Below are 56,860 nucleotides of genomic sequence, written 5' to 3' on the forward strand. Positions count from 1 at the left end.
CCCCCGGCAAGCCCGCCCTCCTCTCGGGCGGCAACCCCCAGATCGCGAAGGCCTATGGGGATGCCCCCGTGCAGGCCTATATCGCGGCCATGCCGGGCTGGAAAAGCGACGTCGGCCGCCGCCTCGACGCGCTCATCACGCGCGCTGTCCCCGGCGTGCATAAAGCGGTCAAATGGAACTCGCCCTTCTATGGCATCGAGGGCCAGGGCTGGTTCCTCGGCATCCATTGCTTCACCAGATACGTCAAGGTGGCTTTCTTCCGCGGCACCTCGCTGCAGCCGGTTCCTCCCGGCCAGTCCAAGCAGAAGGAAGTGCGCTATCTCGACATCCATGAGGACGACCAACTCGACGAAGTCCAGTTCGCCGCCTGGGCGAAGCAAGCAAGCCAATTGCCCGGCGAACGGATGTGAGCGGCAAGCGACGGCAACCATGAAGACAGCGAGAACGGCCATGAAGAACAGCGGCTCGACGGAAGGAGAAGGCTCTCCCTCCCAGTTGATAGATGCGAGAATCAGGGAGCTGGGTGATTGGCGGGGCGAGACGCTCGCCCAGGTTCGACATCTCATCAAGGAGGCCGATCCAGAAGTAGTCGAGGAGTGGAAGTGGAGAGGGGTTCCGGTGTGGTCGCATGCCGGAATCATCTGCACCGGCGAGACGTACAAGAGTGTCGTGAAGATGACCTTTGCCAAGGGCGCTTCTCTGGAGGATCCTTCGGGCCTCTTCAACTCCAGCCTCGAAGGCAACACCAGGCGCGCCATCGATATTCATGAAGCCGATGCGATCGATGAAGAGGCGTTGAAGGCGCTCATCCGCGCCGCCGTGGCACTGAACATCTCGGCGCGTACCCGCCCCGCCAGTTCCCGGAAGACGCCAAAGAGCGCTTGATGAGCATCCCCGGCTCTTGAAGCGGCTCCTTCGCCTGCCGGTCGGCGCATGCTCGGTGTCTGCGGTCGCGCACAGCAAGCGCGTGTCGGGAAAGAAATTGTTGCATCTGCAATCAAATTTCTTTCCACATGTCAAATTCTTTCCATTATGGTTCATACTTGCGTCCTGACGGGCAACGGGCCTGTAGTGCTGCAACCAACGGAGCACCTTCGTGACCAAAACAACTGCCTCAAACCCGTTGGGTGTTCATGCTCTGGTGTGGGCTGGCGACACGTCGCGCCAGTCGATCGAAACCGCCGTCGCCCGCACCTCGGAGTCGGGTTTCGACCTTCTCGAACTGTCGCTGCACGATCTCGACCGGCTGGACGTCGCTCATGCCAAGACCTTGCTGGACGATGCAGGGCTCCAGGTCGCCTGCTCGCGCGGCCTCGCCTTCGACGCGGACGTGTCCAACGAGGACACAGCGGTGGTGGAACGCGGCGCGCAATTGCTCAAGGCATCGCTCGATGCGACGGCGGGTCTCGGCGGCCGCGTGCTCACCGGCGCGCTCTACAGCGCCCTCGGCAAATACGGCTATCCGGTAAGCGTCCGCGGTCGCGCCAATGCTGTCTCCGTGCTCCGCGATCTTGCCAGGGCTGCCTCGGCAGTCGATGTCGTGCTTGGCCTTGAGGTCTGCAACCGCTACGAGACAAACGTCGTCAATACGGCGAGGCAGGCGCTCGAATTGGCCGACGACATCGGCGCCGACAACATCCTGATCCACCTCGACACCTATCACATGAACATCGAGGAGGACGACCTGGTGCGACCGTTGCATCTGGTCGGCGACCGGCTCGGCTATGTGCATATCGGCGAGAACCATCGTGGTCTGCTGGGCTCCGGCCATATCGACTTCACCGGCTTCTTCCATGCGCTCGACGACATTGGCTACCGCGGGCCGATAACGTTCGAATCCTTCTCGTCGGCGGTGGTGGCGCCCGGGTTGTCGCACGATCTGGCGATCTGGCGGGATCTGTGGACCGACGGCGGCGCGATCGCCTTGCATGCCCGCCAATTCGCCGCATCACAGATCGAAGCGGCGAAGGCGAGGCCAAGTTCCGGCAAGCGACGCTAGACGGCCTCAGCGCCGCCCGTATCGGCAGACGACGAAATCGACGAACGAGCTGATTTTGGGCGGCGGACCGGTCCGGCAGCGTCAGGACATGCATCGGCTTTGGCAAGGGCAGGAAGTCCGGCAGCGGCGGGATCAGGCGACCGGCCCGGACGTCGTCGTCAAGCAGTATCTCGGGCTGCATGATGCCGAGCCCGCTCTTGCGGCCCTTGCAGCCGCAGGCGCAACACGCGAACAGATCATCGAGACAATCCTGCAGCTTACCTTCTACGCCGGCGGCGCCGCGGTGCGGAATGCGCTTGTCAACGTCAAGGACATCCTGAACGGCACGGCGCCATCCTGAATCTTGTCATTGGTGATCCGATCGCGCAGCTTGTGCGCTGCGAACAGGGAGAACCAATCAATGGCCACCATGCCTGTTGATCACGAATATTTTCTTCGCCAGGCCTTCAAGGTTGCGATCCGGGCTCAGGAAACCGGCAATCATCCTTTCGGAGCGATCCTGGTCGGGCCAGACGGCAGCGTGCTGATGGAGCAGGAGAACGCTTTCAATCCGACCCGTGACATGACCGGTCATGCCGAGCGCGTGCTGATGACCCGGGCCTCGCAGGGCTACGAGCCTGCTTTCCTGCGCCAATGCACCATGTACACGTCAGCCGAGCCCTGTGCGATGTGCGCGGGCGCTGCTTATTGGGCCGGCATAGGCCGGGTCGTCTATGGGCTCGGCGAAAATGAGCTCAAGGCGATCACCGGCAATCATCCGGAAAACCCGACCCTCGATATGCCCTGCCGGGTGGTCTTCGAAGCTGGTCAGCGTATCGTCGAGGTCATCGGGCCGATGCTGGTCGAAGAGGCCGCGAAATTGCACGAGGGTGTCTGGCAGGGTCCAGCTTAATCCCGGAGCAGGTCGAACATCAGTTCGAAGAATGGTCTGCTCGCTTGCCATGCGCGCATGGCGACGAGAGCCTCTTGGCTCCCATCAAGTTTGGTCCAAAACTGACGGGATATTCCTCGACGCCGATACCAGTGTCAGAGTGCGATTGGCGGCCAGTGATATGCATGATGCGATCGCTAGTCCGATCACCCTAGGTGAAATGACGTTGTTGCACTCAAGGCTTACTGCTGTACCTTCAAAGGTTGTGGAGGTGTGAGCTCTTATGCTGCTTGAGCGAGAGGGGCCGCTTGGAACGCTGCTGGCCCAGGTCGAGAGAGCTGCGGCCGGCCACGGCGGGACTGTTCTGGTGGACGGCGAGGCGGGCGTTGGCAAGACGTCGCTCCTGCGCGAATTCGCGCAGGAGGCCGGCGGGAATTGCCGCGTGCTGTGGGGCTGGTGCGAGGCGCTCTTCACGCCACGCCCGCTCGGTCCTCTTCAGGACATGGCGCATCTGCTGGACCCTCGCGTGGCGGCGCTGCTCGAGGAGACCGCGGCGCCGGAGCGGCTTTTCCCGGCGTTGTTGAGTGCGCTTCAGCACACCAAGGGCACGACCGTGCTTATCTTCGAGGATATGCATTGGGCTGACAATGCGACACTTGACCTGGTAAGATATCTCGGTCGCCGCGTGTCCCTGCTCCGCACCATGCTGGTGCTCAGCATGCGCAGAGACGAGATGAGTGCCGATCATCCTCTGACCCACGTGCTCGGCGACCTTCCGTCGGCCTCGGTGCGCCGGCTGACGCTGGAACCGTTGTCTTCCCAGGCAGTGACGGTGCTGGCCGAGCAGGCCGGCCGCTCCGCCGACGAGCTCTATCGCATTACCGAGGGCAATCCCTTCTTCGTCACCGAACTTCTGTCCAGCAGTGAGGCCGAACCGGGGCGCGTGCCCGATTCCATACGCGACGCGGTCTGGGCGCGTCTCTCACGCCTGACGCCCGGAGAGCGCGAGGTGCTGGAGGTCATGAGCATCATGCCGGGCAGCGTTGAGCCATGGCTGATCCGCTCACTTCTCGGGGACGGGACCGAAGCTCTCGTGGACCGGTGCGTGGGGCGTGGATTGCTGCGGCGGGATGGTCAGGGCGCGCTGACGTTTCGCCACGAACTTGCCAGGGAGGCCACCCTCGACCGCCTCGCTCCGTCTCTCCAACGGTCGCTTCATGCGAAAGTCGAAGCAGCGCTCTCCGAGCTTCCGGCGGCGCAGGCGAGCGCCCTGCTTTGGCGACGGGTGCATCATGCCGGGGGCGCCGACAACGGCGAACGCGTCCTGGAGCTGGCGCCACAGGCCGCCCGGCAGGCCGCGCGTCTGGGCGCGCATCGCGAGGCGGCTTCACATCTGGCGACCGCGCTCGGATACGTTTCAGAGGCGCCGTCGGCGCAGGCAGCACAGCTTTGGGAAGACTGGGCCTATGAGGCGGGTCTGTCACAGTTCGTCTATGATGAAATCATCGAGGCGCGGCATCGCGCCATTGCGATCTGGCGAGAGCTTGGGCGCATCGACAAGGTCGGCGCCAATCTGCGCTGGCTGTCGCGTCTCCACTGGCGCCGCGGAGAGGGGCAGGAGGCTGAAGACCACGCGGATCAGGCGGTGCGTGAAGTGGAGAATCTGCCGCCTGGGCCGGAACTGGCGATGGCCTACAGCACGCGCTCGCAGCTCCACATGCTGCATTATCGTTTTGACGAAGCAATCGCTTGGGGCTCGCGCGCGATCGCGCTGGCCGATCAATTGGGCGAAGTCGAAACACGCGTCCACGCTTTGAACAATGTCGGCACCTCTCTCCTGTTCGCAGACCGTCCAGGCGGTCGCGAACGACTGGAGGAAAGCCTTGCGCTGGCGCTCGAACACGGGTTTCACGACCACGCGTCGCGAGCCTATACGAACTTCGCCGAAGGCGCGGTGGTGTCCAAGGACTTCGCCCTGGCCGAACGGCTGCTCGCGGAAGGCATTGCGTACTGCGCCAGGCATGACCTCGATTCGGCGGCGCAATACCTGCTCGGCCGGCAAGCACAGCTTCGTAACGAGCAGGGCCGCTTTCGCGAGGCCGAGACGATTGCCCAGGGCGTCATGAATCTGGAGCGCCTGCCGATGGTGATGCACCTGCCGGCTCTGACGGAACTCGGCAGGGCGCGGGTCCGGCTGGGTGGGCCTGGTGGCGCGGCCCTGCTGGAGCAGGCCCTCCAGGAGGGTCTGTCGACCGGCGAGGCTCAACGCATCATACCGGTTCGCCTGGCGCTGGCCGAGGCCGCCTGGCTTGCCGAGGAGCCCGGCGCCGGCCACGAGCAACTGACGGCCCTCGCCGAAATGGACCTCGACAATTTCCGTCCCTGGGATATCGGCGAACTGGCAGTCTGGTGGCAGCGCTGTGGAATGGCGGGACCGCTGTCGGTGCCGGCCGCCGGCATTCCCTTGCCACGAGCATTGGAACTTCGTGGCGACCCGATGGCGGCCTCGGCCGAATGGTCCCGCCTGGGCCTTCCCTATGAGTCGGCGCTCGCTCTCATGCAGGTCCGCGCAAGCGATGCGGGCGCGGCGCTGGGTCGCGCAGTGACGACATTGGAGGGCCTCGAAGCGCGCCCAGCGGCAGTGCTGGCGCGAAAGCTGGCGCAGCGCATCGGAGCCGCCGGTCAACTGCCGAAGCAGCGCCGTGGGCCGTACACCGTGGCCAGGCAGCATCCGCTGGGCCTGACGAGGCAAGAACAGCAGGTGCTCACAATGATTGCCCAAGGTTTGGGCAACAAGGAGGCGGCACGGCGCCTGTCGCGCTCACCGCGGACGATCGAGCACCAGGTTTCCGCCGTGCTCGGCAAATTCAGCGCGGCAAATCGGATGGAAATTCTGCTCCGCCTTCGCGGCGAGCCCTGGCTTTTGCCGCCGACAGAAGCATTGCAAGCCGGTGAAAGCTAGGCGAGTTCGCGAAAACTGGGGAACCGGCCGCCCAAAAATGGGTGATGGCACCGATTTGCGGGCCGGCCGGCATGCATAGAGTTGGTCTTGCAGCGTGGAAGATCCCCCAAGATCCATCCACGCCTTCCTGATCCGAAGGAACAGGGGCACTGGGGTGAGGCACAGGAAGCCGCTGACGGCGCCGAAATCGCGCGCCGTCGGCGGATGTGCGCACCTTCAAGCCGGACGCGCCGCCCCTTAGCGATCCATGCAATGATCAGGAAGTGGCCGTGTCGCCTAATCCCGCAGCAGGTCGAACATCAGTTTGAAGAAACGGTCCGCATCGACCTCATGCGCGATGCGGGCATTTTCCTTTTCGCCCCGCTCGCCCCAGAAATCGGCGACGGTCGCGCCGAATGCGTAGCTGCCGGACAGGTCGACGCCGATATGGGCGGGACGCGTGCGCACTAATGTCGGATCGATCGCCAGGGCCAGCACGAGCGGATCGTGCATGGCTCCGCCGACGCCCATCGAGTTGCGGTGCAGCTTCTCGTAGAACAGCAGCCAGTCGTTGACGAGCCGGCCGAGCGGCGTGTCGATCGTCGCCAACTCGGCATATTGCGGCGCCTCGATCAGCACCTGCATGGTGACGTCGAGGCCGACCATCAGGATCGGTACGCCGCTGTCGAGCACGATCTTCAGCGCTTCCGGATCGCAGAAGGCATTGAACTCCGTCGGCGTGATGATCTCGCTCTTGCGGTAGAACACGCCACCCATCCAGATCAATTCCTTGATCTTGGGCAGCACGTCGCGATGCTTGAGGATCAAAAGGCCGATATTGGTCAGCGGTCCGGTGGCGACGACCAGGATCGGTTCGGGCGAAGCGCGCAGCGCATCGGCGAGGAAATCGACCGCATGCTGCTTGATCGGCTTGATCGTTGCCTGCGGCAGATAGGGCGAGCCTTCGAGACCGCTCGGCCCGTCGGCGGTGCCGAGCACCAGGGGCCGCGCCAGCGGGCGGTGGCAGCCCTGCGCCACCGGCACGTCGCCGGCGCCGATGAATTCGAGGATGCGCAGCGTGTTGGCCGTCGTCTTCTCGACCTCGGCGTTGCCGCAAGTCGTGGTGACGCCGAGCAGCTTGATGGCCGGCGAGCGATGCGCCATGACCAGCGCAATGGCGTCATCGTGGCCGGGATCGCAATCGAACAGGATGGGAGTTGCAATGGTCATCGTTTCATTTCTCACGCCGCCCGCTCGTACCGCGCGACGGTCTGCTTGAACATGTTGAGGAAGCGCCGGCCGTCGAGGTCGGTGCAGATGCGCGTGGTCTTCGGCCCGCCACCGGGCAGCAATTGCCGGCCGCGATGGGCGACGGTCTGTCCGCGCGCGATACGCCCGTCCAGCACCACATCGACGAACAGCGGCTCGCTCATGGTGGCAAGGCCAGGATCGAACGCCAGCGCCACGGTGATCACATCGTCCATCGGGAAGCCGACCAGATCGAAGAACTCGCGCCAGATGTCGATATAGATCGGGAAGCTGTCGGCGATCATGTCGAAGACGGGATTGTCCTTGGCGAGCGCCTGCATGTCGGCGATGTCGTCGCGCGTCAGCATCGATGCGGCGACGCGGTTGTCCTCGCAGATGTCGAGCGGCACGAGGATCTTGTCGACATCGGCGTTCAGCACGATGCGCGACGCCTCGGGGTCGGCCCAGATGTTGTACTCCGACAGCGGTGTGATGTTGCCCGGCGTCCGGAAATTGCCGCCAAGCACCAGCAGGCGTTTGAGCGCGGCCGTCAGCCGGGGCTCCTGCAACAGCGCCATTGCCGCGTTGGTCAGCGGCCCCGTCGTCACCAGCGTGATCTCGCCGGGATTGGCCATCACCGTGTCGATGATGAAGTCGACGGCGTGCCCTGGCGTTGCCTGACGCGACGGGGCAGGTGCGGGCGGATTGAATTTCTTCAGGCGGTCGCCGAAGCGGGCAACGAGCCGTTTTTCGAAATGGACCGGCGCCTCCATATCTGCCTTGGCATTGCCGACGATCGGTCGCCAGGCGCCGGCATGAACCGCGATGTCGTCGCGTCCGGCAAGCGCCAGCGTGTTGAGGACAACGTTGGTGACCTGCTCGATCGGGCCGGCCGCACCGGTCACGGTGGTCACGCCTTCAAGCTTCAGGTTTGGATTCGCCGCGGCAAACAGCACGGCGAGTATGTCGTCGCCGGCAGAATCCACGTCGAGGATTATGCGTTCCATTGAAAATTCCTTCATGAGGGGTGTTTGCCGTCAGGCCCGATGTTCTTGTCCGTCGACAACAATCTCTGCATCGAGGCCAACGTCTCGGTGATGACCTTCGGCCGCGCGCGATAGGAGAGCGCGAACAGCGCCGTGAGCGCCACGACATAGGGCACCGTGAGAACCAGGTAGGAGGGATAGCCGAATGTCTGCAGGCGCAGCGAGAAGGCATCGGCGAAGCCGAACAGCAGACAGCCGGCCAGCACCTTCAGCGGATCTCCATTGGAGAAAATCAGGATGGCGACAGCCATGAAACCGCGGCCCGACGACATGTTTTCGGTGAACATGGTGATGTAGCCGAGCGACAGATGCGCGCCGGCGAGGCCGGCCAGCAATCCGCACAGCAACGAGGCGGTGTAACGGACACGCGTGATCGAGATGCCGAGCGCCTCGGCCGCTTCGGGCTTTTCACCGACGACGCGGATATAGAGCCCGAGCCGGGTGCGGTTGTAGAACAGCACCAGCAGCGGCACCGCGATGAAGGCGACATAGACGATCGGCGTGAAGCCGGAGATCAGCGGCGCCCAGGAACCGAGAAGGTCGCGGGCGCCGGGCAGCTGAACCTTCGGCAGGCCGACGATACCTTGACCGACGATCGAACCGCGCGTGCCGAAGATCGCCTTCATCAGCGAGATCGTCATGCCGCCGGCAAGGATGTTGAGCGCCAGCCCGACGACCACCTCATTGGCCCGGAAACTCACCACCAGGACGGCGAAAACCAGGGCGAAGATGAGCGCCGCCGCGACGCCGCAAGCGACCCCCAGCAGTGCTGAACCCGTCCAGATCGAGCCGAGGACGGCGAAGAATGCGCCTGCCAGCATCTGGCCTTCGAGGCCGATGTTGAAAATGCCGGCCTTGGTGGTGAACGAGCCTCCGAGCGCGACCAGAAGAATGGGTGCGGTGGTCCGCAGCGTCGCCGCGATCAGCGCGACATTGACGAGCTTGTCTAGAATTTCCATCGCCGCTCCCCGGCCTGGCTGTCGCCGCGGCGCCTGACCAGGACCTGCGCCGACACGCTGAGGATGATCAGCGCCTGGATCACGGTGATGACCTCGCGCGACGCGCTGGTATCGACTTCGAGCAGCAGCGATCCGCTGCGTAGCGCGCCGAAGAACAGCGCGGTGAAGATGGTGGCGACCGGCGAGCCGTTGGCGAGCAGTGCGGCGATCAATCCGTCGAAGCCGAAACCCGGAGCGAAGCCCTCCATGAACCGGTGATGGACGCCGAGCGTCTCGATGCCACCGGCCAGGCCGCCGACGGCGCCCGAAAGCAGCAGGACGACAAAACCCTGTCGTTTCACGTTGACGCCGCCATATTCGGCGAATTTCGGCGCCGAGCCGACCATCGTCACGCCATAACCCCAGCTGGTGTAGCGAAAGACCAAGGCCGCGCCGAGCGCCAGCACCAGGCCAATGACCAGGCCCCAGTTCAACCGCGAGAAGCTGAAGAGTTCCGGCAGATAGGCCGTCGCCAGGATCGGCGGCGTCTCCGACCAGCCGCCTGGTCGCTTGAACAGGAAGATCGTGAAATAGGAGGTGAGCAGCACTGCGACGTAATTCGAAAGGATGGTCGAGACGACCTCGTTGGTGTTGTAGCGGGCGCGGAAATAGGCGGGAATGGCGACCCAGGCAGCACCCGCCGCAACCGCCAATGCCAAGGCCGCCAGCATGTGAATGCCGGGAGGCAAGGCAAACGCGAAGCCGACCCAGGCGGCGGCGAAGCCGCCGAGGAAAAGCTGGCCCTCGATGCCGACATTGAACATGCCGCCGCGCAGGCCGATGCAGGCGGCGACGCCGCAGATCAGGATCGGCGTCGTCTGCAGCAAGGTGCCGGCGATCTTTTCCTGGTCGCCGAAGGCGCCGCGCAGCAGCGTCGTCAAAACACGCACCGGGCTTTCGCCGACCAGGAGAATGATGATCGCACCCAGGACCAGCGCCACGGCGATGGCGATGATCTGGCCGGAAACCTCACGCAAGCGATCCCTGATCATGCCGGCTCCGCAACGCGTTCAGGCGCGGCCACGCCGGCCATCATCATGCCAATACGATCTTCGTCCGCGCCGTCGCCGGCGACCTCGCCCATGATCCGCCCGTTGAACATCACCAGGATGCGGTCGGCAAGGGCGGCAAGTTCGTCGAGCTGCACGGATATCAAGAGGATGGCGCGACCGGCGGCGCGCTGGCGCATGATCTCATCATGGATGGCCTCCTGCGCACCGATGTCGACGCCGCGGGTCGGCTGGTCGATCAGCAGGAAATCGGCGCCATTGGTGAATTCGCGCGCCAGCACGACCTTCTGGATATTGCCGCCCGAAAGCCGCTTCACGGCGTCGCTCGGTCCCTGCGCGCGAATGTCGAAATCCTTGATCAGCCTGGAGGCATTCTGGCTGATGGCGGTCCAGTTGAGCACGCCGCTGCTGCTCCATGGCGCGCGGTGCTGCCGGCCCATCAGCATGTTTGCAGCAATCGATGCGTTGCGGTCGACACCGCGCACCATCCGGTCGCCCGGAACGTGGGCGAGACCGGCGTCGCGTATTTCCCTGGGGGAGAGCGTGGTTAGATTCCGGCCCTTCAGCCGCGCTGAGCCGTGGCTTGCCGGCCTGAGGCCCGAAAGCACCTCAGCCAGCTCCGTTTGTCCGTTGCCGGCAACGCCGGCGATCCCCACCACCTCGCCGGAGCGGACCGTGAAGCTGACATTACGCAGCGCCGGCAGCCTGCGGTCGTCGCGCGCCCACAATTCGTTGACATCGAGCACGACATCGCCTCGCGAGGGCGTGCGCGGCCGGCGGTCGAAGCTGACCTCGCGGCCGACCATCATGCGCACCAACTCGTCCTTGTTGAGCTCGGCCGTCGGGCGCGTCGCCACCTTCTTGCCGTTGCGCAGAACCGTCACCGTGTCGGAGACCTCCATCACCTCTTCCAGATGGTGCGAAATGAAGATCACCGTCATGCCTTCCGCCACGAAGCTGCGCAGCGTCTGGAACAGTTCGCGGCTCTCCTGTGGCGTCAGCACCGCGGTAGGCTCGTCGAGGATGATGGTGCGCGCGCCGCGCACCAGCACCTTCAGGATTTCGATACGCTGCTCAATGCCGACCGAGAGCAGCCCGACGCGCTCGGTCGGATCGACCTGCAGCCCGAACCGCTTGGACAGTTCGCGCGTGCGCGCAATCTGCGCGGCGTGGTCGATCATGCCATGGCGACGGATCTCCATGCCGAGAAAGACGTTGTCGGCGACCGAGAGCGAGGGGACCAGCTTGAAATGCTGATGCACCATGCCGAGCCCCGCCTTGATGGCTACGGCCGGGTCGGTGACGTCAGTTTCCTCGCCGTTCAGACGGATCGAGCCTTCATCCGGCTGCAGCAGCCCGAACAGGATGTTCATCAGCGTCGTCTTGCCGGCGCCGTTCTCGCCGATGATGGCGTGGATTTCGCCCCGACGCACGGCAAGGTCGATGCCGTCATTGGCAACGAACGCGCCGAAACGCTTGGTGATGCCCGTCAATGCGACGGCCATCTCGGCTTTCATGTGAAGGGTCGGCGACCCGGCGTTCGACACCATGGCTCTCGCATATTGGACGCTGGTTCGTCGCGGCAAGCCGCGGCGAACCAGCGTAGCGCTTTCTTGGGAGGATGCGCTGTTGTTGTCTTACTTCGCCTTGGCAATCTCGATCTTGCCGTCGAGGATGCCCTTCTTGATCTCGTCCAGCTTGGTCGTCACGTCGGCCGGGATCGTCGGGGCGATGTCGTCGCAGACCTTGACTTCGACGCCGCCCGAAGCGAGGTCGAAGGTGCGGGTGCCGGCGGTGACCTTGCGGCCCTCGACCTCGTCCTTGATCAGCGTGTAGACGGCGATATCGCCGCGTTTCAGCATGCTTGCGAGCACGTTTCCGGGTGCCGAGCCGCACATGTCGATATCGACGCCGATCGAATATTTGTCGGCCGCCGCGCTTGCCTGCATGACGCCTTCACCCGTCGGGCCGGCAACGTTGTAGACGATGTCGGCGCCCTGGCCGTAAAGCGCCTGGGCAAGCTCGCTGCCCTTGGCCGGATCGTCGAAGGTGCCGGCGAAAACGGAGTTCACCTTCACGTCGGGCGCCGCATATTTGGCGCCTTGTTCGTAGCCGCCGAGGAAGTTGCGGATCACCGGGATGTCGCGGCCGCCGACGAAGCCGATCGCCTTGCCGTCACCGATCTTGGGGAATTCGCTGCCCTTGGCCTCGATCATGCCGGCCAGCGCACCGGCGACGAAGGATCCCTGCTCCTCCGCGAAATTGGCATAGATCATGTTGGGATTGTCGAGCACGCCATCGATGAACACGAAGCGCTGGTCGGGATATTCCTTGGCGACCTTCTGCAACGAATCCACCAGTTCCCAGCCCATCACGAAGATGAGGTTGTACTGCTTGGCCCTGGCCAGGTTCTCGAACTGCTCTTCGTAATCGAGCGCGCGATTGCCGGTGTCGACCAGTTTGAGGTCTATGCCGAAATCGGTCTTGGCCTTGTTGAGGCCATTGACGATGGAAACACCGAAGCCCTGTGCGAAATACCCGGAAATGGCGGCGATGGACACCTTGTCCTGCGCTGCGGCGGATCCGAACGAGATGGCAAGCATCGTGCCAGCCATGAATAAACTCTTGAGCGCCCTTTTCATGTCATTCCCCTTCAGCTTTTTCAGCTTTTCAAGCCACGCCTTGACCATCCGCGCATAGTGCCGAGACAGCGGCTATTTTCGTTGATGGTCATATGACTTTATGAGCGGCCCCGCAGGCTGTCAATCGCCATGCGAGGCAGTTTCGTTGTGCCTTTTTTCGCTTGCCCGATGTCGAAGCTTGACAAATGGCTGTCGGGGATAATTGTTGATACTCTAACGAGTTAGCAAACGACGGGAAGAGAGAGCGGACAAATGCCGGCTGTGGTCGTCAGGAAATTTCTGGTTCAGGTCGAGGAGATATTCCATGAGGGCGGCCCCGTTGCGGCGCACCCGCTCAAGCGCGGCGCGGTCGTCGCCGTGATCGCCAATCCTTTTGCCGGGCGTTACGTCGAAGAGATCACCGGCTTCATGGACGACCTGAAGCCGCTCGGCCTCGATATGGCTCGACGTCTGATCGAGGCCATCGGCGAGGGCGCCTCGGCGATCGAAGGCTATGGCAAGGGCGCCATCGTCGGTGCTGCCGGTGAGCTCGAACACGGTGCGCTCTGGCACAATCCGGGCGGCTACGCGATGCGCGAGCTGCTTGGAGACGCCAAGGCGATCGTGCCCTCGACCAAGAAGGTCGGCGGCCCCGGCACGCGGATCGACATTCCGATCACGCACATCAACGCCTCCTATGTGCGCAGCCATTTCGATGCGATCGAGGTCGGCATCACCGATGCACCGCGAAGCGACGAGATGGCGGTCATCCTGGCGATGACGACCGGTGCGCGCATTCATGCGCGGGTGGGCGGCCTTGCCGCCGCCGATATCAAGGGCGAGGACGGATTGAGATGAGCGCGGAAATTCGCCGGATCATCACCATTGTCGAGGAAACCTTGAGCGAGGGCGGCCGTCCCGTCGATCCGCCGACCCGCCGCGCGGCGGCCATTGCCGTGATCCGCAACCCCTATGTGGGCGGCTATGTCGAGGATCTGTCGGCGTTGAGCGACATCGGCGAGGAACTGGGCGAGATCTTGCCGAAGCGCGCGGTCGCCGCGCTAGGCATTCCCGGCGACCGGGTCGAGAGCTTCGGCAAGGCAGCCGCGGTCGGCGCCGATGGCGAACTGGAACACGCCGCGGCCATCCTTCACCCCAAGCTTGGCGCCCCGTTCCGTGATGTGCTCGGCAAGGGCGCCGCACTCATTCCCTCGTCGAAGAAGCGGGGCGGCCCCGGCGTGCCGCTCGACATTCCGCTCGGCCACAAAGACGCGGCGCGGGTGCGCAGCCATTTCGACGGCATGGAGGTTCGCGTGCCCGACGCGCCGCGTGCCGACGAGATCGTCGTTGCCATCGCCGTGACCGATTCCGGCAGGCCGCATCCGCGCGTCGGCGGCCTGACCAAGGAGAAGATCGTCGGCAAGGACGGTGTCAGCTGAATCTCAGCGCACCCTAAACGTCTCAAGCGGTGACAACTTCAGGCACCCGCATTGCCGGTGGGGTGTTGCGGCTCCGGCCGGTCCGCGCCACGCCGTCGATGACGACCATTCCGATCCCCGGAAGGTTGCCCTGCGACACGCTGTCGAGCAGCCCATCGCCGGCGCCGCCGATCGCCTGGTCCATGAAGATCAGGTCGGCGGCGCGGCCGACCTCGATCATGCCGCGATCATGCAGTCCGCGCACGCGCGCCGTGTTGCCGCTGGCAAAGCAGAACGCCACTTCCGGCGCGACGCCACCCAGCGAGGCCAGTATGGTCAGGGTCCGCAATATGCCGAGCGGCTGCACGCCGGATCCGGCCGGGCTATCGGTGCCAAGCACGATGCGCGAAAGTTCGCCGCGCTCCGTGGCGAGGCCGAGCACGAAGAGGCCGGTACGCAGATTGCCATTGTGGACGATTTCCAGCGCCCGCGAGCCTTTTTCGCAGATCTGCCGGATTTCCGCTTCGGGGAGCGCTGTCGGTCCGCCATTGACGTGGGCGACAATGTCGGCGTCGACCTCGAGCACCGTATCCGCACCGATGCGGCCGGAGCCGGGTAGGGACGGCCCGCCGGTATGGGTCATCGAGGTCATGCCGTATTTTCGCGCCCAGGCGATCATCTGCCGGCCGGTCGGTCCGTCCTTGACGCCGCCGAGGCCGACTTCGCCGATCAGCGTCACACCAGCTTCGGCCAAATAGCGGAAATCCTCCTCGGTCAGGCCGGGCTCCAGGATCGGCGCGCCGGCCAAGACCTTCATGCCGTTCGGACGGAAATTGGAGAAGGTCCGCTGTGCCGCGATGGCCAATGCCTTCAACCCGACCAGGTCGCGCGGGCGGCCAGGTGTGTGGACCTCCCCCGCCGAGACGATGGTGGTGACCCCGCCATGCACGGTCGAATCCATCCAGCCGATCTGGTTCTGCCGTGGCGTCCAGTCGCCGGCCACCGGGTGGACGTGATTGTCGATAAGCCCGGGCGCGACGGCCGAGCCGCCGGCGTCGATCACGGTGTCGGGGGCGCCGACGTCAAGCGCGCCAACCTTGCCGATGGCGGTGATCTTGCCGTCGACCGCGACGATCGTGTCGGCGTCCAGGATCGGCTGGGCGAGATCGCCGGAAAGCATCAGGCCGATGTTGCGCACGACAAGCGTGTTGGGTTTCTGGTCGGGCGACATCGGCACCTCGTTTGTTATTCCTGGAAGTCGTTGGGACGCGAATTATTTCCCGCCGTCGCCATTCGACGGATCGTCGTCATTGATGCGGTTGAGCAGGCGAAGCAGCGTCGCCTGCTCGGCCGGCGTAAGCGGGGACAGAAACCGCCGCCCGACTTCGACGCTGCGTTCGAGCCGGTCGAGCGTGTATCTGGTTCCCTTGTCGGTCAACGCGATCATCGACAGGCGCTGGTCGGTATCGGATGCACTGCGGGTGATCAGCCCATTCTTGAGAAGCTTGCGCACGACGATGCTGATTGTCGACGGGTCCATCGCGGTCAGCCGTCCCAGATGGTTCTGCGAGACCTCGCCATGCCTGAGGATGGTCGCAAGCGCCGCGAACTGCGTCGGCGAAAGGTCTTCGCCGGCCATCACCTGCTGGAAGCGCAGCGTCGCGCGCTGATGCGCCCGGCGGATCACGTGCGCCGGATGGCGGTCCAGCTCATAGCCCGTCGTGGCGTATCGCTGCAGCACCTGCTCGCGGCTCAGCGGCTTGGTGGCGTCCTCCGATCCCTTGGGCGCCGCTGTGCTGCTTTCAGGTTGCGATTCGATTTCAGTCTTCACGCCGCACTCCTGTCGCGCTCTCTCGGATGCCGCGGTCTCGAAAGACGCTCAAGCCGCCACACTCGCTGGTTGAAGCGACGTTCCGTCGCGAAGGGCGGCGACGACATCAGCCGAATCGCTGACCACGCCGAAATGCGTTGCTATGTCGTAGAGCGAACTTTCCTGCTCGCGCGGTCCGGTCGCCGCGCAGCAATCGCTGGGCACCACCACTTCATAACCCTGGAAAAAGGCGTCATGGACGGTCGACCGCACGCAGATATTGGTGACCACGCCGAAGATGACCAGCTGATCGACCTGCATATCTCTAAGCGTAAGGTCGAGATCCGTTTGAAAAAAAGCCGAGTAACGCCGCTTGATCAGGTGGATTTCATCGTCGCGGGCGCCAAGATCCTCGATGATTTCCGGACCCCAGGTGCCTTCCAGACAATGCGGCGTGCGCTTCACCCATTCGCGCTCGCGACGCATGCCCGCCCGATGAGTGTCGTGCACCCAGATAATTGGCACACCACCGGCGCGTGCGGCCTCGATTACCGCCAGTTGCGGCGCGACCAGCGTCTCATACCCCGGCAATACCATGGCGCCGCCGGGCTTGCAGAATTCATTGACCATGTCGATGACGATAATCGCCGCGCGTTGCGGATCAAGGCGCATCGCGTCATCGTGCCGATGTGAGGAAAAGACGTCCACGGGCATGGCGAGCTCCTTTGGTCGATCGTTGATACTCATACAAAAAACCGTTGGGGACGCCAAGTCAATCCCGTTCAAGGCAAAGCCGGTTGCCGAATGCGCGCAAGCAGCGCCGACAAGGGCTTGCGCCGATTTTCACCGCGAAAATGGCATTGACAAGCGAATACGATCATGTGTTCGATTTGTATGACCATCAATGATATTCAAATTCGCCGGACTTGCCGGGCCGAGGGGCTGAGCCATGAGGACAATCGTTACCGGATCCAGCGGCCTTCTCGGCCGCCATGTGGCGGCGGCGCTCGTCGTTGCCGGTCATGATGTATTGGGCATCGATGCCGTTGCGCCGAACGCCGTGCCATGGCGGCATGCGATCGCGGACCTGACGGATCTGGGATCGGCGTTGCAACTGGTGCGCGATTGCGACGCCGTGATCCATGCCGCGGCCATCCCGCGCCCGACCGGACGGGCCGGCGGCGAGGTGTTCAAGACCAATATCGCGACCGCCTACAATGTCGTCGAGGCGGCTGCCATGGCTGGCGCCAGGCGCTTCGTCTACGCCTCGTCCTTCAGCGTTTTCGGCTATCCTTTCTTCGAGAAGACCGTGCGCCCGCCCTATCTGCCGGTGGACATGAACCATCCTGTCGGCGCACAGGATCCTTACGCGCTGTCGAAGTGGCTCGGCGAAGAGATTGTCGACGCCGCGGTGCGCCGCGGCGCTTTTTCGGCCGTCAGCATCCGCATGCCCTGGATCCAGACCCCGGAAACCTTCTTCGCCGGTGTCGGCCCGCGCCGCGCCACCGCCGACAGCGCCCGCGATCTGTGGTCCTATCTCGATGCGCGCGATGCGGGGCAGGGCTTTCTGCGGGCCTTGGAATGGGGAGGCGAGGGCCATCTCCGCGTCCTGCTCAGCGCCGCCGACACGTTCATGGAAGAGGAGACCGAGCCGCTGCTGCGCCGGGTCTACCCCGATGTCCCGCTGTCGCGGCCGATCGCCGGCCATGGCGCAGTGCTCGACACGGCCCATGCGCGCGAAACGATCGGCTTCCAGCCCAGCCATTCGTGGCGTTCTTATCCCCAGCCGGAGTCTGGAAAATGAAGCGATTCGACGAAAAATGCGTGCTCGTCACCGGGGGCGCCGGCGCGATCGGCAGTGCGGCAGTCCGGCGTTTCCTCGATGAGGGTGCAAAGGTCGCCATTGTCGATCGCAACGGGGCGGCAGCGCATGCATTGGCCGGGTCTCTTGGCAAGCGCGCAGTCGCCATCGAAGCCGACATCACGGATGAGGCAGATGTGCGAGGCGCTGTCGAAAGGACCGTGGAGACATTCGGCGGGCTCGATGCCGTCTTCAACAATGCCGGTATTTCCGGCGTCGTCGCTCCGGTTCACGAACTGCCCGTCGAGGACTGGGACACCATCATCCGCATCAATCTGCGCGGCATGTTCCTCGTCTTGCAGGCCTCGCTTCGGGCGATGATCGCGGCCGGCAACGGCGGCTCGATCGTCAACATGGGCTCGTCGATGGCCGGTTGGGATGTGCTCGCCGGCGGCGCCGGCTATGTCGCTTCGAAGCATGGCGTGGTCGGCTTGACGCGGGTCGCTGCGCTCGATGCGGCGCCCTACGGCATACGGGTCAACGCCATCTGCCCCGGCGTGATCGAGACGACGCTCGGCGTACCGGCGAACGGCGAGGGCGATTTCAAGAGCAGTGTGCAGCATTTTGCCGACCGCATCCCGCTGCGCCGCATCGGCCAGCCGGACGATGTCGCCGCCGCCGTGGCCTTCCTCGCCTCCGACGAGGCCAGGCACGTCACCGGCGCGGATTGGCTGATCGATGGCGGCCAGACCTTGCAGAGCTGGGCCAACGCGCCGGCCGGCGGCGCGTTTCCGAAATTCAGATAAGGGGCCTCGTCTCAAAGCCGCTTTGGCGGCATTGCCTGGATGATCTGGACTGCGAGATCGAGGTCGGCGAGCCCGCCCGAAAGCGGCGTGCGCGGCGTCGCTCCCGCCTGGATGCAGTCGGCGAAATGCAGCCATTCGCGCCGGAATGCGGTGTCGGGAATACCCGGTATCACGCGTTCCGACGCCATCTCGCCGGCCGCTTCGCGCACCCGCACGATGGCCGAGGCATTGCGGAAATAGGGGTTCTGAAAGTCGATCCGCACCTCCTCGCGCTCGCCATGGACGTGGATCCACTCGTCCCACCATTCATATTGGGCGAGTGCCACGTCGAGCAGACAGGGAACGCCGGCATAGTCGAGTACGGCGAGAAGCTGGTTCAGACCCGTCTGCCGCGCATGGACGACGCCGGTTGGCGCGCCGAAAGCGCCGCGCATGACGGCGAGATCGTGGCTGCCAAGGCTCAGCAGCAGGTGATAAAGATCGCGATAGCCGGCGTGATCCGGGCCGAGCGCCGCCTCGATCCGCTTGGCAACGGCATCGCGCCCGGTCGCGAGCAGATCGGCCGGCACGTCGGCGATGCGGGTCTGTGTGTACAGCTTGCCGTAGCGGTCGAAGCGGCCGGCGAAATCATGGACATGGATCGACTTTGGCCTGCCGATGGCGGCGATGCGCTCGAGGCCGATCTCATAGCCGGGATCATAGAATTTCATATAGCCGACAAGGGCGACGAGCCCGCTTCGTTCGGCCTGCTCGACCAGCGGGCGCGCTTCCTCAGGCGTGAAGGCAAGTGGCTTCTCGACGATCAGATGCTTGCCGGCGCGGATTGCGTCAGCGACCATCTCGCCATGGTCGTAGGTGCAGATCACCACCGCGTCGACATGTGGATCGGCGAGCAGCGCGCGATGATCGGTATAGCGGGCCGCGACACCGTAGTGATCCCCGACCTTGTCGACCGTGCCGGGTGAGATGTCGCAGAGCGCGGCGATGCGAAACGCCGGCAATTCCTGGAGATAGGGCAAGTGCATCAACTGGGCGATCTCGCCGCAACCGATAACGCCAACGCCGATAACACGATCCTGCATGTCAACCCTTAACGGCGCCGGCCGTCAGGCCGGCGATGAACTGCCGTTGCATGGCGATGAAGACGACGATCACCGGCAGTGTCGTGATCGTCAACGCGGCGAAATAGAGCGTCCAGAGCGAGTCGTACTGCTGGAAGAAGCTTACGAGCCCGAGCGGGATGGTCTGCACGGACGGGTCGCGCAGCAGGAGGAAGGCGAGGAAGAAATCGTTCCAGATCTCGATGAAGCCGAAGATCAGGATCAGCGCCACGCCCGGCCGGATCAGCGGCAGCATGATATGGATCAGGATCGCCAGCCGGCTGGCGCCATCGACGCGCGCGGCGTCTTCCAGATCGGCCGGCAGGGTGACGAAGAAGCTGCGCAGGATGAAGACCGACAGCGGCAGCGAGGTCGCGGCGTAGACGAAGGCGATGCCTAGTCGATTGTTGATCAGGCCGAGATCGCGCGCCACCATGAACAGCGGAATGGCCATGACTTGCGGCGGCACCAGCATGGCCGCCACCGCCACCGCCAACACAAGGCCGCGTCCGGGAAAGCGAAGACGGGCCAGTGCATAGGCGCAGGGCGTCGCCACGGCCACCAGGATGATCAATGCCGAACCGGTGACGAAGACGCTGCTGACGATGCGCGATCCCATGCCGGCAATGCGCCAGGCATCGACATAGTTCTGGAACACCAGGCTCGATGGCGGCCCCCAGATGTTGCTCAGCATTTCCTGCTTTGTCTTGAGCGAGCCGAACAGCACCCAGAGCAGCGGATAGATCGTCTCCAGGAGCACAAGCACGAGCGCGGCATAGATGCCGACGAGTTCGAGAACGCCGCGCGCGCCGAGGCGGCGCCGATGGCTGGCCATGCCGTTGCCAAGCGAGAGAGAAGGGTGTGTCGAGCCGCTCATCAGACGTCCAGCTTCTGGCGCCGCATCAGGGCGAGCAGCCCGACGCTGGCCAGCCCGACGATCAGGAAGAGCACGTAGCCGATGGCTGCGGCATAGCTCATGGCGCCGTCCTGGAAGGCCTTGCTCATCATGTAGGTGAGCACGACCTCGGTGGCGTGGTTCGGTCCGCCCTTGGTCAGGACATAGACGATGTCGAAGTTGCGCACGAAGGCGCCGGAAAGGCCGAGAATGGTGTTGATGAAGACGATCGGCATCATCATCGGCAGAGTGACATGCCAGAAGCGCTGGACCGGTCCGGCGCCGTCCATCTTCGCCGATTCGTAAAGTTCGGATGGGATCGTCTGCAGCCCCGCAAGATAGATCACGGCGTGGAAGCCCAGCCACTTCCAGACATCGACGACGATGATCGAATAGAGCGCGATATTGGCGTCGCCAAGCCATGACTGTTTCAGTGCGCCGAGGCCGAAAAGATCGAGCGCGCCGTTGAGCAGCCCGAAGACCGGATTGTATATCCAGGACCAGAGCAGTCCGACGGCCACGAAGGACATCGTCACCGGAATGAAGGCGGCGGCGCGAAAGAAGGTGCGGCCGACGAGCGCCCGGTCGAGAAGCAGCGCCAGCCCGAGACCCAGCACGTTCTTGAGCACGACGACGGCGACGACGAAAATCAGATTGTTGCGCAGCGCGCCGAGGAAAATGCGGTCATGCGCAAGGCGTTGATAGTTCGAGAAGCCTGCCCAGGTCGGGTCGGAAAACCCGTCCCAGTTGTGCAGGCTGAGCCAGAAGCCGTTGACGAAGGGCCAGAGATAGAACAGGCAAAAGAGGATCGCTGCAGGCAGGATCATGACGAAGGCGACCGCGCCGTCGCCTGAAACGAAGCGCCCGAAACGGCTCGCGGAAGGAGCCGTCTCTTGCGGTCGCGTGCTCATGCGGCCTTCGCGGTTTTCGGCGTCAGCACCAGCCCGAGCGTGTCGCTGATATAGGCGATGCTTTCCAGCGTGCTCTGCTCGGCCGTCTTCTTCGAAGCATCCAGTTCGATGATGGCGAGGCCATCGTAGTTCGCGTCGAGCAGCACGTCGACAATGCCGGCAAGGTCGACGACGCCGGCGCCGAGTTCGCAAAAGGCGCCGTAGCGGTCATAGCCTTTCAGCGCCGGATCGACCTTGGTGTCCTTGAAATGCATGTAGCGCGCGGCCGAGATATAGGTTCTGACCGCATCGACCGGATCGGAATTGGTATGGGCAAGATGCGCCGGATCGATGCAGAGGCCGGCGACGTCTGTGTCGAGTTCGTCCATCATCCGGTCGAGCTGGTCGCGGCGTTCGATGAAGGTATCGAGATGCGGGTGGTAGACCGTTTCGATGCCGAGGTCCTTGGTCCGCTTGCCGATATCCTCGAGCGCGCGGCAGAAGGCGCGGTAGTCGTCGGCCGTGTGAGGTCCGGCAATGGCTTCCGACGGGCCGCCGCCCAGAACCAGCACCGGTGAGCCGAAGCCCTTCAGCATCCTGGTCAGCGCGACAAGCACATCGCGTTCATAGGGCCAGGCGACAGGGTTGGTGAAGATCGCGTTTACATAGAAGGAGGACAGCTTGATGCCATACTCGCTCTGACCTTCCGAAAGCAGTGCGTAGCGCCGCAGGATGTCGGTGTCGGTGGTGACCCCCATCGGCGCCTGGTTGCCGAGCTGCATGTATTTGCGGGCGTACTGATCCGAGAGGCTGGTGAAGGCGAGGATCTCGAACCAGCCGAAACCCTGATCGGCCAGGAATTTTATCGCCGGCCTGAGCGGAAGGCCGGTCAGGTCCCAACTGTTCAGATGATAGCCGATCGAGAAGCGCTGCCGCTCGGCGCGATTTTTCGTCATGTTCCCTTGTCTCCGGTAGGGGAGGCAGCCCGGGACGGGCGGCCCCTTTTGTCTGATGGCTGGATTTCATGCCTGCCAGCTCAGCCGATTGCGAACTCACTTGGGCGGCCAGTTTCCCTGCGCCTTGAGGTCGTCGAAAGTGGTCTGGATCGAGGCCGCGGCATCCTCCGGCGTCGTCGTGCCGCCGACGATGCCGGCGATTGCCGAGGCGGTGGCTGTGGCGACTTCCGATGGCCAGATCCAGTCGAGGAACTTGATCGTGCTCGGGAAGGCCTCCTTGCGCAGCTCGACGGCATAGGCGTCGTCAACCTGCGGCACCCCCTTGATCGAAGCCGCGATCGGCTGCTCCGGCGCAAGATAGAGCGTCGCCACCTCCGGCCGGGTCAGATATTCGATGAACTTGACGGCTGCATCGAGCTTCTCGGGCGGGATCGACGAGGCCACGCAGATACCGTTGTCGGCGCCGCCGCCATGGCCTGGCGCGCCCGCTGTTCCCTCCATTTTCGGGAAGGCAAAGACGCCCCATTTGAAGTCCTTGACGCTCGTCTGGAGCGACGGGATTTCCCAGGTGCCGCCATAATACATGGCGCTCTTGCCGGCCGCGAAGGCCGCCCGCATGCCGTCCTGGTCGACGGAAAGCGAATCCCTGGAAAGGATGCCGTCATCGACCCATTGCTTGATCAGCTTGAACCCTTCGACATCAGGCGCGTCGGTGAATTTCGCCGTGCCTTCCAGGTTCTTCTGGGTCTTGCCGACGGGGTCGCCCGAGGCCTGCGAAAAGGTCTCGAAATACCACATCGGCCACATCACGGTGTTCGAGCCTTGATGCAGCAGCGGGATCACGCCCTCGGTCTTGAACTTCGGCACCGCCGCCTTCAGGTCGGCATAGGTCGGCGGCACCTTGATGCCGAGCTTCTGGAAGAGGTCGACATTGTAGAAGATCGTCGATGTCGACAGGGTGGAGATGGGAACGCCATAGACCTGGCCATTGACCGTGAAGGCGCCAAGAGCCGCGGCATCGATCCTGTCCTGGAACGGCGTGATCTTGTCGGTGATCGGCATCACCAGCTTGCGCCGGACATAGGCGCCATTGGTGTAGAAGGCCGGGCAGGCGATCAGGTCCATCTCCTGGCTGGCGAGCTTGGCGGTCATCACGCGCTGGATGGAATCGGTCTGCGGCCCCTGCGCATCCCACTCGACCGCCGAGACGTCGGGATTGGCCTTGAGGAAACCGTCGATGACCTGCTGCTGGATCTTCTTCTGCTCGTCCGGCGCCTGGCGCGGAGCGAGTTGGTCGAGGGCCGAACCGCCGAAAACCTTGAGCGTAATCCCGTCGGCATGGACGGTGCCGGGCATCGCGATCAGGCTCAGGCTGAGCAGTGCGGTAGCAAGGATGGCGGGGCGTTTTGAACGATGGGTCACTCTCTGCTGAACGGGCATCTGGCTCTCCTTTACGCCAATGCCGAGGGGCAACCTCGGGACCAAGATCGTTGATGGTCATATGATCTTGGTCGCCTGTTTAGAATTTTGTCAATCGGAAGATGTGCTTGTTGTTTGATCAATCCCGGGGCCGGAGTTCGGCAAGTACGCGCCCAGATTGCCGCGCCGGGTGGGTCGCTTCGTCCGGTTGCTGAATGTCTGAGTGCTGCGACCTCGGCCGCTGCGGCAGAGCTAACGGGTGCTTAGCGCTCGGCCGACCGGAAAGGCCCGGTTGCAGGTTGACAAAAAACCAGCACACCATTAATTCCGTATATTGGATGCAATTTTTGGAGATCCTCTGCCAAGAGGCCGTACCCCGGCAGTTGCGTCGTAAATCTGAGGATGCCCATCGATGAACCTGGATCGCGTCATTACCGTCGTCGGAGCTCATGCCGAGGGCGAGGTGGGTCGGGTCATCACCGGCGGCGTTCTGCCGCCGCGTGGCGCGACGATGTTCGAGCGCATGGAGGCGCTGGAACGCGACAGCGCCTGGCTGCGCAACATGCTGCTGTTCGACCCGCGCGGCAGCGTCAACGCGGCCGTCAACCTCATCACGCCGCCGATACGCGCCGATGCCGATATCGGCATGATCGTCATGGAGTCCGACTATTTTGTGCCGATGTCGGGCTCGAACCTGATCTGCACGGTCACCGTCGCCCTCGAGGCTGGCATGATCCCGATGCGCGGCGCCAAGACCATCGTCAGGGTGGACACGCCGGCCGGCCTCGTCGAGGTCGAGGCGGATTGCAGCGGCGGCAAGTGCCGCCGCATCACATTCCGCAACATCCCGTCCTTCGTCATGCATCGCGACGGGATGGTCGAGGTGCCCGGGATCGGATCGCTGCGGGTCGATGTCGCCTATGGCGGCATGATCTACTGCATCGTCGATGCCGAGGCCGTCGGCGTGACGCTGGCCCGCGACGAGGCGCGCGACCTGATCGGGCTGGGCGAGGCCATCAAGGCCGCCGCGGCCGAACAGCTTCCTTCGATCCATCCGGAGAATCCGTCGATCAACACCATCAACCAGACGGAATTCGCCGGTCCGCTGCGGATCGTCGATGGCGTGAAGACCTCGAAGAATGCCGTCGTCGTTTCCCCCGGCCGGCTCGACCGCTGCCCTTGCGGCACCGGAACTTCCGCGCGGATGGCCTTGCTGCACGCGCGGGGCGAACTCGCCGTCGGTGAACGCTTCCGGCACACCTCTATTCTCGACACCGTTTTCGATTGCCGAATCGTCGAAACGGCGATGGCGGGCAATGTGCCCGCGGTGGTGCCCGAGGTATCCGGGCGCGCCTGGCTGACGGGCATAAGCCATTATGGCGTGGATCCGGAGGACCCGTTCCCCGAGGGCTATCGGCTCTCGGACACATGGTTCCGATAGACGCCTCATCAACGCAACACCAACGGATAGACGAGCAAGCCGATGACATCTCTGAAAACGGGCCTGACCTGGCTCAACCCGCCGCCGCACCACGCGTTCGGCGACAACACGCTGCATGTGCGCACCGGCAAGGAGACTGATTTCTGGCGCGAGACATTCTACGATTTCTGGCGCGACAATGGTCATTTTCTGTATCGCCAGGTCGAGGGCGACTTCACAGCCGAGGTCACGATCAAGGGCGACTACAAGGTGCTTTACGACCAGGCCGGATTGATGGTCCGGCTGAGCGAGACGCACTGGGTCAAGGCCGGCATCGAATATACCGACGGACTGATGTATTTTTCCGTCGTCGTCACCAACGACGCGTCCGACTGGTCGCTGGTCAGCATTCCGGCAAGTCCGGACGGCATCAGGATCCGCCTGACCCGCCACGCCGAAGCGATCCGCGTTCAATATCTGGATGCGTCCGACGGCCACTGGAAGCCGGTGCGGCTTGCCTACTTCCCGCCCTCGAAAACGGTCGATGTCGGCATGATGTGCTGCTCGCCGCAACGCGAGGGTTTCGAGGTCACATTCAGCGATTTCTCGGTCGGCCCGGCGATTTCGAGGGAACTCCATGACTGACGCGCCCCAAGGCAAGGTCCGCTGGGCAATCGTGGGGGCGAGCCAGATTGCCCGCACATGGGTCGCCAAGGCGATCCAGTCCGTGCCGGATGCGGAACTGATGGGGGTCGTCAGCAGGAGTGCCGACCGTGGCCGCGCCTTCGCCGACGATCTCGGGATACCGGTATCCGCGACAAGCCTCGAATCGCTCCTTGCCGAAACCGCGATCGACGCGGTCTACGTCTCGACCAACAATGACAGGCATCGCGACGACACGCTCGAAGCCGCGGCGGCGGGCCTGCACGTGCTTTGCGAAAAGCCGCTCGGGCTGACCCTGTATGATGCCGTCGAGATGGCCAGGACCTGCGATCGCGCCGGCGTCGTCCTGGCGACGAACCATCATATGCGTGGCGCGGCGACGCACAGGGCCATCCGCGATCTGGTGCTGACAGGCCAGATCGGCCGGCCGCTCGCCGCGCGCGTGATGTATTGCGAGTACCTCCCCAAGGAATTGCAGACGTGGCGCACGAAGGACAAGGAGCAGGGTGGAGTCATCTATGACCTGACCGTGCACAATGTCGACGTCTTGCGCTTCGTGCTTGCGGACGAACCGGTCGAGGTCATGTCGATGAAGGCAAGCAGCCTGATCGGCGAGAATGGCGTGGAGGACCAGGTGCAATCCATTGTCAACTTCGCTTCCGGGTTGATTGCCTACATGCATGAGGGCCAGGTCTTTGCCCATCACGAGACGGCGCTCGAGATCCATGGCACCGAAGGGTCGATCTATGGCCGGGGCATCCTGGATGAGGCGCCGTCCGGTCGTGTCTATGTCCGCCGCGGCACCGAGATGACGGAAATCCCGGTCGAGCCCGCCAACCTCTACGCCACCACGATCGCCCGGTTCAATGCCGCCGTGCTTCATGGCGATCGTCCGGCGGCGACGGGATGGGACGGCGTCGCCTCGCTTGCCACGGCGCTGGCCGTCAGGCGCTCGGCGCAGGAGGGGGTACGTGTGTCCGTGCCGCGCTTCGAGAAAAATCCGCCCGTCCCAGTGGCGTGACATGCCCGTTTTGGCGCTGCCGCAACGCGGATTTCACGGTGGACTTTTGAATGGAATATTGTAGATTGGATACATTATTGCGAAAGCGAGTCCAAGGAGAGACCAGACGATGACGCATTGGCAGGGGGTATTCCCGGCGGTTACGACCAAGCTCGAGCAGGACGGTTCGATCAATCTCGAAGCGACACAGGCAAGCATCAACCGTCTGATCGACAACGGCGTCTCGGGCATCATCGTCCTGCCGATGCTGGGCGAGAATGCCTCGCTGCTGCCGCGGGAGAAGGAAGCCGTCATCCGTGCCGCCAGGGAGGTCGTTGCCGGGCGCGTTCCGCTTCTCTCCGGCCTTGCTGAGATATCGACCGCTGGCGCGGTCGCTGGCGCGCGCGCCTTCCAGGATTACGGCGCCGAAGGCCTGATGGTGTTCCCGAGCCTAGGCTACAAGACCGACCCGCGCGAGACGGCCGAATGGTACAAGGCGATCGCCGGCGCCAGCGACCTGCCGATCATGATCTACAACAACCCGATCGCCTATGGCGTCGACGTCACGCCCGCCATCCTCAAGATGCTGGCCGATTGCCCGACCATCGTGGCGGTCAAGGAAGAGACCGGTGACGTGCGCCGCGTTACCGACATGTTCATCGATCTGGGCAATCGCTTCGATATCTTCTGCGGCGTCGACGACCAGATCGTCGAAAGCATGTCGCTCGGCGCCACCGGCTGGGTCTCGGGCATGACCAATGCCTGGCCGAAGGAATGCGTCGAGATTTTCAACCTGTGCGCGGCCGGCAATTTCGCCAGGGCGCGCGAACTCTACCGTATCATGACGCCGTCCTTCCACCTCGATACCCATGTGAAGCTGGTCCAGTACATCAAGATGGCCGAGCACCTTGTCTACGGCGCGCCGGAATGGACTCGGGCGCCGCGATTACCGCTGGCCGGCGAGGAGCGCGAGCGCGTCATCGCCACCATCAAGGCGACGATCGAGGAGCTCAAGCAGACGCAATCGCGCCGCGCTGCCTGATCCGCGGGATGTTCGGATCATCACCGGAAATTCCGCGTCGCCGACCGCGCCTTCGAGGAGGCGCGACCGGCGGATGTACTAGGAACGGATTGCATGCATAAGATTCCTACATTCGGCGCGTCCGACCTGAAGCAGGCCCGCGAGACGGCGCGGCGGCTGGATGCGGCCTGGATAGGCGACGGCTTTTCCCGTGACGGCGGCTCCGACATCGCAAGCATCATGTCTCCCTTCGACGGAGAGACGATCAGCGAAGTCGCCTTTGCCAGCGAGAGGCAAGTGGATCTTGCCGTGCAGGCCGCCCACGCGGCGCTGAAGGCGGACTGGGGCACGATGGGGCACGAAGGGCGCGCGGCCCTGATTCGTGCGCTGGCGGACGCCGTCGAAGAGAACCGGCTCGAACTCGCGCTTCTCGAGAGCCTTGATGTCGGAAAGCCGGTCCTGCATTCCTACAATGACGATGTGCCGACGACGGTCGGCGTGCTGCGCTGGTATGCCAGCCTGACGGAGACCGCCTATGATCTCAGCCCGGCCCGTCGCAAGGGCGTGCTCAGCCAGATCGTGCGCGAGCCGCAAGGCGTGGTCGGCATCGTCCTGCCCTGGAACTACCCGCTGACCACGCTGGCGCTGAAGATCGGCCCGGCGCTGGCCGCCGGCAACACCGTCGTCTGCAAGCCGGCCGACGACACGCCGCTGACCACGCTGCGGCTGGCGGAACTCGCGATCGAAGCGGGGTTTCCGGCCGGCGTCATCAACGTCGTACCCGGCACTGGGCCGGTCGCCGGAAAGGCGCTGGGTCTGCATGGCGATGTTTCGGCGATCAATTTCACCGGCTCGACCGCCACGGGCAGGCGCTTTCTCCACTATTCGGCGGACTCGAACCTGAAGGAAATTTCGCTGGAATGCGGCGGCAAGAATCCCGCCATCATCCTGCCCGACGTCACGTCGCTGGACCGTTTCGCCGACGACATTTCGACCGGCTTCCTGATGAATTCCGGCCAGCTCTGTTCGTCCATTTCAAGGGTCCTCGCGCCGCGCGCGCTGGAAGGCGATCTTCGCGACATGCTCATCGCCAAGATGAGGGAATGGCCGATCGGCGATCCCTTCGATCCGGCCACGCGCATCGGGCCGCTGGTCAGCGACGCCCACGCGGCCAAGGTCAATCGCGCCGTCGACATTGAGAAGCAGCGCAACAATGATTTCAGCGTGTCGGCAGCCGAAACCAAAGGCGCATCGCCGCGCCTGGTCGAGCCGGTCGTGTTCTTCAATGTCGCCGAAAGCGCCAATGCCTGGAGGGAAGAAATTTTCGGGCCGGTTCTCTCCGTCAGGTTCTACGACGATCTCGACAGCGCGATCTCAACCGCGAACGACACGCAATACGGCCTCAGCGCCTATGTCTTCGGCGAGGATTCCCACGCAATTCGTGAGGCGTCCATAACGCTCGACGCGGGTTTCGTGGCGATCAACGCTTTCTGCGAAGGCGATTTCACCACCCCGTTCGGCGGCTTCAAGACGTCCGGCTTCGGCGGCAAGGACAAGGGCATCCATTCGCTCGACCAGTATTCGCGGACCAAAAGCATCTGGTGGGCGACATAAAGCATTTTGCAGCCAAGTTGAATCACTTGGCGTCGCACAAATGCGGCTAAAACAAATAGATAGAGCGGGATGCATCCCGCTTTATCTGGGCTGGCCGGACGTATTCGGTTGGGCACAAGTGAAGGTAAGTTCGATATGGCATCCAAGGCGTATGACTACATTGTTGTCGGGGCGGGCGCCGCCGGTTCGATCGTCGCCGCCAGGCTAGGCGAGGACAGGAGCGTCCGGGTGCTGGTCCTGGAGGCTGGCCCGAGCGACAATTCTATTTATGTGCGCATGCCTGCCGCCATGTCCTACCCGCTGACCGACCAGCGCCGCACATGGAGTTTCGAGACGGGACCGGAAGATGCGCTCGGCGGCCGCATGATCACGCATGTGAGGGGCAAGATGCTGGGCGGCTCCGGCTCGCTCAACGGCATGGTCTATGTGCGTGGCAACCCGCGCGACTTCGACGCGTGGGCGGAAGACGGCCTGCCGGGCTGGTCCTTTGCGCATTGCCTGCCCTATTTCAAGCGGCTGGAAACCTACGACAAGGGCGCCAACGCCTATCGCGGCGGCGATGGGCCGATTGCGATCACCACGCTCAAAGGCGATCTGCCGGTCTTCGCGGCGTTTCTCGAGGCCGGCCAGCAGGCGGGCCATCCGCTCAATGCCGATTACAATGCCTACCGTCAGGAAGGCGTCCATGTCTACCAGGCGAATATCGACAGGGGCGTGCGGGCAAGCGGCGGCAGGGCCTATCTCAGGCCCGCGCTGCGCAAGGGCAATGTCGACCTCAAGCTGAACGCGCTGGTGCACCGGATCCACTTCGACGGCAAGCGCGCGGTCGGCGTCACCTATGAGGTTGACGGCGCGACCCACACCGTCGAGGCCGGCCGCGAGGTGGTGCTGTGCGGTGGCGCCTTCAACTCGCCGCAGCTTCTGCTTCTGTCCGGCGTCGGTCCCTCCGAGGAGCTGCGCGCACTCGGTGTCGAGCCGGTTGCGGATGTGCCGGGCGTGGGCAAGGGCCTCGTCGACCATGTCGCCGTTTCGGTGCGCTACAGGGCGTCGCGCCCGGGCGTCTCCCCCGCCATGGACCTGAACATGTTCAAGATGGGCCTGATCGGGGCGCGGTGGCTGTTCCTGCGCTCCGGCCTCGGTGTGACCAATCTTTGGGAAGTCGGCACGTTCTTCAGGAGCAGCGCGGCCGCCGACTATGCCAACATCCAGCACGAGTTTCTGCCGATGCTCGGCGAACTGATGCATGGCAAGGTCAATATCGAAGAAGGGTTCCAATACCAGACTTGCCTGATGCGGCCGAAGAGCCGGGGCGCTGTCACCTTGAAATCGACCGACCCGCGCTCCCATCCCTCCATCGTTTCCAACTACCTCGCCCATCCGCAGGACCAGCGGGATCTGATCGACGGCGTGCGCCACACGGACGAGATCATCCAGCAACGCGCCTGGAACGACATGCGCGGGCAAGCCCTGACGCCGGGGCTGAGGACGATGCCCGACGCCGAAGTGCTTGCCTGGCTGAAGGAGAATCTCGGCACGCAATACCACCCTTGCTCGACATGCCGGATGGGCGTCGACGACATGTCGGTCGTCGACGCCGACGGCAAGGTGCATGAGACCGAGGGGCTGCGTGTCATCGATGCGTCGGTCATGCCGCGCATCACCAGCGGCAATTTGCACTGCCCGACCATGATGATTGCGGAAAAGCTTGTCGACCGCGTGCGCGGGCGCGCACCACTGCCACCACAGATCGTCGACTACGCGGACCGGCATTGATGGAAGGCTGGATTGGATCGGAATGAAATATTGGATACGATCGCCCGATAAATAGAGCGATTCTGGAAATGCCTGCCATGTCGACTTCGCCCAAGCCCCTGTTGCAGCGCCAGACCGTCACCGCGATGGTCGCGGAATATATCGCCGCCAAGATCATCGGTGGCGATTATCCGGGCGGCCATCAGATCCGCCAGGAGGCGATAGCGGCCGAGTTGGGTGTCAGCCGCATTCCCGTGCGCGAGGCGCTTCTGCAGTTGGAAGCGGAAGGTCTTGTCGTCATCAGGACGCATCGCGGCGCGGTCGTCTCCGACCTGTCGGCCGATGATGCCATCGACCTTTTCGATGCGCGGCTTTTGCTGGAGCCCTTCCTCGTCAAGAAGGCGATCGCACGCATGTCCAACCAGGATATCGCCAATGCCGAGCGCGCGCTTCACGATTATGAGGCTGCTATTGCCAGGGGCGATCCGAAGGAACTAAGCCGTCTCAACTGGGCCTTCCACACGGCGCTGCTCGAGCCTTCCATGCGGCCGCGTTCGATGGCGGTGCTGCAAACGCTATACAGTTCGGCGGATCGCTATCTGCGCCTGCAGATCGAACCGCTGAAGGCCCAGACCAAGGCGCTGCAGGAGCATCGTGACATCTTCGACGCCTATCGCCTGCGTGACGCGGTCGAAACCTCGAGGCTGCTCAAGAAGCATGTCGCCGACGCCGCCGAAGAGATCGTCAGCCAGCTCAAGCGGGGCGAGGCAGCCGGCTGATTCTGTCCCGGATTTTTTCTATTCCGGCCCGTTCACAGTTCCCTATTCACCGTGCAGAGTGCTGCCGCTTTGGCGGTCGAAGACATAGATGTCCTGCGGGTCGACAAAGAGGGGAAGTTCGGTTCCTCGTCGTAGCGAACCATCGGGTGGTACGCGCGCGACCGCCTTTGTGCCCGCGATGGTGAAGTGAATGAGCGTATCCATTCCAAGCGGTTCGACGAGTTCCGCGGTGGCGCTGATCCTGTTTCCGGATCGGCCGTCTTTTGGGCCAGGCGAAAGATGCTCGGGCCGGATGCCGAGGTCGACAACCTGTCCCGTCACATCGGCGAATCTGGAGACGTCGCCCGGCAGTTCGAGGCGCGTACCATCGGACAGGACGCCGCTGAATTGATCTTCGTTTCGTTCGAGCGTCGCGCTGACGAAATTCATGCCCGGCGATCCGATGAACCCGGCCACGAACTTGGTTGCGGGCCTCAGATATAGCTCCTGAGGCGGCGCGATCTGCTCGATCCTGCCGGCATTCATCACGACGACCCTGTCGGCAAGCGTCATCGCCTCGATCTGGTCATGCGTGACATAGACGGTCGTGGTCGGCACCGCTTCGTGGATCTGCTTGATCTCGGCGCGCATCTGGACGCGGAGCTTGGCGTCGAGGTTGGAGAGCGGCTCGTCGAAAAGAAAGACTGCTGGATTCCTGATCATCGCGCGCCCCATGGCGACGCGCTGGCGCTGCCCGCCGGAGAGTTGCCTTGGTTTGCGTTTGAGCAGGTGTTCGATATCCAGAATTCGCGCGGTCTCGGCCAGCCGCGTCTGAATTTCGCCACGCGGCGTCTTCTTCAAACGCAACCCGAACGTGATGTTGTCCTCGACCGAGAGATGCGGGTAGAGCGCGTAATTCTGGAAAACCATGGCGATGTCGCGTTCTCCCGGCAACAGGTCGTTGACGCGCCGCTCGCCGATCTTGATCTCGCCATCCGTTATCGTCTCCAGCCCCGCGATCATGCGCAGCGTGGTGGACTTTCCGCAGCCGGAAGGGCCGACCAGGACCACGAATTCGTGATCCTTGATCGAGAGATCGATCCCGTGAACGGTTTGAACGCCTCCATAGGATTTCACGACTTTGTTCAGCTCGATGGCTGCCATCGGACCCTCCGGTGCTGGATCTCAGGGCTATCTATCGCGGACGAGGACGTTGTCGCTCGCGAGCCAGAACGGCGCGAAATAAAGCGGTGTCGAGGAAAGCGGCAGGATGTCCGGCCGCAGTTCCACGCCGAGCTTGTCTTTCATGAAGTCGCGACGCGCCGCCATGCGCTTGAAGACCGCCGGATGTTTGGTCTCCAGCTCGGCCCGAAGCGCCTCATCGGCAAGGACAACCGCGTCCTCGCAGTTCAAGGCCCAGCCATCGGCGATCGGCGTCGGGATGATATCGACCTGGAAGTGCATGCCCGAGCGGATGCGGTCCCCGGATCCTGGCCGGATCGGGCTGTGCGTCCATTCCTCGTAGCCGCCGAGATGGCCCGGGTTGAGCGCCGGCTTCAGCTTCGCTTTCGCGAGCGTCGATGTCACGGCCTCATGGATGGCGCCGCCCTCGACACCGATCGCTGCCGTCTCGTACCAGGAGATCAAGCCCTGGAAGTAGCCTTTGGCGATTGCGAGAAATTCGTCATTGGCACGATCGAGAAGGCCCGCCCGCGAGGAAAGACCGCCCCAGTGTCCGATCGCGGTCGTCACGCCATCGCCCCGCCTGAGCTTGCGGCCCGTTGCGCTCCGCAGGCCAATCACCGGCTCGCCCTTGCTGGCTGATGCGAACATGGTGTGGACGTTCAGTGGGTCTCCGGCATAGCCCATGCGCGAAACGGCGTCGAACTCGCTGTCGCCCTCGCGCACTCCCGAAACAATCCGCCACATTGCCGACGAACTGCGCGATGCAGCCCACTCGAACGCTGCGATCTGATCGGCATCGATGGTGACGGCGATGCCGTTTTCAGGATGCATAAGAACATGGGTCGCGTCCCGCAATCCGCCGGAAGCGCCGACCGCCCGCTGGAATGCCTGCACGTAGACGGCGGGAACGAAATAGGCGGTTTCGGCGGCTTCGTCCTCGAACGGCTCAAGATACTTCCAGCCCACCAGCCCTACGGTGTCGCCGGCCTTTATACCAGCATCGCCGAGACGGTCGGAGAAGCGAGGGAAGCGAGAGCGATCCTGCGCCATCAGGCTCAATGTCTGGGCCAGAAGCACGCTCATCCCGGGCAGACGCGCCAGCGGCGCGTAGCTCTCGCACTCGTTGCCCGTGACAAGCACGCGCTTATTGTTCGGCCCAAGCAGGAGGAAGGCCTCCTCGAAGCGCGGCTCGAAACCGCTCAGGAAAGCGATGTTGCCGAAATGCTCCCGGTCCGCATAGATCGCCAGCCAGTCGCGTCCTGCCCTGTCGTAAGCAGCGCGGGCGCGCGCATCATATGTCTCAACGGGAATGTCCGGCTTTTCGCCGGGGGAACCGAAGTCCGGCAACCGAACGGATGTGAGGGAAATGGTCATTGGGGGTCCTTTTGTTCGTGTCGGTGCAACAGCAGTGAAAATCGACTGCGATGGAGATCAATCGCCGTAGATCCGGGCCTGCGCGTCCCAGGCAAAATCCTTGTCGAGAGGGTAGGTTGGACGCGGCAGGACGTTCCATTGGAGCCGCGTCATGTCCAATTGCGAGGTGCCGTCGCTCAGTAAAAGGATATGCCGGGCTGAGATGTCCTCGAGTTGCGGGTGGAGATAGCCGAGCTTGACGACATACGCCTTGTGCATGGTCGGATCGATGTCCATTGCCAGGAAATGGTGCGGCGTGGTTATGCCAATGGCATTGGCGTGGAATGTTGCAATGACATTGCCGCTGCGAACCTTCGCCCACGCGCCTTCCCTGGACCGGTATGGCTGGAACCCCGGCAGCACCAGTTCTTCTCCGCATGCCTCGACGAGCACGCTTACGCGATACGCCGTCTTCGGGCGGGAAAGGTGCTCGCTTCCCAGTTCGATCTCGACAGTCGAGCCGACCCCGGCCTGGACAAGTCTGCGGACGGTTTCGGGAGCCGTAATGCCAGCGATGACAATATCGCGGACCGGCTCATCTTCAAGCGCTGCCTGCAATACAAGGGTCAGGTCTCCGGCCGCGCCCGCCGTCGTGTTGTCTCCGGAATCCGATACGAAAACGGGACGCTCCGCGCATTCGACCGCGAGCCGCAGCCCGTGGCGAACCTCCGCGGTCTCCATCTTGAGATTGAAATCGGCGCGTCTGGCCCATATCGCCTGCGCCAACCGTGTCGCCTGCGCACGCGCGACCTCGGCATCGCCATCGCTTACCGCAATCGCTGACACGGCGGTCCACGGCCTGTCGTTCCACGCGAACCCGACAAGGATATTTGCTTCCATCATGCCCGGCACGCTGTCGTATTCCGGCAGCGCGCCGTAAAGGCTTTTCGCGGGCTCCAGTGCCGTGACCGCGGTTTCGCCAGGGACGAGGATGGGCAGGCTGACGACGGATTTCTTCGGCGTAATGCCGGTTCGGATGACGCGGATAAGCTGGTCTGCCGTCCGGTACCCCGTCTGCCTGTCGTCACGGTGTGGCGCGGTGCGCAGAACGCTGATCACCGTTGCTGCGTCGAGAAGTTCCGGGGTCATGTCGCCATGCAGATCAAGCGACAGTCCGATCGGCACATCAGGCCCAAGGGCATTCCTGACGGCACGGATGAAATCGGTATCTGCGTCGACGTCCAGCCCCTGGACTTCCAGCGCGCCATGATTGGCAATGAGCATCCCCTCGAACGGACCGTGTTCGTCGATGAGCGCGAGCGTCCTGTCCTTGACCTCTCGGTATGCCGACAATTCGAGCGGGCCGCCGGGCAATGCGGTGGCCCAGTACAGTGGGACCGCCTCGACGTCGCCATCCTCCGCCATGCGCGCCAGCATGCCTCGGACCATCCAGACATCGCCTTCGGACATCTCCTTGCCTGTGTAGTGTTGTATCGCGTCCCATGTGGTCGGGACCGGGGAGGCGAGCATGATCTCGATGGAGAGGCCGACAATAGCTATGCGCATTCTCTGACTTTCGAACTGACCTGAGCTGAATTCACGGAAGAACGTGAGGGGAATCGAGACCGGTGACACCATCGAGCGCGAGCGCGACGCCGCCGAGAAACGGGCTGACGGTCGACAATTGCGAGAAAATGACCTTGGTCTGAACCGACATCGAAGGATGCGCCAGTCGTTGCAGGGCCCGTTCGACCGCCGGGCGCAGGTAAGGCTCGGCGCTCGCCATATCGCCGCCAAGGCAAACCAGCGGCGGATTGAAGATGTTCACGAGACTGGAAATCGCCGAACCGAGGACGGCGCCGGCATTGTCGAGCACGCCGACAACCACCTCGTCATTGGCGTCGGCGCGCTCCATAATGTCCTTGAACGAGGATGGCCGATTGCCGGTCAGCCTGCCGATCTCCTCTGCCAGCCCGGGCTCGGAAAGGTAAGGCGAGAGGCAACCCGAGGCGCCGCACGAACAATAGCGGCCCTGCGGGACAACCTTGATGTGTCCCAGTTCGCCTGCCAGTCCGCTGGCGCCGCGGTAGATGTCGCCGTCAAGGAACAAGGCGCCGCCGACACCCGAGCCCGAAAACAGGTAGATGAAATCCTTGATGTCGATGCATTCGCCGAACATGTATTCCGCCATCGCGGCGGCCTTGCCGTCATTGCCCGCGAAAACGGGCGCATCGAGTGCCTCGGAGAACATGTCCACCACCGGGACACCGCGCCATCCAAGGACGGGTGCGTGAAGCAGCACGCCTTCGTCGGTGAGCAGACCCGGAAGCGAAATGCCGACACCGAGCGTGTCGCCGGCGCGGCCGCATTCACCGACGATTTCCTTGACTCCCCGGGCGACGAGATCGGCGACCCCGTCCAGCTTCCCGTCGAAGACCTGGGCCCTTGAGCACAGGGGGATTCCGTCGAGCGCGGCAGCGACATAGCCGATCGTGTCCGCCTCGATCTGGACACCGACGATCAGGCCGCTTTCAGGAGAAATGGTAAGACCTTCCATAGGGCGGCCAGGTTTGTTGCTGGTCGCTACCGGATTGCGTTCGACCAGGCCCAACTCGCTGAATTGATTGATAATTGAGGAAACGACCGACTTGTCGATGCCAGTCCTTGCGACGATGTCGCGCTGCGAAACGTTGGGCTCGATGCGGATCCTGTGAAAGATCGCATTGGCATTGAAATGCCTGATGTACGACTTGCTCAAGCCTCGCTCCGATATTTTTCTTGTTATGAGAATAATTGATACGAGGAGATCAGCCGCATTGTCAATCGCAGGATGACTGCTCAGTGCGCTAGCGAGAAAAAAATGCTGAAAAACAAAGCATTAACTGAAATCGTCGGCCGGTCGCATTCAACGAGGCGGATATTTTGCGCGCAAACTGTTGACGGCTGTCGATTTTTGAAGGTAGGTTTTTCTTGTTTACAGAATATATGCCGGGGACACCAACGCCCGGCTCAGCAGAGGGTAGAACAATGCGTAACTTGAAATGGTTTGGCGTGGCGCTTGGCATGCTCGCCGGCGCATCAGCGGCCAGGGCTGACGGCCCGAAGGAGCTTTGGCATTATTATGCGGCCGGGTCGGAAAAGGCTGGTATCGAAGCCCTGATCGCTTTCGCCAACAAACAGAATCCCGACAACCAGATCGTCGGCAAAGTAATCCCGGGCAACGCGGTTGAAATGCGTCGCCAATTGCAGACCGCGTTCATGGGAAACACACCGCCGGCCGCATATCAGAGTTCGATGGCGTTCGAGCTCAAGACCTTCGTCGACAGCGGCAAGCTCCATGACCTTTCGGAGACCTGGGCGAAAATCAAGGGCGACGAGATTTTCCCGGAGGGCGTGCAGCGCGTCGTCAAGGTCGACGGCAAGCCCTACGGCATTCCCTATGATTTGTCGCTGATCAACAACATCTTCTACAGCAAGGCGATCTTCGAAAAGGCCGGGCTTCAGCCTCCCAAGGACTATGAGGGCCTGGTCGCCGTCTGCGACAAGCTGCGCGCAGCCGGCGTCGAGCCTCTGGGCAATGCAGGCGGTCCGTTCTGGAGCCTCTACAATTTCTACGCGCCGCTCGTCTCCACCGTCGGCACCGAGGGCTACTACAAGATCGCGAGCGGTGAATTGGGCTTCGATAGCCCGGAATTCCGCAAGGCCCTCGAGCTTTATCGCGACACCATGGTCAAATGCTACGCCAAGAACTGGAGCGGCAAGACCTGGACCCAGACGGCCGACGATGTCGTCAACGGCAATACCGGGATGTTCATGATGGGCGCCTGGGCGGCCGCCTATTTCAAACAGGCGGGTTTCGCACCCGTCGAGAAGTTTGACGTGTTTCCAGCACCGGGCACGGAGGGCAAGGCCATCTTCCAGATGGATGCCTTGGCCGTGCCGGAAGGCCCGGCCGATACGCTCGAAACAGCCGAGAAATTCGTCATCTCCGCGGCGTCGGCCGAAGGCCAGGCGACCTTTGCGGTTCCGAAAGGCTCGCTCGCGCCAAACGTGACCGTCGATCCGTCGATCTACGATGCCGTCGGCGCCAAATTCGCCAGGCAGCTGGCGGATGCGTCGAAGGCCAACGCGGTGCTGCCGAACCTGTTCTTCCTGCTGCCGACGAAGGTCGGCACAGAGCTTGGCGTCCAGCTCGAGAAATTCGCGATCGACCCTTCCGATGCAAATGAGAACGAGTTGATCTCGACGCTTGAAAGCCTCCGCCAGGAAGCCCAGGCGGAGGGCGCTTACCTGAAGTGGTGATCCCAAGGCCGGGCCGACAGATGTCGACCCGACCTCCTCCTTGACCGCGGGACCGAAGGCATCAGCTCACAAGAGACAATTCGACATGCCCAACTTCCAACTCATGCGCCGGAAGTTTCAGACCGCAGGGATGACGCACGCAATCTTTCTGTCGCTTCCCGTAACCCTCTTTGCGGTCTTCTATGTCTATCCCATCGTCTCCACATTCAATTTGTCGCTGCACAGTTGGGATGGCTTCTCGCCCACGCCGAAATATGTCGGACTGCGGAACTACGTCGTGCTGCTTAACCAGTCGCGCTTCTACCACGCTGTCCTGAACAACATTTCCTGGCTCGTCTTCCTGCTGCTTGGACCGACAAGCCTCGGCCTGCTCCTGGCCGCTCTGCTCGACAGGGGGATGAAAGGCGAGTCGGTTTTCCGGGTCGTCTTCTTCCTGCCTTTCACCATCCCGGCCGTTGCCGTGGCTGCGATCTGGCGCTGGATGTATGAGCCGACCAGCGGTCTGCTGACGACGATCCTCCAGTCGGTCGGGCTGGGCGGCCTGGCCCAGAACTGGCTGGGCGACCCGTCGATCGTCAATTTCGCGCTCATGGGGTCGATGCTGTGGTGGACGACCGGTTTCGCCTTCCTGGTATTCTTCGCGGGCCTCCGCAATATCCCGGTGGAATACATAGAAGCCGCAAGGATCGAGGGGGCGACGCCCTGGCAGGTGTTCTGGAAGGTCAGCTTCCCGCTTTTGTGGCCCTCGACGATCGTCGTCCTCGGCATGGCGGCGGTCGACGCGATGCGCTTGTTCGACATCGTCTGGGCGATGACCAATGGCGGCCCCGCATACGCATCCGAGGTGCTGGCAACACAGATGTACGACACTGCCTTCGGCAGGTTCGAAATGGGCCGCGCCAGTGCGATCTCCGTCTACCTTCTCGTGATCGCCGGCCTCATCATCATGCCTTACATCCACCAACTGGCAAAACGCGTCCAGAACGCCGAGGCGGAATAGGATGAACACAGCGGTTGCCAGGCGCACGGCGCTACCTTTTTCGATCCTGGTGGTGGCAGCGGTGATATTTGCCGCGCCCTTGGTCGTCGCGTTCCTGACGTCGCTCAAATCGCCATCCGAAATAACGCGGGTGATCGCGTTGCCGAACGAGCTCTACTTCCAGAACTACGCCATCGCTTACAATCGGATGGGGCGAAGCTTCCTGAACTCGATTGCGATCACGGTGCCATCGGTGATCTTCTCGCTGCTGGTCGGCGCGATTTCCGGCTATCCGCTTGCCTATATGCGCGGAGCGGGCGGACGCGTGGTCTATTTCTTCCTGCTGACGGGCATGCTCGTGCCGTTCCAGATCGTCCAGATTCCGCTGTTCTTTCTGATCAGGTCGCTCGGCCTCTACGACAGCATTCCCGGCATGTGGCTGGTGCACACCGCCTACAGCGTCCCCTTCTGCACTTTTTTCATGCGCAATTTCTTCGCCTCGGTGCCGAGGTCTATGTATGAGGCGGCGTTGATCGACGGTTGCACTCCGGCGGGTTATTTCTGGCGGCTTCTGCTTCCGGCATCGGGATCCGGTCTCGCCGCGCTTGCGATCATCCAGAGCCGCGCCATCTGGAACGACCTGCTCTTCGCCATCACCCTGACGACGAGTGACAAAGCCACGCCTGTTACGGCGACGATAGCCGGCTTCGCCAGCAGTCTGCAGGTCGAGTACGGTCCGCTGATGGCGGCCACGCTTATCTCGCTACTTCCGGTGATGGTCACCTATCTCCTCTTCCAGAAGGCATTTGTGCGCGGCCTGCTTGGCGGAGCCGGGAAATAATCCAGGTCGATCTGGATCGTGGCCGTCCGAAAGGACGGCGACACAATCCAAATTTCGGACTCGCCACATTGGCGACCGGCTTTTTCGCACTCCCATGAAACGTTGAGCGTCAGTCATTGCCATACCGGCGCTCGCACCCTTGAGCGGGCCGGCGGCCAAGGCGGTCGATATCCCGATCCGCCATGAAATCCTCAAAAGGAAATCCAGAGCCTGCCCCAAGTGGCAGGACGATTTCGTTTGACTCCGATGATTATTGTATCCAATATCCTGTAAAGCAAGGTTGTCGAAACTGCCATCAAAAAAGGGGAACTCATCATGACGCGCAAAGCAGGAGACAATGCCAATTCAAGCTTGTTAACATCGGCGATCAGCAGGCGGGCCGCTCTCGCCGGAATGGCCGGCCTGGGAGCCGGGGCGTTCCTGTTAAGACTGTCCTCGCTGCCGGCGCAGGCGGCTGCCGGGGGCGAACTCCAGGTCATGGCCTGGGAAGGCTACGACCTGACCAGCGAGCTTGCAGACTGGCGCAAGACGAATGGCGTGACGGTGGAGGCCACGTCGATCGCCAATCAGGATGACGTGCAGGCAAAGTTCGTCGCCGGCAACCCGCCGCCCATCGATCTGGCCGAATACAACCAGGCCTATGCGGATCTCTACATAAGGGAAATGAAGATCGTAACTCCGATCGATGTCTCGAAAGTGCCGAACTACAGCGCCGACAATCTCTTCAGCCAGTTCTACGACCAGCCGACCTGGTTCGCCGACGGGCAGCATTGGGGATCGCCCTATATCTGGGGCTTCAACACCATCCTGTTCAACGCCGACAAGCTGGCCAAACCGGCATCCTACGCCGACCTGCTCGATCCTTCGCTGAAGGGCAAGATCGCCATCATGGACGACACGGTGAGCTCCTGGCCGGTCGCCGCGCGTGTCGCCGGCCTTGGCGAGAAATATCCGCTGCTGACCAAGGACGAACTTGGCAAGGCTTTCGCGGAATTCTCCAAATACCGCGATCAGGCCCGCGTCATCGCCCTCAACCAGGGCGAGCTTGTCAACCTCATGGTTTCCGGCGAGGTCGTTGCGGCACTTTGCGCCGATCCCTCGATCATCACGCAGACCGACCAGCAGAACATGAAGATCGAGATGGCCATGCCGAAGGAAGGCCCGGTCCTGTGGGTGGATGCCTGGTTCATCCCGATTTCGGCTGACAATATCGAGGCCGCTCATGCCTTCATCAACCAGTCGCTCGATCCCGCGGTGCAGGCCAAGGTCGCCATGGCCGTGGTTCAGGCGCCGGTCTCTAAAAAGGCAGTCGCCCTGCTCGATGAGAAGTCGCGCAACAGGATCGACTACAAAGCCATCGACAGCATCTTCGCCGCCGGCCTGCCCGGCATTCCGCCGCGGGCATCCGACACCCATGCCACCTATGACGACTGGATCGCGGCGTGGCAGGAATTCAAGGCAGGGATGTAGACTTCCCTCGTTGCAACAGGCTGAATTGAGAATTGGCTATCGGCGTCCTTGCCGATAGCGCGTTTGTCCGTGGGAATGTTCATGAAGGCACCGCGCTCTAGCATGGGCGGCTTGCTGGCCGCGCCGGCCGTTCTGTACATGGTCGTGTTTTTCGTCGTGCCGAGCCTGATCCTGTTCGTCTACAGTTTCTGGACGGCGGCCTCGTACAGGATCGTGCCGGACTTCGTGTTTTCGAACTATCTGAATTCGCTGATGTCGCCACTGTTCTGGACGGTGACGATCAACGCCATCCTGATCGGGCTGGTCACGGCATCGGTCACGCTGTTGCTGGCGATTCCCGTGGGCTACTACCTCGTCTATGTCAGCCGCTCGCAGGTCATCCTCTATCTTATCCTGATCACCTGGTTCTCCAGCTACCTTGTCCGCATCTATGCCTGGCGCACCTTGCTTGGCACCAGCGGCGTCCTCAACACCATTCTGATCCAGGCCGGCATCGTCGACACGCCGGTCGGCGTATTCCTGTTCAGCCGCTTTGCGGTCGCCATCACGCTGATCCACATCTACCTGCCGTTCTGCATCCTTCTGGTGGTGTCCTCGCTCAGCGAGATCAAGAAGGATCTTGTTGATGCCGCGCGCGATCTTGGCGCCTCTCCGCTCGGCGCCTTCTTCCGCGTCATCGCGCCCAACGCCGCCAACGGCCTGATCGGCGCGTTCATGCTGACCTTCGTCATGGTTGCGGGCGACTATGTCACGCCGCAGATGCTGGGCGGCTCGTCGGGCCAGACGACGGGACTGCTGATCGCCGATCAGTTCCGCAAGACCGGCAACTGGCCGCTGGGTGCCGCCCAGGCCTTCCTGATGTTCCTGGTGTCGATCGTCATCTACCTCTCGGTGATGGGGCTTGGGCGCGCAACCGGCCTGGTCGTGAAGCGCAGGCCGGCAAGAAAAGCGGGGGGCTGACGCGATGCTGCTCAAACTGGTGGTCTGGTCGATCCTGGCGTTCCTGTTGATGCCGCTGGTGATCATCGTTCTGTTCTCTTTCCACGCGAGCCCTTCGCTGTCGTTTCCTTTTGCCGGCTTCAGCCTGCGCTGGTACGCCGAGGTGCTCGGCAATGCCCAGCTCGGTTCGGCCCTGGTCAAGAGCCTTACCGTCGCCGGCTTCACCGCCTTGATCACGCTGATCCTCGGGACTGCCGCCTCGCTTGCCTGGCTTCGCCTGGGGCATCGCGGCCGCGTCCTGCTGGAGGTGCTGTGCCTGACGCCGATCGCACTACCCGGCCTCTTCGTCGGCGTCTCGCTTCTGGTGCTGTTCGCGCAGGCCCGCGTCCAGCTCTCGACGGTCACCATCGTCATCTCGCATGTGGTGCTGGCCTTGCCCATCCTGATCGTGGCGATGCGCGCCAGGCTTGCTCTGTTCGATCCATCGCTGGAGGAGGCATCGCGCGACCTCGGCGCCAGTCAGATGCAGACCTTCGGCAAGGTGACGCTGCCGCTGATCGCACCGACATTGATCGCCTCGGCCATATTGGCGTTTGCCGTATCTTTCGACGAATTCGTCGTGACCTCCTTCGTCGCCGGCACCGAGACGACATTGCCCATGTATATCTGGTCGATGATGCGCCGCACCGTGACCCCGCTCATCAACGCCATCTCCACTCTCGCTCTGGTGTTCTCCATCGTCATCCTCTTCGCTGCCTGGCTCATCGGCCATCTGCGCAGAAGATCGGCCGTCGCCAGCCGCATCGTGTCATAAGGATCGACAGGCATGACAATCCGCCCGCCCGTGATCGAGATCACCGCGGCCCAGAAGATGTTCGGCTCCTTCCAGGCGTTGAGCGACATAGACCTGTCTATCGAACAGGGCGAGATCGTAACCTTGCTCGGACCCAGCGGTTGCGGCAAGACAACCCTGATGCGGCTCATAGCCGGTTTCGAGGCGGTGACCGCCGGTTCCATCAAGATCGATGGCCGGGATTGTGCCGGCCAACCTCCCGAGCGGCGGCCGGTAAACATGGTCTTCCAGCGCTACGCGCTTTTCCCGCATCTCGACGTGTTCGAGAATGTCGCCTTCGGCCTCAAGGTCAAGGGCACGCCCAAGGCGGAAATTCGCGAGCGCGTCCAGCGCATGCTGCACATCGTTCAGCTCGACAGCTTCGCCAACCGCTATATCAACGAGTTGAGCGGTGGCCAGAGCCAGCGCGTGGCGCTCGCCCGGGCGCTGGTCAATGGTCCGAAAGTCCTGCTGCTCGACGAGCCGCTTGCCGCGCTCGATCTGAAGATCCGCCAGCACATGCTGGTCGAGATGAAGCGCATTCATGCCGAGACCGGCGCTACCTTCGTCTACGTCACGCACGACCAGGACGAGGCGATGATCCTCTCGGATCGCGTCGTCCTCATGGAGAAAGGGCGCATCATGCAAATCGACCGGCCCGAAACCATGTACGCGGCGCCGAAATCGCTGTTCGCCGCCAAATTCCTTGGCGAGACCAATCTGTTCGAGGCGGCAATGGCAGGCGACGATGCCTCCGGTATGACGGCCGTCACCGGATCGGGTCTACGCTTTCACAGCTCCATCGTTCCAGCCGGAGAATTGCCCGGCAAGGTGATCGTCTCGATTCGACCGGAATCCTTCCGCTTCAACCGGGACAATGACACCACGCAATCGGCGATCGGGCAGGTCGAGGATGTCATCTTCATAGGCAGCAGGTCGTTCTACACCATCCGTCTCGCCGACGGTGTCCGCGTTCGTGTCCAGGTTCAGCGCAGCACGCGCACGAGCCTGCCGAAACCGGGTGAGAATACGGAAATTTTCTGGGACTCCGACAACGTCGTCATCCTTCCGCAATCCTGAACGACCTTTCGCCCGTCAGCCCTCCAGGCAAATGGCGACGCCAAGCCCGCCGCCGATGCAGAGTGAAGCGAGGCCGCGCTTTGCACCGCGCTTGCGCATTTCATGCAGCAGCGTCACGACGATGCGGCAGCCGGAGCCGGCCAGCGGGTGGCCGAGCGCGATCGCGCCGCCATTGACGTTGATCAGGCCGCTGTCCCAGCCCATCTCGCGATCGACCGCGATGGCCTGCGCGGCAAAGGCCTCGTTGATTTCAAGCAGATCGAGGTCCGATGCCGTCCAGCCGGCCTTGTCCAGCGCCTTGCGCGAGGCCGCCACCGGCCCCAGCCCCATCTCCATCGGCTCGACGCCGGCCGAGGCATAGGCGGCAATACGCGCCAGCGGCGTCAGGCCGAGCTCGTTCATGCGCTTTTCCGAGACCACCATCACCGCCGCGGCGCCATCGTTGAGCCCGGACGAATTGCCCGCCGTGATCGTGCCGTCAGTATCGAAGACCGGCCGCAAACGCGACAGTGTCTCCAGCGTCGAGGCCGGATTGGGATGCTCGTCGGTTGCGACGACAAAGTCCTCGCGCTTCAGCTTGATAGTGACCGGCACGACCTCGCCGGCGAAGCGCCCGGCGGCGATCGCTTTGGCCGCTTTTTCCTGCGACGCCAGCGCGAAGCGGTCCTGCTCATCGCGTGTGACCTGATAGCGCCGCGCCAGGCCTTCCGCCGTCACCCCCATATGCACCTGGTTGGGTGCATCCCACAGGCCGTCGACGATCATCGAATCCTTGATCTCGTGGTCGCCCATCCTGACGCCGCGGCGCGCGCCGTAGATCAGATGCGGCGCCTCCGTCATCGAGTCCTGGCCGCCGGCAATGACGATGTCGGCATCGCCGCAGCGTATCGCCTGCGCGGCGAGATGGATCGACTTCTGGCCGGCGCCGCAGACCTTGTTGACGGTCATCGCCGGCACACCGACCGGAATGCCGGCCTTCAGCGCCGCCTGCCGGGCAGGGTTTTGTCCCGCGCCTCCGGTCAGCACCTGGCCCATGATGACTTCGCCGATCGCGTCGCCTTCGATGCCGGTCTCTTGCAGCAGCGAGCCAATCACCGCGGCGCCGAGGTCGGCGGCAGCGATGCCGGCGAAGGCGCCGTTGAGCTTGCCGATCGGCGTGCGTCTGGCGGCGACAATGAATACATTCTGCATGCGCTTCCGGCTCCCTTGCCAAGACGAACTAGCCCATCCGGGCTTCTTGACATTCTGGTTATAACCAATATTCTAGCTGGTGTCGGGCGTACAGCCAAGAGCGAAAACGCCAAACGAATTTCCGGGAGGACCAGGATGACATCCAGCGTGCTTTGGACGCCGGCCTCGGCCGCGTTCAAAAACTGTGGCCTTGCGCGTTTCGCTGCTGAAAACGGCTTCGATCCGCACGACTACGAGACGCTGCATCGCTGGTCGATTGGCGAGAAGGGCGCCTTCTGGCGCGCCGTCTGGGAGTTCGCCGGTGTCATCGGCGATCCGGGCGCGACTGCGTTCCGCGCCGATCCGTCCGCGCCGATGACCGGCAGCGCCTTCTTTCCCGAGGCCAGCCTCAACCTTGCCGAGAATCTGCTGCGCGGCGACGACGACGCACTTGCCATCGTAGAGGCCGACGAAACCGGACATTTCCGCAACTACAGCCGCGGCAAATTGCGGACCATGGTCGCCCGCACCGCGCATGGCCTGAAGGCTGCCGGCGTCGGGCGCGGCGACCGGGTCGGCGGCATCCTGCCGAACCGCGTCGAGGCGCTGGCGGCGCTGCTCGCCACACTGTCCATCGGCGCGGTATGGTCATCCTGCTCGCCGGATTTCGGCGTCTCGGCCATCCTCGACCGGCTCGGCCAGATCGAGCCGAAGGTGCTGTTCGCCACGCCGCGCTACCGCTATGGCGGCAAGGATCACGATATTGCCGGCCGGCTTGGCGAGATCGCCGCCGGCATGCCTGGCCTGACGACGCTGGTGATCTGCGGCGACCAAGCCACAGTGCAGGCTCCGGCCGGCGTTTCCTGCATCGGCTTCGAGGCCTTTGGCAGGGAAGGGGACCTCGCCTTCGAACGCGTGCCGTTCTCGCACCCGGCCTATGTCCTCTACACCTCAGGTACTACGGGCGCCCCCAAGGCCATCGTGCATTCCACCGGCGGCGTCCTGCTCCAGCACGTCAAGGAACATCTGCTGCATGGCGACGTCAGGCCGGGCGACGTCATGAGCTGGTACACCAATACCGCCTGGATGATGTATCATTGGCTGATCTCCGGCCTCGCCTGCAATGCAGCCGTCGTTCTCTATGACGGCGCGCCGATCCTCAAGGCGTCAAATGGACTCGACCCGAGCCCGCTCTGGCGTGTCGCCGAACGGGCTGGCGTCACCCATTTCGGTATCAGCCCGAAATATCTGGCGACGCTCGCCGACGAGCACTATGCGCCGGGCACCAGGCACGATCTGTCGGCATTGCGTTCGCTGCTGTCGGCCGGCGCGCCGGTTTCATCAGGCCAGTTCGACTGGGTCTACGAGAACGTCAAGCGCGATATGATCTTCGCCTCGATCTCCGGCGGCACCGAGATCATCGGCTGCTTCCTGTTGGGCTCGCCGCTGCATCCGGTGCGCCGGGGCCATCTGACGGTCAAAGGGCTCGGACTGGCGGTCGCGGTGATGGACGAGCGCAACGCGCCTGTTATCGCCACCCAGGGCGACCTCGTCTGCACCGAGCCGTTCCCCTCGATGCCGCTGACTTTCTGGGGCGAGGGCGGCGACGAGCGCTACCACGCCACCTATTTTGCCGCGCGCCGCGAAATCTGGACGCATGGCGACATCGCCGAGATGACGGTGCATGGTTCGGCCATCGTCCACGGCCGCTCCGACACCACGCTCAAACCCGGCGGTGTCAGGATAGGCACCGCCGAGATCTACGCGGCCTGCGAGAAATTTCCGGAGATCGAGGACTGCCTGGTGTTCGGCGCGCCGATCACCGGCGACGAGGAAATCCTGCTCTGCCTGAAGCTGAAAGAGGGCGGCACACTCACCGCGGATCTCGCCCGGCGCATCCGCAAGCATATCCGCGAGCAGGTATCGCCCCGCCATGTCCCGCATCGCATCCATGCCGTCTCGGCCATACCCTACACACTGAACGGCAAGCGGGTGGAGGGCGCCGCCCGCACGGTCATCGAGGGCAAGGCGGTGAAGAACCTGGGATCGCTGGCCAACCCGGAGGCGCTTGACGAATACCGGCTGCTCGACCGGAGCCAGGCGGCATGAGCGCGGCACGATCACGTGGCGCCATTGCCGGCATCGGCGAGTTGAAACCAACGCGGCGCACCGAAGGACGCACGACGCTGGAGATGATCGCCGAAGTGTCGCGGCTGGCAGTCTTCGATGCCGGGCTCGAACCTGGCCATATCGACGGGCTGCTGGTCGGACCGCAGGTCGGCGAGACGCCGCAGCATGTGCCGGCGACGGTTGCCGAATATCTCGGCCTCAACCCCGACATGGCCAATGTCGTCGATCTCGGCGGCGCCTCCGGCGCCGGCATGGTCTGGCGGGCGGCGGCGGCGATCGAGGCGGGCATGTGCGAAGCGGTGCTGTGCGTGCTGGCCAACACCCGCGAGGAGGTGCCGGCCCGTTCGCCCAACCGCAACCCGATCCGTGAATTCGACGTGCCGTTCGGCGCGTCGGGCGCCAACATTTCCTATGCGCTGCTGATGCAGGCGCATATGGCCGAGCATGGCTCGACGGCGCGGGATTTCGCCGCGATCGCCGCCTGGGCGCGCCGCAACGCGCAGCTCAATCCCGATGCAATTTTCTACGGCAAGCCGGCTGATGTCGATGATGTGCTGGCCTCGCCCATGGTCGCCTCGCCCTTGCATCTCCTGGAAATCGTCATGCCGGTCGCCGGCGGCGAGGCAGTCGTCGTCGTCTCGGCCAAGCGCGCGCGGCAATTGGCAAAGCCTGCCGTGCATCTTCTGGGCGCCGGCGAGAAGGTGACGCACCGCGCCGTTTCGCAGGCGCCGAGCCTGACCTCCGGCCCGCTCAAGCCGGCCATGGCACGCGCCTTCGCGCAGTCGGGCACGCGTGCCGACCAGATGAGCCTTTTGTCGCTCTATGATTGCTACACGATCATGGTGGCGGCGACGATCGAGGATGCCGGCCTCTGCGCTCCAGGACAGTTCGGCCGCTGGGTGAGTGACCACGATCTCGGTCCCACCGGCGATGGGCCGCTGAATACGCATGGCGGCCAGCTCGGCTTCGGCCAGCCCGACCTTGCCGGCGGCATGACCCATGTCGTGGAGGCGGTGCGGCAACTGCGCGGCGAGGCGACCGGCCGGCAGATCGCCGATGCGAGGCTGGCTCTCGTCACCGGCAATGGCGCGACGATGAGCGAGGCAACCGCGCTGGTGCTGGGAGCGGATCAATGAGCGCCGATCTCGATCTCTTGAAGACGCCGGGACCGACGATCACCGCGCTGACGGCGCCGTTCTGGCAGGCGGCGGCCGAGGGGCGGCTGGTGATCCAGTCCTGCGAGGCCTGCGGCAAGGCGGTGTTCTATCCCAGGCCGATCTGCCCGCATTGCTGGAGCGACCGCCTCGCCTGGCGCGAGGCTTCCGGCCGTGGTCGCCTGAAATCCTTCTCGGCCGTCCACAAGCCCGGCCATCCCGGCTGGCTGCCGGCGGCTCCCTATGTCGTCGGCCTGGTCGAGCTTGAGGAAGGCCCGACCATGTTGAGCTTCATCGTGGCCGACGAAGCCGCCTGCGCCGTCGGGCAGCCGCTTGTGCTCGTGCCGACTCGGATCGGCGGCCGCCTGTTGCCCGCCTTCAAACCGTCGGCCGGTGCCGGCTCACCAGACAACCCAACCATAGAGGGAACACGCCCATGAGCACAGAGACCAAGGACGGCTGGTTCGGCGTCATCAAGGGGCGGCCGCAAGTCGGCGCCTTCGCCGAGCGTTCGCGGCGCACGCGGCTGGAGGACATCGAGGCGTTTACCGAGATGACCGGCGACCGCAATCCGCTGCACTACGACAAGGCGCTGGCCGAGGCCTCGGTCTTCGGCAAGCTGATCGTCCAGGGCGGCGTCACCTCGGGCATCCTCAATGCGCTGGTGGCGGAAGACCTTCCCGGCCCGGGCACGGTGTTCCTCGAAGTCGGCTGGAAATTCGTCAAGGCTGTCGGCGTTGACGAGATGATAACCGGCCGCGTCGAGATTAAGGAGGTGCGTCCCGACAAGCCGATCTGCAAGATCGAGACCTCGGTGCGCAACGAAGCCGGCGACATCTGCCTGACCGGCACCGCGACGGTGTTCACCGTGCCGCTGGCCAGGGCCTGAGCGACGGGATGGCGCTCTCGCGGGCCATCCCGGGCGCTATGCACGGTGTCGACGATGCGCAGCGCTGGAGCGTCCTTGCCCTGCTTTGCCTCGCCGTGGTGCTGTCGCTGACCACCTGGTTCTCGGCAACCGCGATCACGCCCGAGCTGAAAGCGGCGTGGCACCTGTCCGGCGCCATCGAGGCCTGGTTGACCAATGGCGTGCAGATCGGCTTCGTCGCCGGCGCGCTGGCGTCGAGCCTGGTCAACCTGCCCGACATCGTCAGGCTGAACCGGCTGATGGCGCTCTCCGCCCTGCTTGCCGCAGCCGCCAATGCCTGCCTGCTGCTGCAGCCGGGGCCGGTCGGTCTGGTCGGCGCCCGCATCCTCACCGGTGTCGCGCTTGCCGGCGTCTATCCGCCCGCCCTGAAGCTGGTCTCGACATGGTTCGTGCGGGGCAGGGGGCTGGCGCTCGGCGCCGTGATCGGCGCGTTGACGCTGGGCTCGTCGCTGCCGCATCTGTTCCGAGCGCTGAGCGGTGCGCTCGACTGGCAATTGGTGGTCGTCGCCGCGACCATGGCGACTATCGTCGGCGCTGCTATATTCTGGTTCTTCGCCGGCGAGGGGCCGTATCCCTTCGGCAAGGCGGTCTTTGATCCCCGTCAGATCGGTGGGGTCTTCCGCGACAGGCCGCTGGTCCTCGTCAACATCGGCTATCTCGGCCATATGTGGGAGCTCTACGCCATGTGGGCCTGGCTGCTCGCCTATGCCCGCGCAGCGCTCGAAGCGCAGCAGGTTTCGCCGGCGATGGCGTCGCTGCTGACGTTCTGCGCAATCGCCGCCGGTGTCGGTGGCTGCCTGCTCGGCGGCGTGCTTTCCGACCGTTTCGGCCGTACCTTCACCACATCAGGCCTGATGCTCGTTTCCGGCCTCTGCGCGCTGCTGATCGGGTTTGTCTTCGATGGGCCGCTTTGGCTGTTTGTTCTGGTCGCGATTGTCTGGGGCATGTCGATCATCGGTGATTCGGCGCAGTTTTCGGCGGCGGTGACCGAACTCGGCGACCGGCGTTTTGTCGGTACGGCGCTGTCCGTCCAGCTCGGGCTCGGCTTCGCGCTGACCGTGCTGGTGATCTGGCTGGTTCCGCAGGTCGCTTCGCTGCTCGGCGGCTGGCGCTGGGCGTTCCTGCTGCTGGTGCCGGGACCATTCATTGGTGCGGCGGCCATGCTTGCCCTGCGGCGTCTGCCGGCGGCCGCGAAGATGGCCGGCGGCAAGCGCTAGTGAAACCTCGTTTGGGTATTTTTGGGTCATTTATTGGGTAAAAGGCCGTTTCTTGATCTTTTGGGTATTTTTGGGTATATTTTTGGGTATGGTTCTGAAGGTCAATTCCCTGCAAATTACCCCCGAAATCCTTGCCCTCGTCTCGGAGATTGACGAGTTCAAGGGGGCTTGGCGAGCGCTGGGCACGCTCGCGCCAGAGCGTCTCTCGGCTTTGCGCCGCGTTGCGACCATCGAGAGCATTGGCTCTTCAACCCGTATCGAAGGCAGCAAGCTTACGGACGCAGAAGTCGAGCGGCTGCTTGCTAACCTCGACATCAAATCCTTCGAATCCCGCGACGAGCAGGAAGTCGCGGGATATGCGCAGGTCATGGAAATGATCTTTGCGCATTTCGATGCGATTGATCTGACCGAAAACCACGTCACACAGCTGCACCGTGACCTGCTGGCGTTCAGCAACAAGGATGAGCGTCATCGCGGCGCGTACAAGACACTCGCCAACAACGTCAGTGCGTTCGATTCCGAGGGAAAAGAGATTGGCGTCATCTTCGAAACGGCGACGCCTTTCGATACGCCAAAGCGGATGAAGGAACTTATCGAGTGGACGCGCGGTACGCTCAACGAGCAAAGCCTGCATCCTCTGCTCGTCGTTGCAATCTTCACTGTGGTGTTTCTGGAGATCCACCCGTTTCAGGACGGCAATGGAAGGCTGTCGCGCGTTCTGACGACGCTCCTGCTGATGCGCAGCGGCTACGCGTATGTGCCCTACTCTTCGCTCGAAAGCGTGATCGAGAGCAGCAAGGAGGGCTATTATCTGGCCCTTCGCCAGACCCAGAAAACGATCCGCAGTCCGAAGCCGAATTGGCAGCCCTGGGCTGTGTATTTCCTGCGCGCCCTTCAGCAGCAAAAGCGGCGTCTTGAAAAGAAAATCGAGCGCGAGCGTCTCGTGCTCGGCACGCTGCCAGAACTCTCACTTCAAATCATTGAAGGCATAAAGGAGCGCGGACGCATGACTATAGGCGAGATCGTCAACCTGACAGGTGCAAACCGCAACACCGTCAAAAAACATCTGGCAATGTTGGTTGATGCAAAGCACTTGGCGCAGCATGGAATTGGGAAGGGCACATGGTATGGCAACGGCCAGACCGGCTAGACTGCCGGCTCACAGCGATGGTTCACCGCCGGGCTTGATTTCTCGCGTAAAGATTGAGTGTATCAGGCACGGCGATAATGCCGGTGCCCGGTTTGCCGACCGGGGCCCAGAGCAATTCCAGGAAAAGTGTGACACGGTTTTCCGTCCGGAGCTGCGCAAAAAGAAGAGATAGAGCGGCTCATCGTTTCCGTGAAACGATGAGCCGCTCTAGAGTTCAAGGTGGGTGGATGCTGAAGACCCGGGGAAGACCGCGCTACGACCAGGAAGACGCGGAGGCTGCAGAAGCCTTCCGCGATATCGGTGCGAAGATCCAGCTCAACCGCGACAACGCCGCGCCGCTCTGGGTGCAACTGCGCAACCAGATCGAGGAGGCGATCAACACCGGCGTGCTGGCCGCCAATTCGCGCATTCCGTCCGAACAGGCGCTGTGTGATTTCTTCGGCGTGTCGCGCCCCGTGGTGCGGGCTGCCATCGGTTCGCTGTCCAATGGCGGCCGCGTCATCAAGATGCCGCGCAAGGGCATGTTCGTGGCGGCGCCGCGCGAGCATGTCGACTTCATGACCTCGAACCTCTCAGTGTTCGGGGATTTGACGGCCAAGGGCCATGTCGTTTCGACCCGCACGTTCGAATTCTACCGCTGCCCGCCCAGCGAAAAGGAAAGCAGCGTCTTCGGCATACCCGAGACCGGCAGCGTTGTGCGCATCGGCCGTGTCTACATGACCGACGGCGCGCCGATTACGCTCACCCATATCAGCCTGCCCGGCCATAAGGTGCCGGGGCTGGAGACCGTCGACATCGAGAACCAGTCGGTCTTCCAGACGATCAGGGAGCGCTATGGCCTGACCGTGCTGCGGGCCGAGCGCTGGTTCACTGCCGCAATGCCGACGCTGGAGGAGGCGGAGCGGATGGGCGTGGCGCCGACCACGCCGCTGATCTCGATCGAATCGATCGCCTACGATGCCGATGGCGCCGCGCTCGAATATTACCAGGCGCTCTACAACTCGTCGGTGGCGCGCATCCACATGTCTATCGAGCAGAGCAGCGCGACCAACGCATAGGGATGCCAAGGCAACACATTGCCGATTTGCCCGGCTTGCAGAAATATTATTTCTGGTAATAACCAGATTGACATGAGCGTGGAACAACCTTAGGGTTTGCTCATGCCGTCATCCCCGGGTGATGGAACTCGTCATCCCCGGGTGACGAATTCGTCATCCCCGGGTGACGGGGACCGTCATCCGGCAGGGGTGACGGGAGGAGTTTTCGGAAGATCGGATCTGAGGCGTCGCCCCGATGGCTGGCGACGGGCGCAAAGCTGTTGCCTTGCGCGAGGCGGAGCCGTGTTCCGGCGCGGAGGAAGAGTATGGATTACAGGCGTCAACTGGATCTCGATGGCGAGGTTGCCGTGGTCACCGGCGGCGCGCGCGGCATCGGCTTCGAAGCGGCCAAGGCGCTTGGCTCCTGCGGCGCGCATGTCGTGTTGATCGACCTCGACCAGGGCGGGCTCGACGCGGCGGTTGCAGCGCTTGCGGACGCGGGTGTCACCAGCGTCTCGACAAGGCCGCTCGACGTCACCGATCCGGACGCATTGGAAGCCGCCGCCACCGATCTGGCGGCCGAATTGGGAAAGATCGACATTCTCGTCAACAGCGCCGGCATTGCCCGCCTCAATTCGGCGCTCGACACGCCCGACGAGGAATGGCGGCTGGTCATGGACATCAACGTCAACGGCGTCTACTGGGCCTCGCGCGCCTTCGGCCGCCACATGGTGGCGAAGGGCAAGGGCAGCATCGTCAATCTCGGCTCGATGTCGGGCGTGATCGTCAACCGTCCGCAAAGTGCGGCGTCCTACATGGTCAGCAAGGGCGCGGTCCATATGCTGACCAAGGCGCTCGCCGTCGAATGGGCGCCGATGGGCGTGCGCGTCAACGCGCTCGCCCCCGGCTATGTCGCCACCGACATGACACTGAAAATGCGCGACCGCCCCGAACTCTTCAATGTGTGGATGGACATGACGCCGATGGCGCGCTGCGGCGAGCCACAGGAGATCGCCTCGGCGATCCTGTTCCTGGCGTCGCCAGCCTCGAGCTACGTCACCGGCGCGATCCTGTCGATCGACGGCGGTTATACGGCCTGGTGATGGGTCGGCAAGCAATGGGAAACTACATGTCGGCAGACACCGAAATACGCCAGTCGATCATCGACGCCTGCATCGAGATGAACAGGGTCGGCATCAACCAGGGCACGTCAGGCAACATCAGCGTGCGCCACGGCGAAGGCATGCTGATCACGCCGACCAGCACGCCTTACGCGACGCTGAAGCCGCAGGACATCGTGTTCATGAACTGGGCCGGCGACGTCGAAGGCAGGCTCGACGCTTCAAGCGAGTGGCGCTTCCACCTCGACATCCTCAAGGCGCGGCCGGAGGTCAATGCGATCGTTCACGCCCACCCCAACTATTGCACGACGATCGCGATCATGGGCAGGAAGATCCCGGCGATCCACTACATGATCGCCATTGCCGGCGGCAGCGACATACGCTGCGCCCCTTATGCGACCTTCGGCACGGCCGAGCTTTCGGTCAACGCGGTCGCAGCACTCGAGGGCCGCAAGGCCTGTCTTCTGGAGCATCACGGCATGATTGCCGTCGGCACGTCCCTCGACAACGCCATGTGGCTGGCGGTCGAGGTCGAGACGCTGGCGCGGCAATATCATGGCTGTCTGCAGATAGGCGAGCCGCCTGTGCTCTCGGATGAGGAGATCGAGAACGTGATCGGCAGGATGGCCAGCTACGGCCATCGCGATTCCGATGCCGCATGAGCGTTTCGAACGAATTGCCGGATCGAACCGGTGAGGTCCTTCAGAGCGGGTTCTGAGGGTTATTGAAGGCAAAGTGGAGGAAACCAATGTCCAACAAACAAAGCAGATCACACGGCATTCTCAAGACGGCGGCCATCGCGCTGGCGGCTGCGTGCAGTCTCCAGTTCGTCCTGTCTGCCGCGCAGGCCCAGGAGCTTTCCCTCAAGGGCAAGCGCATCGGCGTTTCCATCGTCGGCACCGATCATTATTGGGATTTGATGGCGTTCCGCGGCATCCAGGACGAGATCAAGGCGCTTGGCGGCGAGGCGATCGCGCTCGACGCCGGCCGCAAGGACCAGCAGCAGATCGCACAGTTGCAGACGCTGATTGCCCAGAAACCCGACGCCATCGTCGAGGTGCTCGGCAATCTTGAAGTGCTTAACCCGTGGCTCGCCAAGATCCGCGAGGCCGACATTCCGCTGTTCACCGTCGATACGGCGACGCCCCATGCGATCAACAACACGACCTCGAACAACTACAATATCGGTGCCGAAATCGCCCTGCAGATGGTCGCCGACATGGGCGGCAAGGGCAACGTTCTCGTCTTCAACGGCTTCTACTCCGTGCCGGTCTGCAAGATCCGCTACGACCAGATGAAATATGTGCTGTCCTCGTTCCCGGACGTGAAGATCGTCGAGCCGGAACTGCGCGACGTCATCCCGAACACAGTCCAGGCGGCCTATTCCAACATCACCGACATGCTGACCAAGTCGCCTGAGAAGGGCTCGCTCAACGCGGTCTGGGCGTGCTGGGACGTGCCGCAGATCGGCGCCACCCAGGCCGCCGAGGCCGCCGGCCGGCAGGAGTTGAAGACCTATGGCATCGACGGCAGCCCGGAAGTCATCAAGATGGTGATGGACGCGAAGTCGCCGGCCGCCGCCGTCGCCGCCCAGCAGCCCTACGAGATCGGCAAGACCTCGGTGCAGAACGTGGCCAAGTTCCTGGCCGGCCAGAAGGTACCGCCGTTCACCTTCGTGCCTGCCGTGCTGATCAACAAGGAGAACGCCGCCGTCACCGGCAAGCCGTTCCTTGATGCTGCCGAGAAGGCTGGCGTGAAATAAGGCCTCCCAAGCCTGATACCGTTCGGGGGGGGCCCCCGGGGGGGGGGGGGGGGCGGCGGGGCGGGCCCCCCCGGGGGGGGGGGGCCCCCCCCCCCCCGCCCACGAAGGCAATCGCACTCAGAACCGTTTTCAACATAGCTGAGCAGCTTATGG

53 protein-coding genes are annotated in these 56,860 nt (G+C 63.2%); 34 read left to right on the forward strand and 19 right to left on the reverse strand.

Annotation, left to right across the window (positions count from 1 at the left end; all coding sequences use genetic code 11):
* The 6 genes from AC0L2H_RS29010 to AC0L2H_RS29035 all read left to right on the forward strand — a co-directional run.
* A partial coding sequence (locus AC0L2H_RS29010) for a DUF1801 domain-containing protein (RefSeq protein WP_473593325.1) occupies positions 1-410 on the forward strand: 410 nt, incomplete at its 5' end.
* 19 nt (positions 411-429) lie between these two features.
* Positions 430-885 carry a DUF1801 domain-containing protein gene (locus AC0L2H_RS29015; protein WP_473593326.1) on the forward strand — a complete coding sequence of 152 codons (456 nt, stop codon included), beginning with the start codon at positions 430-432 and terminating at the stop codon, positions 883-885.
* A gap of 211 nt (positions 886-1,096) precedes the next feature.
* On the forward strand, positions 1,097-1,999 hold the full coding sequence (locus AC0L2H_RS29020) for a sugar phosphate isomerase/epimerase family protein (RefSeq protein ID WP_473593327.1): 903 nt from the start codon (positions 1,097-1,099) through the stop codon (positions 1,997-1,999).
* Positions 2,000-2,087: 88 nt separating this feature from the next.
* Complete coding sequence (locus tag AC0L2H_RS29025) at positions 2,088-2,339, forward strand: carboxymuconolactone decarboxylase family protein (RefSeq protein WP_473593328.1); 252 nt, start codon at positions 2,088-2,090, stop codon at positions 2,337-2,339.
* A 69-nt stretch (positions 2,340-2,408) separates the two neighbouring features.
* Positions 2,409-2,891 carry a nucleoside deaminase gene (locus AC0L2H_RS29030; RefSeq protein WP_473593379.1) on the forward strand — a complete coding sequence of 161 codons (483 nt, stop codon included), beginning with the start codon at positions 2,409-2,411 and terminating at the stop codon, positions 2,889-2,891.
* Between the two features lie 262 nt (positions 2,892-3,153).
* Positions 3,154-5,832 (forward strand): ATP-binding protein, encoded by a 2,679-nt coding sequence (locus tag AC0L2H_RS29035; protein WP_473593329.1) that lies wholly within the window; start codon positions 3,154-3,156, stop codon positions 5,830-5,832.
* A 276-nt stretch (positions 5,833-6,108) separates the two neighbouring features.
* On the opposite strand, the gene AC0L2H_RS29040 is transcribed toward AC0L2H_RS29035, so the two are convergent.
* The 6 genes from AC0L2H_RS29040 to AC0L2H_RS29065 form a co-directional block, all read right to left on the reverse strand.
* Positions 6,109-7,041: a nucleoside hydrolase gene (locus tag AC0L2H_RS29040; protein ID WP_473593330.1), complete on the reverse strand. Its 933-nt coding sequence runs from the start codon at positions 7,039-7,041 to the stop codon at positions 6,109-6,111.
* A gap of 11 nt (positions 7,042-7,052) precedes the next feature.
* A complete protein-coding gene (locus AC0L2H_RS29045; RefSeq protein WP_473593331.1) occupies positions 7,053-8,066 on the reverse strand; it encodes a nucleoside hydrolase in 1,014 nt (337 codons plus the stop codon).
* A gap of 11 nt (positions 8,067-8,077) precedes the next feature.
* The gene (locus tag AC0L2H_RS29050; RefSeq protein ID WP_473593332.1) at positions 8,078-9,064 is read right to left on the reverse strand and encodes an ABC transporter permease; all 987 of its coding nucleotides are present in this window, start codon (positions 9,062-9,064) and stop codon (positions 8,078-8,080) included.
* Positions 9,052-10,095: an ABC transporter permease gene (locus AC0L2H_RS29055; protein ID WP_473593333.1), complete on the reverse strand. Its 1,044-nt coding sequence runs from the start codon at positions 10,093-10,095 to the stop codon at positions 9,052-9,054. Before AC0L2H_RS29055 ends, AC0L2H_RS29050 begins: the two co-directional genes overlap by 13 nt.
* On the reverse strand, positions 10,092-11,663 hold the full coding sequence (locus AC0L2H_RS29060; protein WP_473593334.1) for an ABC transporter ATP-binding protein: 1,572 nt from the start codon (positions 11,661-11,663) through the stop codon (positions 10,092-10,094). The genes AC0L2H_RS29055 and AC0L2H_RS29060 overlap by 4 nt, the downstream gene beginning before the upstream one ends.
* 87 nt (positions 11,664-11,750) lie before the next feature.
* Positions 11,751-12,728 carry a BMP family lipoprotein gene (locus AC0L2H_RS29065; RefSeq protein WP_473593335.1) on the reverse strand — a complete coding sequence of 326 codons (978 nt, stop codon included), beginning with the start codon at positions 12,726-12,728 and terminating at the stop codon, positions 11,751-11,753.
* Positions 12,729-13,007: 279 nt separating this feature from the next.
* Here AC0L2H_RS29065 and AC0L2H_RS29070 point away from each other — a divergent pair, with 279 nt between their 5' ends.
* Together AC0L2H_RS29070 and AC0L2H_RS29075 are read left to right on the forward strand one after the other, a co-directional pair.
* A complete protein-coding gene (locus AC0L2H_RS29070; protein WP_473593336.1) occupies positions 13,008-13,592 on the forward strand; it encodes an amino acid synthesis family protein in 585 nt (194 codons plus the stop codon).
* Positions 13,589-14,173, forward strand: coding sequence for an amino acid synthesis family protein (locus AC0L2H_RS29075; protein WP_473593337.1), 585 nt, complete (start codon positions 13,589-13,591; stop codon positions 14,171-14,173). Before AC0L2H_RS29070 ends, AC0L2H_RS29075 begins: the two co-directional genes overlap by 4 nt.
* A gap of 22 nt (positions 14,174-14,195) precedes the next feature.
* On the opposite strand, the gene AC0L2H_RS29080 is transcribed toward AC0L2H_RS29075, so the two are convergent.
* From AC0L2H_RS29080 to AC0L2H_RS29090, 3 genes are read right to left on the reverse strand one after another with little or no spacing between them, the layout of a single operon-like run.
* Positions 14,196-15,383 (reverse strand): amidohydrolase family protein, encoded by a 1,188-nt coding sequence (locus tag AC0L2H_RS29080; RefSeq protein ID WP_473593338.1) that lies wholly within the window; start codon positions 15,381-15,383, stop codon positions 14,196-14,198.
* Positions 15,384-15,425: 42 nt separating this feature from the next.
* Positions 15,426-15,983: a MarR family winged helix-turn-helix transcriptional regulator gene (locus tag AC0L2H_RS29085; protein WP_473593339.1), complete on the reverse strand. Its 558-nt coding sequence runs from the start codon at positions 15,981-15,983 to the stop codon at positions 15,426-15,428.
* A gap of 48 nt (positions 15,984-16,031) precedes the next feature.
* Complete coding sequence (locus tag AC0L2H_RS29090; RefSeq protein ID WP_473593380.1) at positions 16,032-16,676, reverse strand: cysteine hydrolase family protein; 645 nt, start codon at positions 16,674-16,676, stop codon at positions 16,032-16,034.
* A gap of 235 nt (positions 16,677-16,911) precedes the next feature.
* Between AC0L2H_RS29090 and AC0L2H_RS29095 the strand changes: the two genes are divergently transcribed.
* Both AC0L2H_RS29095 and AC0L2H_RS29100 read left to right on the forward strand, forming a co-directional pair.
* Positions 16,912-17,766, forward strand: coding sequence for an NAD-dependent epimerase/dehydratase family protein (locus AC0L2H_RS29095; protein WP_473593340.1), 855 nt, complete (start codon positions 16,912-16,914; stop codon positions 17,764-17,766).
* Positions 17,763-18,569: an SDR family NAD(P)-dependent oxidoreductase gene (locus AC0L2H_RS29100; protein WP_473593341.1), complete on the forward strand. Its 807-nt coding sequence runs from the start codon at positions 17,763-17,765 to the stop codon at positions 18,567-18,569. The genes AC0L2H_RS29095 and AC0L2H_RS29100 overlap by 4 nt, the downstream gene beginning before the upstream one ends.
* An 11-nt stretch (positions 18,570-18,580) precedes the next feature.
* On the opposite strand, the gene AC0L2H_RS29105 is transcribed toward AC0L2H_RS29100, so the two are convergent.
* The 5 genes from AC0L2H_RS29105 to AC0L2H_RS29125 all read right to left on the reverse strand — a co-directional run bounded on the left by AC0L2H_RS29105 (position 18,581) and on the right by AC0L2H_RS29125 (position 23,850).
* The gene (locus AC0L2H_RS29105; RefSeq protein ID WP_473593342.1) at positions 18,581-19,651 is read right to left on the reverse strand and encodes a Gfo/Idh/MocA family oxidoreductase; all 1,071 of its coding nucleotides are present in this window, start codon (positions 19,649-19,651) and stop codon (positions 18,581-18,583) included.
* A gap of 1 nt (position 19,652) precedes the next feature.
* Positions 19,653-20,546, reverse strand: coding sequence for a carbohydrate ABC transporter permease (locus AC0L2H_RS29110; RefSeq protein WP_473593343.1), 894 nt, complete (start codon positions 20,544-20,546; stop codon positions 19,653-19,655).
* A complete protein-coding gene (locus tag AC0L2H_RS29115) occupies positions 20,546-21,475 on the reverse strand; it encodes a carbohydrate ABC transporter permease (RefSeq protein WP_107648686.1) in 930 nt (309 codons plus the stop codon). The genes AC0L2H_RS29110 and AC0L2H_RS29115 overlap by 1 nt, the downstream gene beginning before the upstream one ends.
* Positions 21,472-22,410 (reverse strand): sugar phosphate isomerase/epimerase family protein, encoded by a 939-nt coding sequence (locus AC0L2H_RS29120; protein ID WP_473593344.1) that lies wholly within the window; start codon positions 22,408-22,410, stop codon positions 21,472-21,474. Before AC0L2H_RS29120 ends, AC0L2H_RS29115 begins: the two co-directional genes overlap by 4 nt.
* A 96-nt stretch (positions 22,411-22,506) precedes the next feature.
* A complete protein-coding gene (locus AC0L2H_RS29125; protein WP_473593345.1) occupies positions 22,507-23,850 on the reverse strand; it encodes an extracellular solute-binding protein in 1,344 nt (447 codons plus the stop codon).
* A gap of 391 nt (positions 23,851-24,241) precedes the next feature.
* Here AC0L2H_RS29125 and AC0L2H_RS29130 point away from each other — a divergent pair, with 391 nt between their 5' ends.
* The 7 genes from AC0L2H_RS29130 to AC0L2H_RS29160 all read left to right on the forward strand — a co-directional run bounded on the left by AC0L2H_RS29130 (position 24,242) and on the right by AC0L2H_RS29160 (position 32,078).
* Positions 24,242-25,270 (forward strand): proline racemase family protein, encoded by a 1,029-nt coding sequence (locus tag AC0L2H_RS29130; protein ID WP_473593346.1) that lies wholly within the window; start codon positions 24,242-24,244, stop codon positions 25,268-25,270.
* Between the two features lie 42 nt (positions 25,271-25,312).
* Entirely contained in the window at positions 25,313-25,894 is a 582-nt protein-coding gene (locus AC0L2H_RS29135) for a DUF1349 domain-containing protein (protein ID WP_473593347.1), read from the forward strand.
* On the forward strand, positions 25,887-26,933 hold the full coding sequence (locus AC0L2H_RS29140) for a Gfo/Idh/MocA family protein (RefSeq protein WP_473593348.1): 1,047 nt from the start codon (positions 25,887-25,889) through the stop codon (positions 26,931-26,933). The genes AC0L2H_RS29135 and AC0L2H_RS29140 overlap by 8 nt, the downstream gene beginning before the upstream one ends.
* 109 nt (positions 26,934-27,042) lie before the next feature.
* The gene (locus AC0L2H_RS29145) at positions 27,043-27,954 is read left to right on the forward strand and encodes a dihydrodipicolinate synthase family protein (RefSeq protein WP_473593349.1); all 912 of its coding nucleotides are present in this window, start codon (positions 27,043-27,045) and stop codon (positions 27,952-27,954) included.
* Between the two features lie 93 nt (positions 27,955-28,047).
* The gene (locus AC0L2H_RS29150) at positions 28,048-29,547 is read left to right on the forward strand and encodes an aldehyde dehydrogenase family protein (RefSeq protein WP_473593350.1); all 1,500 of its coding nucleotides are present in this window, start codon (positions 28,048-28,050) and stop codon (positions 29,545-29,547) included.
* A gap of 135 nt (positions 29,548-29,682) precedes the next feature.
* Entirely contained in the window at positions 29,683-31,320 is a 1,638-nt protein-coding gene (locus tag AC0L2H_RS29155) for a choline dehydrogenase (RefSeq protein ID WP_473593351.1), read from the forward strand.
* Between the two features lie 77 nt (positions 31,321-31,397).
* Positions 31,398-32,078: a GntR family transcriptional regulator gene (locus tag AC0L2H_RS29160; protein WP_473593352.1), complete on the forward strand. Its 681-nt coding sequence runs from the start codon at positions 31,398-31,400 to the stop codon at positions 32,076-32,078.
* Positions 32,079-32,120: 42 nt separating this feature from the next.
* Here the strand turns inward: AC0L2H_RS29160 and AC0L2H_RS29165 are convergent, their stop codons facing one another.
* From AC0L2H_RS29165 to AC0L2H_RS29180, 4 genes are read right to left on the reverse strand one after another with little or no spacing between them, the layout of a single operon-like run.
* Entirely contained in the window at positions 32,121-33,221 is a 1,101-nt protein-coding gene (locus tag AC0L2H_RS29165) for an ABC transporter ATP-binding protein (RefSeq protein WP_473593353.1), read from the reverse strand.
* A 27-nt stretch (positions 33,222-33,248) separates the two neighbouring features.
* On the reverse strand, positions 33,249-34,616 hold the full coding sequence (locus tag AC0L2H_RS29170; RefSeq protein WP_473593354.1) for a Xaa-Pro aminopeptidase: 1,368 nt from the start codon (positions 34,614-34,616) through the stop codon (positions 33,249-33,251).
* A gap of 57 nt (positions 34,617-34,673) precedes the next feature.
* The gene (locus AC0L2H_RS29175; RefSeq protein WP_473593355.1) at positions 34,674-36,161 is read right to left on the reverse strand and encodes a M81 family metallopeptidase; all 1,488 of its coding nucleotides are present in this window, start codon (positions 36,159-36,161) and stop codon (positions 34,674-34,676) included.
* A gap of 31 nt (positions 36,162-36,192) precedes the next feature.
* Positions 36,193-37,353, reverse strand: coding sequence for an ROK family protein (locus AC0L2H_RS29180; protein ID WP_473593356.1), 1,161 nt, complete (start codon positions 37,351-37,353; stop codon positions 36,193-36,195).
* A 269-nt stretch (positions 37,354-37,622) separates the two neighbouring features.
* Between AC0L2H_RS29180 and AC0L2H_RS29185 the strand changes: the two genes are divergently transcribed.
* The 7 genes from AC0L2H_RS29185 to AC0L2H_RS29215 all read left to right on the forward strand — a co-directional run bounded on the left by AC0L2H_RS29185 (position 37,623) and on the right by AC0L2H_RS29215 (position 45,038).
* Complete coding sequence (locus tag AC0L2H_RS29185) at positions 37,623-38,897, forward strand: ABC transporter substrate-binding protein (protein WP_473593357.1); 1,275 nt, start codon at positions 37,623-37,625, stop codon at positions 38,895-38,897.
* 130 nt (positions 38,898-39,027) lie between these two features.
* Complete coding sequence (locus tag AC0L2H_RS29190; protein ID WP_473593358.1) at positions 39,028-39,897, forward strand: carbohydrate ABC transporter permease; 870 nt, start codon at positions 39,028-39,030, stop codon at positions 39,895-39,897.
* Position 39,898: 1 nt separating this feature from the next.
* A complete protein-coding gene (locus tag AC0L2H_RS29195; RefSeq protein WP_473593359.1) occupies positions 39,899-40,717 on the forward strand; it encodes a carbohydrate ABC transporter permease in 819 nt (272 codons plus the stop codon).
* 315 nt (positions 40,718-41,032) lie between these two features.
* Positions 41,033-42,187: an ABC transporter substrate-binding protein gene (locus tag AC0L2H_RS29200; RefSeq protein ID WP_473593360.1), complete on the forward strand. Its 1,155-nt coding sequence runs from the start codon at positions 41,033-41,035 to the stop codon at positions 42,185-42,187.
* An 81-nt stretch (positions 42,188-42,268) separates the two neighbouring features.
* Positions 42,269-43,147 carry an ABC transporter permease gene (locus AC0L2H_RS29205; protein WP_473593361.1) on the forward strand — a complete coding sequence of 293 codons (879 nt, stop codon included), beginning with the start codon at positions 42,269-42,271 and terminating at the stop codon, positions 43,145-43,147.
* Positions 43,148-43,151: 4 nt separating this feature from the next.
* Positions 43,152-43,940 carry an ABC transporter permease gene (locus AC0L2H_RS29210; protein ID WP_473593362.1) on the forward strand — a complete coding sequence of 263 codons (789 nt, stop codon included), beginning with the start codon at positions 43,152-43,154 and terminating at the stop codon, positions 43,938-43,940.
* Between the two features lie 12 nt (positions 43,941-43,952).
* Positions 43,953-45,038: an ABC transporter ATP-binding protein gene (locus AC0L2H_RS29215; protein ID WP_473593363.1), complete on the forward strand. Its 1,086-nt coding sequence runs from the start codon at positions 43,953-43,955 to the stop codon at positions 45,036-45,038.
* Between the two features lie 15 nt (positions 45,039-45,053).
* Here the strand turns inward: AC0L2H_RS29215 and AC0L2H_RS29220 are convergent, their stop codons facing one another.
* Complete coding sequence (locus tag AC0L2H_RS29220; RefSeq protein ID WP_473593364.1) at positions 45,054-46,229, reverse strand: acetyl-CoA C-acetyltransferase; 1,176 nt, start codon at positions 46,227-46,229, stop codon at positions 45,054-45,056.
* Between the two features lie 135 nt (positions 46,230-46,364).
* Here AC0L2H_RS29220 and AC0L2H_RS29225 point away from each other — a divergent pair, with 135 nt between their 5' ends.
* The 10 genes from AC0L2H_RS29225 (at position 46,365) to AC0L2H_RS29270 (ending at position 56,707) form a co-directional block, all read left to right on the forward strand.
* A complete protein-coding gene (locus AC0L2H_RS29225; RefSeq protein WP_473593365.1) occupies positions 46,365-48,317 on the forward strand; it encodes an acetoacetate--CoA ligase in 1,953 nt (650 codons plus the stop codon).
* Positions 48,314-49,474, forward strand: coding sequence for a thiolase family protein (locus AC0L2H_RS29230; protein ID WP_473593366.1), 1,161 nt, complete (start codon positions 48,314-48,316; stop codon positions 49,472-49,474). Before AC0L2H_RS29225 ends, AC0L2H_RS29230 begins: the two co-directional genes overlap by 4 nt.
* Positions 49,471-49,932: a Zn-ribbon domain-containing OB-fold protein gene (locus AC0L2H_RS29235; protein WP_473593367.1), complete on the forward strand. Its 462-nt coding sequence runs from the start codon at positions 49,471-49,473 to the stop codon at positions 49,930-49,932. The genes AC0L2H_RS29230 and AC0L2H_RS29235 overlap by 4 nt, the downstream gene beginning before the upstream one ends.
* Positions 49,929-50,381, forward strand: coding sequence for a MaoC family dehydratase (locus AC0L2H_RS29240; protein ID WP_473593368.1), 453 nt, complete (start codon positions 49,929-49,931; stop codon positions 50,379-50,381). The genes AC0L2H_RS29235 and AC0L2H_RS29240 overlap by 4 nt, the downstream gene beginning before the upstream one ends.
* 8 nt (positions 50,382-50,389) lie before the next feature.
* Positions 50,390-51,637 carry an MFS transporter gene (locus tag AC0L2H_RS29245; RefSeq protein ID WP_473593369.1) on the forward strand — a complete coding sequence of 416 codons (1,248 nt, stop codon included), beginning with the start codon at positions 50,390-50,392 and terminating at the stop codon, positions 51,635-51,637.
* 88 nt (positions 51,638-51,725) lie between these two features.
* Positions 51,726-52,787: a Fic family protein gene (locus tag AC0L2H_RS29250; protein ID WP_473593370.1), complete on the forward strand. Its 1,062-nt coding sequence runs from the start codon at positions 51,726-51,728 to the stop codon at positions 52,785-52,787.
* 227 nt (positions 52,788-53,014) lie between these two features.
* On the forward strand, positions 53,015-53,845 hold the full coding sequence (locus AC0L2H_RS29255) for a GntR family transcriptional regulator (RefSeq protein WP_107648710.1): 831 nt from the start codon (positions 53,015-53,017) through the stop codon (positions 53,843-53,845).
* Positions 53,846-54,150: 305 nt separating this feature from the next.
* Positions 54,151-54,927: an SDR family NAD(P)-dependent oxidoreductase gene (locus AC0L2H_RS29260; RefSeq protein ID WP_473593371.1), complete on the forward strand. Its 777-nt coding sequence runs from the start codon at positions 54,151-54,153 to the stop codon at positions 54,925-54,927.
* Between the two features lie 26 nt (positions 54,928-54,953).
* Positions 54,954-55,607: an L-fuculose-phosphate aldolase gene (locus tag AC0L2H_RS29265; protein WP_473593372.1), complete on the forward strand. Its 654-nt coding sequence runs from the start codon at positions 54,954-54,956 to the stop codon at positions 55,605-55,607.
* Positions 55,608-55,693: 86 nt separating this feature from the next.
* Positions 55,694-56,707 carry a sugar ABC transporter substrate-binding protein gene (locus AC0L2H_RS29270; protein WP_107648712.1) on the forward strand — a complete coding sequence of 338 codons (1,014 nt, stop codon included), beginning with the start codon at positions 55,694-55,696 and terminating at the stop codon, positions 56,705-56,707.
* Positions 56,708-56,860: the final 153 nt, after the last annotated feature.

The organism is Mesorhizobium sp. WSM4871 (assembly GCF_055811295.1).

Coding starts and splice junctions, on each gene's coding strand:
- AC0L2H_RS29260 (WP_473593371.1), top strand. CDS start 54,151: ATGGATTACAGGCGTCAACTGGATCTCGATGGCGAGGTTGCCGTGGTC.
- AC0L2H_RS29255 (WP_107648710.1), top strand. CDS start 53,015: ATGCTGAAGACCCGGGGAAGACCGCGCTACGACCAGGAAGACGCGGAG.
- AC0L2H_RS29105 (WP_473593342.1), bottom strand. CDS start 19,651: ATGCAGGATCGTGTTATCGGCGTTGGCGTTATCGGTTGCGGCGAGATC.
- AC0L2H_RS29235 (WP_473593367.1), top strand. CDS start 49,471: ATGAGCGCCGATCTCGATCTCTTGAAGACGCCGGGACCGACGATCACC.
- AC0L2H_RS29090 (WP_473593380.1), bottom strand. CDS start 16,676: ATGCCCGTGGACGTCTTTTCCTCACATCGGCACGATGACGCGATGCGC.
- AC0L2H_RS29130 (WP_473593346.1), top strand. CDS start 24,242: ATGAACCTGGATCGCGTCATTACCGTCGTCGGAGCTCATGCCGAGGGC.
- AC0L2H_RS29220 (WP_473593364.1), bottom strand. CDS start 46,229: ATGCAGAATGTATTCATTGTCGCCGCCAGACGCACGCCGATCGGCAAG.
- AC0L2H_RS29030 (WP_473593379.1), top strand. CDS start 2,409: ATGCCTGTTGATCACGAATATTTTCTTCGCCAGGCCTTCAAGGTTGCG.
- AC0L2H_RS29065 (WP_473593335.1), bottom strand. CDS start 12,728: ATGGCTGGCACGATGCTTGCCATCTCGTTCGGATCCGCCGCAGCGCAG.
- AC0L2H_RS29080 (WP_473593338.1), bottom strand. CDS start 15,383: ATGTCGCCCGACCAGAAACCCAACACGCTTGTCGTGCGCAACATCGGC.
- AC0L2H_RS29225 (WP_473593365.1), top strand. CDS start 46,365: ATGACATCCAGCGTGCTTTGGACGCCGGCCTCGGCCGCGTTCAAAAAC.
- AC0L2H_RS29250 (WP_473593370.1), top strand. CDS start 51,726: ATGGTTCTGAAGGTCAATTCCCTGCAAATTACCCCCGAAATCCTTGCC.
- AC0L2H_RS29110 (WP_473593343.1), bottom strand. CDS start 20,546: ATGAGCGGCTCGACACACCCTTCTCTCTCGCTTGGCAACGGCATGGCC.
- AC0L2H_RS29150 (WP_473593350.1), top strand. CDS start 28,048: ATGCATAAGATTCCTACATTCGGCGCGTCCGACCTGAAGCAGGCCCGC.
- AC0L2H_RS29120 (WP_473593344.1), bottom strand. CDS start 22,410: ATGACGAAAAATCGCGCCGAGCGGCAGCGCTTCTCGATCGGCTATCAT.
- AC0L2H_RS29135 (WP_473593347.1), top strand. CDS start 25,313: ATGACATCTCTGAAAACGGGCCTGACCTGGCTCAACCCGCCGCCGCAC.
- AC0L2H_RS29270 (WP_107648712.1), top strand. CDS start 55,694: ATGTCCAACAAACAAAGCAGATCACACGGCATTCTCAAGACGGCGGCC.
- AC0L2H_RS29025 (WP_473593328.1), top strand. CDS start 2,088: ATGCATCGGCTTTGGCAAGGGCAGGAAGTCCGGCAGCGGCGGGATCAG.
- AC0L2H_RS29175 (WP_473593355.1), bottom strand. CDS start 36,161: ATGCGCATAGCTATTGTCGGCCTCTCCATCGAGATCATGCTCGCCTCC.
- AC0L2H_RS29200 (WP_473593360.1), top strand. CDS start 41,033: ATGACGCGCAAAGCAGGAGACAATGCCAATTCAAGCTTGTTAACATCG.
- AC0L2H_RS29145 (WP_473593349.1), top strand. CDS start 27,043: ATGACGCATTGGCAGGGGGTATTCCCGGCGGTTACGACCAAGCTCGAG.
- AC0L2H_RS29185 (WP_473593357.1), top strand. CDS start 37,623: ATGCGTAACTTGAAATGGTTTGGCGTGGCGCTTGGCATGCTCGCCGGC.
- AC0L2H_RS29055 (WP_473593333.1), bottom strand. CDS start 10,095: ATGATCAGGGATCGCTTGCGTGAGGTTTCCGGCCAGATCATCGCCATC.
- AC0L2H_RS29045 (WP_473593331.1), bottom strand. CDS start 8,066: ATGGAACGCATAATCCTCGACGTGGATTCTGCCGGCGACGACATACTC.
- AC0L2H_RS29035 (WP_473593329.1), top strand. CDS start 3,154: ATGCTGCTTGAGCGAGAGGGGCCGCTTGGAACGCTGCTGGCCCAGGTC.
- AC0L2H_RS29125 (WP_473593345.1), bottom strand. CDS start 23,850: ATGCCCGTTCAGCAGAGAGTGACCCATCGTTCAAAACGCCCCGCCATC.
- AC0L2H_RS29040 (WP_473593330.1), bottom strand. CDS start 7,041: ATGACCATTGCAACTCCCATCCTGTTCGATTGCGATCCCGGCCACGAT.
- AC0L2H_RS29015 (WP_473593326.1), top strand. CDS start 430: ATGAAGACAGCGAGAACGGCCATGAAGAACAGCGGCTCGACGGAAGGA.
- AC0L2H_RS29170 (WP_473593354.1), bottom strand. CDS start 34,616: ATGACCATTTCCCTCACATCCGTTCGGTTGCCGGACTTCGGTTCCCCC.
- AC0L2H_RS29075 (WP_473593337.1), top strand. CDS start 13,589: ATGAGCGCGGAAATTCGCCGGATCATCACCATTGTCGAGGAAACCTTG.
- AC0L2H_RS29100 (WP_473593341.1), top strand. CDS start 17,763: ATGAAGCGATTCGACGAAAAATGCGTGCTCGTCACCGGGGGCGCCGGC.
- AC0L2H_RS29240 (WP_473593368.1), top strand. CDS start 49,929: ATGAGCACAGAGACCAAGGACGGCTGGTTCGGCGTCATCAAGGGGCGG.
- AC0L2H_RS29095 (WP_473593340.1), top strand. CDS start 16,912: ATGAGGACAATCGTTACCGGATCCAGCGGCCTTCTCGGCCGCCATGTG.
- AC0L2H_RS29070 (WP_473593336.1), top strand. CDS start 13,008: ATGCCGGCTGTGGTCGTCAGGAAATTTCTGGTTCAGGTCGAGGAGATA.
- AC0L2H_RS29210 (WP_473593362.1), top strand. CDS start 43,152: ATGCTGCTCAAACTGGTGGTCTGGTCGATCCTGGCGTTCCTGTTGATG.
- AC0L2H_RS29115 (WP_107648686.1), bottom strand. CDS start 21,475: ATGAGCACGCGACCGCAAGAGACGGCTCCTTCCGCGAGCCGTTTCGGG.
- AC0L2H_RS29155 (WP_473593351.1), top strand. CDS start 29,683: ATGGCATCCAAGGCGTATGACTACATTGTTGTCGGGGCGGGCGCCGCC.
- AC0L2H_RS29060 (WP_473593334.1), bottom strand. CDS start 11,663: ATGGTGTCGAACGCCGGGTCGCCGACCCTTCACATGAAAGCCGAGATG.
- AC0L2H_RS29050 (WP_473593332.1), bottom strand. CDS start 9,064: ATGGAAATTCTAGACAAGCTCGTCAATGTCGCGCTGATCGCGGCGACG.
- AC0L2H_RS29165 (WP_473593353.1), bottom strand. CDS start 33,221: ATGGCAGCCATCGAGCTGAACAAAGTCGTGAAATCCTATGGAGGCGTT.
- AC0L2H_RS29160 (WP_473593352.1), top strand. CDS start 31,398: ATGTCGACTTCGCCCAAGCCCCTGTTGCAGCGCCAGACCGTCACCGCG.
- AC0L2H_RS29230 (WP_473593366.1), top strand. CDS start 48,314: ATGAGCGCGGCACGATCACGTGGCGCCATTGCCGGCATCGGCGAGTTG.
- AC0L2H_RS29215 (WP_473593363.1), top strand. CDS start 43,953: ATGACAATCCGCCCGCCCGTGATCGAGATCACCGCGGCCCAGAAGATG.
- AC0L2H_RS29205 (WP_473593361.1), top strand. CDS start 42,269: ATGAAGGCACCGCGCTCTAGCATGGGCGGCTTGCTGGCCGCGCCGGCC.
- AC0L2H_RS29265 (WP_473593372.1), top strand. CDS start 54,954: ATGTCGGCAGACACCGAAATACGCCAGTCGATCATCGACGCCTGCATC.
- AC0L2H_RS29190 (WP_473593358.1), top strand. CDS start 39,028: ATGACGCACGCAATCTTTCTGTCGCTTCCCGTAACCCTCTTTGCGGTC.
- AC0L2H_RS29245 (WP_473593369.1), top strand. CDS start 50,390: ATGGCGCTCTCGCGGGCCATCCCGGGCGCTATGCACGGTGTCGACGAT.
- AC0L2H_RS29195 (WP_473593359.1), top strand. CDS start 39,899: ATGAACACAGCGGTTGCCAGGCGCACGGCGCTACCTTTTTCGATCCTG.
- AC0L2H_RS29140 (WP_473593348.1), top strand. CDS start 25,887: ATGACTGACGCGCCCCAAGGCAAGGTCCGCTGGGCAATCGTGGGGGCG.